The organism is Flavobacterium sp. 83, assembly GCF_000744835.1.
Lineage (GTDB): Bacteria > Bacteroidota > Bacteroidia > Flavobacteriales > Flavobacteriaceae > Flavobacterium.
In genome coordinates this window covers 865,074-922,744 of the sequence record NZ_JQMS01000001.1, presented here as the reverse complement: position 1 = coordinate 922,744, position 57,671 = coordinate 865,074, and the positions used below count along the sequence as shown (strand labels likewise).

At 33.5% G+C, this 57,671-nt stretch carries 52 protein-coding genes (2 of these 52 cut by a window edge); 26 read left to right on the top strand and 26 right to left on the bottom strand.

Translation table 11 applies throughout. From position 1 onward, the window contains the following. The 11 genes from T410_RS04000 to T410_RS03955 all read right to left on the bottom strand — a co-directional run. Window positions 1-1,121, bottom strand: the 5' portion of a protein-coding gene (locus T410_RS04000; protein ID WP_081897799.1) for a PAS domain S-box protein. 1,333 nt of this gene lie to the left of the window's left edge; the window shows 1,121 of its 2,454 coding nt (coding positions 1-1,121); it begins with the start codon at window positions 1,119-1,121; the stop codon falls past the left edge of the window. A gap of 132 nt (window positions 1,122-1,253) precedes the next feature. Continuing rightward, a complete protein-coding gene (locus tag T410_RS03995) occupies window positions 1,254-1,775 on the bottom strand; it encodes a YfiR family protein (protein ID WP_035668901.1) in 522 nt (173 codons plus the stop codon). A 606-nt stretch (window positions 1,776-2,381) separates the two neighbouring features. Next, window positions 2,382-2,507: a FeoB-associated Cys-rich membrane protein gene (locus T410_RS16665; RefSeq protein WP_081897798.1), complete on the bottom strand. Its 126-nt coding sequence runs from the start codon at window positions 2,505-2,507 to the stop codon at window positions 2,382-2,384. Between the two features lie 6 nt (window positions 2,508-2,513). Further along, complete coding sequence (gene feoB / locus T410_RS03990; RefSeq protein ID WP_035668900.1) at window positions 2,514-4,616, bottom strand: ferrous iron transport protein B; 2,103 nt, start codon at window positions 4,614-4,616, stop codon at window positions 2,514-2,516. Continuing rightward, on the bottom strand, window positions 4,610-4,852 hold the full coding sequence (locus tag T410_RS03985) for a FeoA family protein (RefSeq protein WP_035668898.1): 243 nt from the start codon (window positions 4,850-4,852) through the stop codon (window positions 4,610-4,612). Before T410_RS03985 ends, feoB begins: the two co-directional genes overlap by 7 nt. A gap of 168 nt (window positions 4,853-5,020) precedes the next feature. Next, the gene (locus T410_RS03980; protein WP_035668897.1) at window positions 5,021-5,686 is read right to left on the bottom strand and encodes an SCO family protein; all 666 of its coding nucleotides are present in this window, start codon (window positions 5,684-5,686) and stop codon (window positions 5,021-5,023) included. Window positions 5,687-5,890: 204 nt separating this feature from the next. Continuing rightward, the gene (locus T410_RS03975; protein WP_035668896.1) at window positions 5,891-8,209 is read right to left on the bottom strand and encodes a TonB-dependent receptor; all 2,319 of its coding nucleotides are present in this window, start codon (window positions 8,207-8,209) and stop codon (window positions 5,891-5,893) included. Between the two features lie 749 nt (window positions 8,210-8,958). Next, entirely contained in the window at window positions 8,959-9,882 is a 924-nt protein-coding gene (locus tag T410_RS03970; protein WP_035668894.1) for a DMT family transporter, read from the bottom strand. A 1-nt stretch (window position 9,883) separates the two neighbouring features. Then, window positions 9,884-10,687 (bottom strand): SDR family oxidoreductase, encoded by an 804-nt coding sequence (locus T410_RS03965; protein WP_035668893.1) that lies wholly within the window; start codon window positions 10,685-10,687, stop codon window positions 9,884-9,886. A gap of 13 nt (window positions 10,688-10,700) precedes the next feature. Beyond that, window positions 10,701-13,022, bottom strand: a complete 2,322-nt coding sequence (locus T410_RS03960; RefSeq protein WP_035674067.1) for a M28 family peptidase — start codon at window positions 13,020-13,022, stop codon at window positions 10,701-10,703. A gap of 101 nt (window positions 13,023-13,123) precedes the next feature. Further along, a complete protein-coding gene (locus tag T410_RS03955) occupies window positions 13,124-13,474 on the bottom strand; it encodes a hypothetical protein (protein ID WP_035668892.1) in 351 nt (116 codons plus the stop codon). A gap of 330 nt (window positions 13,475-13,804) precedes the next feature. Here T410_RS03955 and T410_RS03950 point away from each other — a divergent pair, with 330 nt between their 5' ends. Beyond that, the gene (locus T410_RS03950) at window positions 13,805-14,137 is read left to right on the top strand and encodes a single-stranded DNA-binding protein (protein WP_035668890.1); all 333 of its coding nucleotides are present in this window, start codon (window positions 13,805-13,807) and stop codon (window positions 14,135-14,137) included. A 103-nt stretch (window positions 14,138-14,240) separates the two neighbouring features. Here the strand turns inward: T410_RS03950 and T410_RS03945 are convergent, their stop codons facing one another. The 4 genes from T410_RS03945 to metG all read right to left on the bottom strand — a co-directional run bounded on the left by T410_RS03945 (window position 14,241) and on the right by metG (window position 19,384). Next, a complete protein-coding gene (locus tag T410_RS03945; protein ID WP_035668889.1) occupies window positions 14,241-14,870 on the bottom strand; it encodes a chloramphenicol acetyltransferase in 630 nt (209 codons plus the stop codon). A 210-nt stretch (window positions 14,871-15,080) separates the two neighbouring features. Next, complete coding sequence (locus T410_RS03940) at window positions 15,081-16,337, bottom strand: OmpA family protein (RefSeq protein ID WP_035674064.1); 1,257 nt, start codon at window positions 16,335-16,337, stop codon at window positions 15,081-15,083. A gap of 219 nt (window positions 16,338-16,556) precedes the next feature. Further along, window positions 16,557-17,243 (bottom strand): HAD family hydrolase, encoded by a 687-nt coding sequence (locus tag T410_RS03935; protein WP_035668887.1) that lies wholly within the window; start codon window positions 17,241-17,243, stop codon window positions 16,557-16,559. An 80-nt stretch (window positions 17,244-17,323) separates the two neighbouring features. Further along, window positions 17,324-19,384, bottom strand: coding sequence for a methionine--tRNA ligase (gene metG, locus T410_RS03930; protein WP_035668886.1), 2,061 nt, complete (start codon window positions 19,382-19,384; stop codon window positions 17,324-17,326). 306 nt (window positions 19,385-19,690) lie between these two features. Between metG and T410_RS03925 the strand changes: the two genes are divergently transcribed. The 12 genes from T410_RS03925 (at window position 19,691) to proC (ending at window position 32,280) form a co-directional block, all read left to right on the top strand. Beyond that, window positions 19,691-21,100, top strand: coding sequence for a phospholipase D-like domain-containing protein (locus T410_RS03925; protein ID WP_035668885.1), 1,410 nt, complete (start codon window positions 19,691-19,693; stop codon window positions 21,098-21,100). A 3-nt stretch (window positions 21,101-21,103) separates the two neighbouring features. Continuing rightward, window positions 21,104-22,270, top strand: a complete 1,167-nt coding sequence (locus T410_RS03920) for a hypothetical protein (RefSeq protein WP_035668883.1) — start codon at window positions 21,104-21,106, stop codon at window positions 22,268-22,270. Between the two features lie 28 nt (window positions 22,271-22,298). Continuing rightward, window positions 22,299-23,075, top strand: a complete 777-nt coding sequence (locus T410_RS03915) for a hypothetical protein (RefSeq protein ID WP_035668882.1) — start codon at window positions 22,299-22,301, stop codon at window positions 23,073-23,075. Window positions 23,076-23,319: 244 nt separating this feature from the next. Further along, the gene (locus T410_RS17025) at window positions 23,320-23,490 is read left to right on the top strand and encodes a hypothetical protein (RefSeq protein ID WP_193743720.1); all 171 of its coding nucleotides are present in this window, start codon (window positions 23,320-23,322) and stop codon (window positions 23,488-23,490) included. Between the two features lie 69 nt (window positions 23,491-23,559). Continuing rightward, window positions 23,560-24,099 carry a DUF4375 domain-containing protein gene (locus T410_RS03910; protein ID WP_035668881.1) on the top strand — a complete coding sequence of 180 codons (540 nt, stop codon included), beginning with the start codon at window positions 23,560-23,562 and terminating at the stop codon, window positions 24,097-24,099. A 225-nt stretch (window positions 24,100-24,324) separates the two neighbouring features. After that, window positions 24,325-25,596, top strand: a complete 1,272-nt coding sequence (gene serS / locus T410_RS03905; RefSeq protein WP_035668879.1) for a serine--tRNA ligase — start codon at window positions 24,325-24,327, stop codon at window positions 25,594-25,596. A gap of 122 nt (window positions 25,597-25,718) precedes the next feature. Next, entirely contained in the window at window positions 25,719-27,527 is a 1,809-nt protein-coding gene (locus tag T410_RS03900; protein WP_035668877.1) for a tetratricopeptide repeat protein, read from the top strand. 84 nt (window positions 27,528-27,611) lie between these two features. Next, window positions 27,612-27,923, top strand: a complete 312-nt coding sequence (locus T410_RS03895) for a DUF4286 family protein (RefSeq protein WP_035668876.1) — start codon at window positions 27,612-27,614, stop codon at window positions 27,921-27,923. 311 nt (window positions 27,924-28,234) lie between these two features. Then, entirely contained in the window at window positions 28,235-29,131 is an 897-nt protein-coding gene (locus T410_RS03890) for an Abi family protein (RefSeq protein ID WP_035668874.1), read from the top strand. Between the two features lie 147 nt (window positions 29,132-29,278). Further along, complete coding sequence (rsmA, locus tag T410_RS03885; protein ID WP_035674061.1) at window positions 29,279-30,058, top strand: 16S rRNA (adenine(1518)-N(6)/adenine(1519)-N(6))-dimethyltransferase RsmA; 780 nt, start codon at window positions 29,279-29,281, stop codon at window positions 30,056-30,058. Beyond that, complete coding sequence (gene mgtE / locus T410_RS03880) at window positions 30,048-31,397, top strand: magnesium transporter (RefSeq protein ID WP_035668873.1); 1,350 nt, start codon at window positions 30,048-30,050, stop codon at window positions 31,395-31,397. The genes rsmA and mgtE overlap by 11 nt, the downstream gene beginning before the upstream one ends. A gap of 106 nt (window positions 31,398-31,503) precedes the next feature. Beyond that, window positions 31,504-32,280 carry a pyrroline-5-carboxylate reductase gene (proC, locus tag T410_RS03875; protein WP_035674057.1) on the top strand — a complete coding sequence of 259 codons (777 nt, stop codon included), beginning with the start codon at window positions 31,504-31,506 and terminating at the stop codon, window positions 32,278-32,280. 257 nt (window positions 32,281-32,537) lie between these two features. Here proC and T410_RS03870 read toward each other — a convergent pair whose 3' ends face one another. Next, a complete protein-coding gene (locus T410_RS03870; RefSeq protein ID WP_035668872.1) occupies window positions 32,538-32,987 on the bottom strand; it encodes a PA2169 family four-helix-bundle protein in 450 nt (149 codons plus the stop codon). 327 nt (window positions 32,988-33,314) lie between these two features. Between T410_RS03870 and T410_RS03865 the strand changes: the two genes are divergently transcribed. From T410_RS03865 to T410_RS03855, 3 genes are all read left to right on the top strand, one after another. After that, complete coding sequence (locus tag T410_RS03865) at window positions 33,315-33,722, top strand: hypothetical protein (protein WP_035668871.1); 408 nt, start codon at window positions 33,315-33,317, stop codon at window positions 33,720-33,722. Window positions 33,723-33,882: 160 nt separating this feature from the next. Next, entirely contained in the window at window positions 33,883-34,263 is a 381-nt protein-coding gene (locus T410_RS03860) for a Dabb family protein (RefSeq protein WP_035668869.1), read from the top strand. Between the two features lie 62 nt (window positions 34,264-34,325). Continuing rightward, on the top strand, window positions 34,326-34,922 hold the full coding sequence (locus tag T410_RS03855; protein ID WP_035668868.1) for a hypothetical protein: 597 nt from the start codon (window positions 34,326-34,328) through the stop codon (window positions 34,920-34,922). A 72-nt stretch (window positions 34,923-34,994) separates the two neighbouring features. On the opposite strand, the gene nhaA is transcribed toward T410_RS03855, so the two are convergent. Beyond that, a complete protein-coding gene (gene nhaA / locus T410_RS03850) occupies window positions 34,995-36,167 on the bottom strand; it encodes a Na+/H+ antiporter NhaA (protein ID WP_035668866.1) in 1,173 nt (390 codons plus the stop codon). 120 nt (window positions 36,168-36,287) lie between these two features. On the opposite strand from nhaA, the gene T410_RS03845 reads away from it, so the two are divergent. From T410_RS03845 to T410_RS03835, 3 genes are all read left to right on the top strand, one after another. Further along, the gene (locus tag T410_RS03845; RefSeq protein ID WP_035668865.1) at window positions 36,288-37,235 is read left to right on the top strand and encodes a 2-hydroxyacid dehydrogenase; all 948 of its coding nucleotides are present in this window, start codon (window positions 36,288-36,290) and stop codon (window positions 37,233-37,235) included. A 147-nt stretch (window positions 37,236-37,382) separates the two neighbouring features. Beyond that, window positions 37,383-37,766 (top strand): DUF4234 domain-containing protein, encoded by a 384-nt coding sequence (locus T410_RS03840; RefSeq protein WP_035668864.1) that lies wholly within the window; start codon window positions 37,383-37,385, stop codon window positions 37,764-37,766. Continuing rightward, window positions 37,741-38,205 carry a DUF2752 domain-containing protein gene (locus T410_RS03835; RefSeq protein ID WP_035668863.1) on the top strand — a complete coding sequence of 155 codons (465 nt, stop codon included), beginning with the start codon at window positions 37,741-37,743 and terminating at the stop codon, window positions 38,203-38,205. The genes T410_RS03840 and T410_RS03835 overlap by 26 nt, the downstream gene beginning before the upstream one ends. 56 nt (window positions 38,206-38,261) lie before the next feature. Here the strand turns inward: T410_RS03835 and T410_RS03830 are convergent, their stop codons facing one another. Continuing rightward, window positions 38,262-40,064 (bottom strand): lysophospholipid acyltransferase family protein, encoded by a 1,803-nt coding sequence (locus T410_RS03830; protein ID WP_035668861.1) that lies wholly within the window; start codon window positions 40,062-40,064, stop codon window positions 38,262-38,264. Window positions 40,065-40,267: 203 nt separating this feature from the next. On the opposite strand from T410_RS03830, the gene T410_RS03825 reads away from it, so the two are divergent. The 3 genes from T410_RS03825 to T410_RS03815 all read left to right on the top strand — a co-directional run bounded on the left by T410_RS03825 (window position 40,268) and on the right by T410_RS03815 (window position 43,646). After that, window positions 40,268-41,029, top strand: a complete 762-nt coding sequence (locus T410_RS03825; protein WP_035668859.1) for an exodeoxyribonuclease III — start codon at window positions 40,268-40,270, stop codon at window positions 41,027-41,029. 176 nt (window positions 41,030-41,205) lie between these two features. Continuing rightward, window positions 41,206-42,147: a flagellar motor protein MotB gene (locus T410_RS03820; RefSeq protein WP_035668855.1), complete on the top strand. Its 942-nt coding sequence runs from the start codon at window positions 41,206-41,208 to the stop codon at window positions 42,145-42,147. 461 nt (window positions 42,148-42,608) lie between these two features. Then, window positions 42,609-43,646 carry an NADP(H)-dependent aldo-keto reductase gene (locus T410_RS03815; RefSeq protein WP_035668854.1) on the top strand — a complete coding sequence of 346 codons (1,038 nt, stop codon included), beginning with the start codon at window positions 42,609-42,611 and terminating at the stop codon, window positions 43,644-43,646. An 82-nt stretch (window positions 43,647-43,728) separates the two neighbouring features. Here the strand turns inward: T410_RS03815 and T410_RS03810 are convergent, their stop codons facing one another. From T410_RS03810 to panC, 8 genes are all read right to left on the bottom strand, one after another. Next, window positions 43,729-45,696, bottom strand: a complete 1,968-nt coding sequence (locus T410_RS03810; protein WP_035668852.1) for a transglycosylase domain-containing protein — start codon at window positions 45,694-45,696, stop codon at window positions 43,729-43,731. A 205-nt stretch (window positions 45,697-45,901) separates the two neighbouring features. Then, window positions 45,902-46,342: a hypothetical protein gene (locus T410_RS03805; protein WP_035668851.1), complete on the bottom strand. Its 441-nt coding sequence runs from the start codon at window positions 46,340-46,342 to the stop codon at window positions 45,902-45,904. Between the two features lie 71 nt (window positions 46,343-46,413). Beyond that, a complete protein-coding gene (locus T410_RS03800) occupies window positions 46,414-46,818 on the bottom strand; it encodes a hypothetical protein (protein ID WP_035668849.1) in 405 nt (134 codons plus the stop codon). 280 nt (window positions 46,819-47,098) lie between these two features. Continuing rightward, window positions 47,099-48,742, bottom strand: a complete 1,644-nt coding sequence (locus T410_RS03795) for a carboxylesterase/lipase family protein (RefSeq protein WP_035668848.1) — start codon at window positions 48,740-48,742, stop codon at window positions 47,099-47,101. Window positions 48,743-48,929: 187 nt separating this feature from the next. Further along, on the bottom strand, window positions 48,930-50,291 hold the full coding sequence (radA, locus tag T410_RS03790) for a DNA repair protein RadA (protein WP_035668846.1): 1,362 nt from the start codon (window positions 50,289-50,291) through the stop codon (window positions 48,930-48,932). Further along, window positions 50,291-51,436: an alpha/beta hydrolase gene (locus tag T410_RS03785; protein WP_035668845.1), complete on the bottom strand. Its 1,146-nt coding sequence runs from the start codon at window positions 51,434-51,436 to the stop codon at window positions 50,291-50,293. Before T410_RS03785 ends, radA begins: the two co-directional genes overlap by 1 nt. A gap of 126 nt (window positions 51,437-51,562) precedes the next feature. Next, the gene (panD, locus tag T410_RS03780; protein WP_035668843.1) at window positions 51,563-51,913 is read right to left on the bottom strand and encodes an aspartate 1-decarboxylase; all 351 of its coding nucleotides are present in this window, start codon (window positions 51,911-51,913) and stop codon (window positions 51,563-51,565) included. 14 nt (window positions 51,914-51,927) lie between these two features. Then, window positions 51,928-52,776, bottom strand: coding sequence for a pantoate--beta-alanine ligase (gene panC / locus T410_RS03775; RefSeq protein ID WP_035668841.1), 849 nt, complete (start codon window positions 52,774-52,776; stop codon window positions 51,928-51,930). A gap of 108 nt (window positions 52,777-52,884) precedes the next feature. Here panC and T410_RS03770 point away from each other — a divergent pair, with 108 nt between their 5' ends. From T410_RS03770 to T410_RS03755, 4 genes are all read left to right on the top strand, one after another. Continuing rightward, window positions 52,885-53,691 (top strand): glycogen/starch synthase, encoded by an 807-nt coding sequence (locus tag T410_RS03770; RefSeq protein ID WP_035668839.1) that lies wholly within the window; start codon window positions 52,885-52,887, stop codon window positions 53,689-53,691. Between the two features lie 21 nt (window positions 53,692-53,712). Beyond that, window positions 53,713-55,395 (top strand): DUF4270 domain-containing protein, encoded by a 1,683-nt coding sequence (locus T410_RS03765; protein WP_035668838.1) that lies wholly within the window; start codon window positions 53,713-53,715, stop codon window positions 55,393-55,395. 9 nt (window positions 55,396-55,404) lie between these two features. Next, window positions 55,405-57,252 (top strand): glutamine--fructose-6-phosphate transaminase (isomerizing), encoded by a 1,848-nt coding sequence (gene glmS / locus T410_RS03760; protein WP_035668837.1) that lies wholly within the window; start codon window positions 55,405-55,407, stop codon window positions 57,250-57,252. Between the two features lie 359 nt (window positions 57,253-57,611). Then, window positions 57,612-57,671, top strand: the 5' portion of a protein-coding gene (locus T410_RS03755) for a TonB-dependent receptor domain-containing protein (protein ID WP_035668835.1). Its footprint extends 2,775 nt past the window's final position; the window shows 60 of its 2,835 coding nt (coding positions 1-60); its start codon is at window positions 57,612-57,614; its stop codon lies beyond the right edge, outside the window.

Genomic DNA, 57,671 nt, shown 5'->3' with positions numbered 1-57,671 from the left:
GTTTTTCGTTCCGTGATGTCATGGATTACCAGAACACCGCCGGTTATAGTTCCAGCTGGGTTTTTTAATGGTCTGGCGGTTACAACTACAGAAAGACCTTCAGGTTTTTTATAATTTTGGATGAATATTTCCATATTATCCACTTCTTCGCCATTTAATGCTTTCACTAAAGGAAGTTCGTCAGTATTGAAAATTGTTTTGGTGTCTGGCAAAAAGAAACCATAAGTTTGAGCCCATCTTTCTATAGGAATATCCATGGGGCCAATTCCTATTATTTTTTCACCTGCAGCATTCCAAAGGATAATTTTTTTATTCTCATCAGCAACGATTAATCCATCACCCATGTTTTGTATCACTGATTGTAAAAGTGTATTTTGGTTATTCAGTTGTTCTTTGGATTGTGCTACTTCATAGTCTCTTTTTTCAATGTTTTCCAACATATTATTAAGTCCCAATGTGAGGGTACTGATTTCATCTTTTCCTTCAACGATCATGCGGGTTTTGTAATTACCGGTATCCTTTATCTGTTGTATTACTGTTACTAAGTTTAACAATGGTTTTGAGATGTATTTTTTAATGATCATCGCAATTAAAAAAGCAAGTCCGATTCCCACAATGAGCAATACGATTCCCAGGCGTAAAACATCCATTTTTATTTTATTCAATTCCGATAGTTCAAAGTTGATACAAACTATTCCTATTGTTTTATTATCTTTTTTGATTTTGGTGTAAACAAAAAGATTGTTATTGGTAAATCTGAAACTTTTCTGATCCATAGCAGGAACAACAAACCGAAATTTAGGATTGGCGCCCGGTTTAGTGTAGGATGCAAAAACATGCCCTTTTTTGTCCAGTATGCTTGCATTTATAATGTCGTTTTGTACGGCTAATTCGGATAGAATTTTCTTAGCGGCAGCATTATCCAAAAATTCAAGAGCCGAAACACCATTAAAACCTACCACTTGCGCAATAGCCATTGAACTTGTCATTTTCCGGTCTTTGAATCCTTTTATATCTATTATAACAAATGTTGTAATGCAAAGTGCTAATACAAATGCCGAGGTAAAAACCTGCATGAGTACCAGCTTGTTTTTAATGGAGATGTTACGTAAACTCATCATTTGTTTATTGTTTTAATGGTAAAAAATAGTACTTCGCACACAATAGGTGCTGTGATTTTACTTTTTATGAAGTTATACTTTCACTTAAATTGACGCGTAAATGAAACGATACAAATTTGCAATTTGATATTCTTATTGGACAATAATAGCATGTTGCAGCAAGAAGGAACTGATTCCAATTCCGGCTTTATTTATTGCTTTTAAGTTTACTTCAAATTTTAATTTATTTTCGACTATAACAAAATTCATCTGCGCTCCTTTTTTCCCATAACCATTACGCTCTGTTACTATCAATACAGGTTTGCCTGAAAATTTAGAAAGAATAGTTTCAATTGGGATGGTACTATTGTAAGGAACAAACAGAATATTACAAAAAGGGATTTCGTCTAAATTTTGATATTCTTTAATATCAATTTTTTTAGTTTTTGGAATGTCTTGTAATGAAGTGGTTATTGGACTTTGCTCCAGAATAGCTATTTTAAAAACTTGATTTTTAGAATAGTCTTTCCAGTTAACATAATCTATAAAACGATATAGAAAAGCAGCTTTTAAGGCATATTCCTTTCCTCCGGCATTCTCTTGGGCGGCTATTTGATTTGCTCCCATCAGTATGATGATTACTCCCCAAAAAAAGATATGATTTTTAAGTGTCATGACATTTTATTTTTATCGAAGTTCTGACGTGTTTTGAAAAAAATTAATGCTGTCTTATTTTTAAGAAATTCTGATTTTAGAATAAAGGTTCCTAAAGTGTCTTAATTTGAAATCAATTGCAATATAATTACTGTAAGGGACTTTCATTTAGTTATTTAACGCATTTTTTGGGTAAATCAGGTAATAAAATGACTAATTATGAAAAAAGACAGGTTGCTTTTTTCATATTGATGCTATTTTGAGGTTTCTTGTAGTTTTCTCCTTTAAATCATTAAAGATTCTAATTACTAATTCATAGTAGTTTTATAATTCCATTGTGGTATAGGAGTACAGCTAAAAGTCCTGAAATTATGTTCAATAAACACCTTAGATTCAAACACAAATTAAATTATTTTTTTTTGTAAAAAAAAATGTAAGTAACTGATTTTTAGTCTAAAAAAGCAATTTTATACTATGTAAATTTAGTTAATTTAAATCAAATAGTTTAAATTAAACAGGTAAATTTTTCAAGAAAAAGTAAGGTAGATTCTGGTTTTAAATTTGTGTAATTTAATTGCTGCCAGATTCTTAAAGTTTTAAAAATAAATGAATTTTTAATCAAGATTTTTAATGACAACCGCAATCGTCATCACCACAATTCTTTTTAGATTTTTTCTTCCAGAAGAATTTTCGAATTAAAAAAGCTACTGCAATTGCAAGTGCAACAAAAGCTATAATTTCTTGAATCTCCATAATCGTTTATTTTAGAATTTGATAGGCAATCAAAGCTACAACATAGGCAAAACCGCTCATGAATATAAGTTGTCCCAAAGGCCATTTCCAGCTGTTGGTTTCTTTCTTGGTAATCGCTAGTGTACTGGCACATTGCATTGCAAAAGCATAAAATAATAGTAGCGATATCCCTGATGCAAAATTGAATATTTTTTGACCAGTTTCAGGATTGATTTCGGATGCCATTTTATTCTTTATGGTAACTTCATTATCGCTTCCTCCAACACTGTAAATGGTCGCTAATGTTCCCACAAATACTTCTCTGGCAGCAAATGAACTGATAATGGCAATACCTATTTTCCAATCGTAACCTAAAGGAGAAATTGCAGGTTCAATAGTTTTTCCCATTAAACCAATATAAGAATTTTCTAGTTTTTGTGAGGCAACAGCATTATTAAATTCTGTTTTTGGCAGTGGTTTGTTTATCGTTTTTTTAGCTACAATTTTTTCAGCATTATTGAATTTTTCTCCAGGTCCGTAGGAAGCTAAAAACCATAGAACGATGGAGATGGCTAAAATAATTTTTCCTGCTCCAAAAATAAACGCTTTTGTTTTTTCGATTACATTAATTCCCACGTTCTTAAAAAGGGGTAATTTATAATTGGGCATTTCAACAACAAAATAGGTTTTTCCTTTTATTTTTAGAATTTTATTTAAAATATAAGCAGATAAAATGGCCATTCCAAAACCTAAAAGATACAATAACATCAACGTCATTCCTTGCATATTCAAAATCCCAAAAATGTGTGTGTCAGGAATTACAAGCGCTATAATGATGGCATAAACGGGCAGTCTTGCAGAACAGGTTGTAAAAGGAGTTACCAGTATGGTGATAAGTCGTTCTTTCCAATTTTCTATATTTCTGGTAGCCATAATCGCTGGAATTGCACATGCTGTTCCTGAAATAAGTGGTACAACGCTTTTACCGGATAAACCAAATTTTCGCATGATTTTATCCATTAAAAAAACTACTCGGCTCATGTAACCACTTTCTTCGAGGATGGAAATGAACATAAACAAGAAGGCAATTTGTGGTATAAATATCAAAATTCCTCCAATTCCTGGGATAATTCCCTGCGAAATTAAATTGGTTAAAACTCCAGCTGGTAAATTGTCGGCCGCAAGTGAACTCAACGAAGCAAAAGTGCTGTCGATAAAATCCATCGGAATTTTAGACCATTCGAAAATGGATTGAAAAATAACGAATAAGATTAAAAAGAAAATGACATAACCCCACACTTTATGCGTCAGGACACGATCGAGTTTGCTTCGAAAATCTTTAGCGACAGTTTCATCTACTTTTAGTCCTACTTTCAGCACATCATTGATAAACTGATAGCGTTTTATAGTTTCTTTTTGTTGCAAACGTTTTAAATCTGAGTGTGATTTAGTCAACGAATTTCGAATTTCGTTACGATCTAAATTCAGGAAATTTACATCCTGTGTGATTACTAGCCATAATTTATACAACAATTGGTTAGGAAATGTTTTGCGTAACGTATTGAAATATTCAGGATCAATACTGGACGCATTCAAACAGGGTTCACTAGAAATCGTTTTGTAGGTAACAATCAATTTTTTTAGTTCATCAATTCCAAAACCTTTTCGGGAACTGATTAACGCAATCTTGGTTTTTAGATGTTCTTCAAGGTAAGGAATGTCTAGTGTTATTCCTTTATATTCCATTCTATCAGCCATGTTTATGACTAAGATAGTAGGGATTTCTAAATCTTTTATTTGTGTGAAAAGAAGTAAGTTACGTTTCAAATTTTCAACATCGGTAACCACAAGGGCTACGTCTGGGTATAATTTGTCATTTTTATTCAGTAGCAATTCAATAACTACATTCTCATCAATGGAACTGGCATTCAAACTATAAGTTCCTGGTAAATCTAGTATATTGGCTTTTACATTATTGGGTAATTTACAAAAACCAATCTTTTTTTCAACGGTAATTCCGGGATAATTGCCCACTTGTTGGTTTAAACCTGTCAATTGATTGAAAACGGAAGTTTTCCCAACATTAGGATTTCCTATTAAAGCGACATTGATGTTTCGATTGCTTACCATAAGTTGGTTTTCATGATTTCAACTTCGATTTCTCGTGCCGTTTCTATGCGAATAGCAACATGTGAACCATTAATATTCAAATATAAAGGATCTCCAAAAGGAGCTATTTGAAGTAATTCTACCATATTTCCGGGTAAACAACCCATTTCTAGTAGTTTTAAAGGAACGATATCAATATCAAAATCTTTGATAATGGCTTTTTCGCCTTTTTTGAGGGACTGTATCGTTGTTCGCAAGACTTATTTAGATTGAATTAAGATTACAAAAGTACATATTTTAATGCCAAAACAAATGATAATTATCATTTTTGTAATTTTTTCAGATAAATAAATACTAGCAAATAAAGGCTATTAACAGGACTGATTAAAATAGAAAACTGTTGATATTCAAAATTTTAATCTTTTTTATTCGGTACATAAAAAATTAATATCTTCTAGCAACCGTTTCATATCTTCTTTTTTAGTTCCGTCATAAAAACCACGAACCCGTCTTTTAGTGTCAACCAAAACAAAATTTTCGGTATGAACCATATCATACAACTGTTCAGGTCTTCCTAATTTTACGGCCAAATAGGATTTTCTTGCCATCGTGTAAATGTCTTTTTTATCGCCGGTTACCAAGTTCCATTTGCTGTCAATAACTCCGTTTTTTAGTGCATACGCTTTCAAAACTGGTATACTGTCGACTTCTGGAAATACGGTATGGGAAAGCAACATTACTTTTGGATTATTGATAATCGCTTTTTGAACCTCGGCTAAATTTGTTGTCATTTTTGGACAGATTGAACCACAGGTGGTAAAGAAAAAATCAGCTACATATACTTTGCCTTCATAGTCTTTTTGGGTAATGGTTTTTCCGTTTTGATTTACAAATGAAAAATCAGCAATCGTATGATATTTACTGATGTATTGAACGGTGCTGTCTACTAATTCCGGGTTTACATCTGAAGGATTATAAATGGGTAGTGTTTTACTTGGTTTAAGGGCCACATAAAACAAGTAAATTGTTATGATAGAAAAGACTAATAAAACACCAAAGAACTTTCGGTATTTATAAAAAATAGATTTCATAAAAGTAATTTGATGCAAAAATACGAAAAGGTAATTTTAAAAAAGAATCTTTTTAATTTTATCAATTTTCAATAGTGGAACAATTAAAAACAGTTGCATTTTTAGGATAAATACTATAATTTTTTTGTTTTTTCAAAATTGACTTTACAAAACCTGCCAGCGTATAAATTGATGTGAACAACATACATCATTCCTTTAGCATTGTTAAAATTTAACTATTAAATTGCAAAATAGTTGTCTTCCATGTTGTAAAAATTCTTTTGGACCACCTATTCTAATATTAGGTTGATAAATTTTTGAATCAAACACATTTGTAACTAATACTTGGGCAGTAATTTCGGCATCATAGACTTTTATTTTTGTATGCGAAAATGTCAAATCTAACTTAGTATAAGACGGAATCGTAATTATTTGTGTTATGTCTTTATTGCCATGTTTTGCCTGAATTTGAGAATAATAATTGATTCTCGAATTGATTGTAAAGTTGTCAGTTGCATCAAAAGTCAAACCTCCTGTTATTCTATGGGGATAAACACCAAGATTTACCGTACGAACTCCAGCATATTCATCAGCATCTTTTTTAACATATGAATAACTAATTTCTGTTCTAATTTTGCCTGTTTTATAAAATAATTGACTCTCAATACCAAAGACATTTATTACATTATCTGAATTTATGAACCCGCCTGTTTCGGTAGGTTCAATAAAATTTGTAGCTATATTTTTGTAGGCAACAATATTTGCTATTAAATTACTGGTAAACGATTGATTAATTCCAATCTCAAAGGTATTCATACGAGCCGGATCAAGTTCATTAACCACATTTTTTACTGATGAGGCGCCAAGTTCAAAAATATTAGGTTCACGGAAAGCCTGCCCAAAAAGAAATCGAATCGAAGTTCTTTGAAATGGTTTGTAAACTAGTCCACTGCGAAAGGTGAAAATGGATTTATAGATATTGTGATAATCAAATCGTCCTCCCAACGTGAGATATAATTTATCAAATAGTGTTTTTTGCAATTGTAAAAACAGTGAATTTTTATCCTGACGAAAAAATGGTTTGCGCATTCTGTTTTCAATAGAACGTGTTTCATCAAAACTAGGGTTTAATTGGTCTGTAGAAAGTGCTAAACCTAATAAGTCAAGCCTATCAAATGTATACCCGCCAATAATTGATAAGGTCTGACTTGGAACATAATTCAATTGCACGTTTCCTTTATATCGTTTTGAACCTGAACTCGATTGCTGTGAATAGGCCAACATAAAATTGTCTTTAATTTCATGATCCGTAAGGGCTATATCTGGATTATGCCCATTTTTCACAAGAGTATCATAGACAGCAGTGTCAAATGTGTAGTTTACCCCCCAGAATCGTTCTTTATAAAACTGGAGTTCTGTAGTTATTTTAAGTTTTGCAGTAATTTCTTTTTCTATACCAGCATAATACAAGGTTAATTGGCGGTGGTCACTTTGATTGGTGTAATCTAACGAAATATTTTCAAGTCCTTTACTGCCTTTAATGTCATAACCCTCTATTCCCACATAGAAACCTTTATAAGAAATTTTAGCAGCATATGGTAGCGACCAGCTGTACTGTTTGAATTCTTGGTTTTCGGGAAATGCTTTATTTGGAACTCCTTGTCTGAAATTTATAGTGTCTTTTATAAAATCTTTATAATCCCAAAGATTGCTACGGAAATATCTAAAACTACCACTAATGCGAAAATCATTTAGATTTCTTCCAAAAACGATGCTTTGAGATTGAGTTCCTTGTGTTCCAACTTCAGTATGATACTCTATTTCATTAAAATCAGAGGAATCATTTTTTGTGATGATATTAATAACACCAACCAAAGCATTGGCACCATAAAGTGCAGAAGCCGGGCCTTGCAGTATTTCAACCTGTTTGATGTTATGCATTGCAAATTGTGTTGAAATAAATGTTTCGGAAGCATATAAATTTTGCATTTCTCGTCCGTTTATTAACAGTAGCGTTTGCGAAAAATTACTTAGAAAACCGCGTTGTCCGCCAAAAGTAAAATGGTCGGTTCTTATGGCTACCACACCCGGGACATTTTCTAATAAATTTGTTAAATCAGTATAGCCATTTTCAATAATATCTTTTTCAGTGACTACGTAAATGGTTGCAGGTGCAATTTTCTGATTTTCTGGTTTTTTAGAAGCAGTTATAACTTCAACATTCATTAGTTCTTCCAGACTGAGTTCAAAAAAATCAACGCCAGAAATCAATGTTATGTTTAAATTTATCGTTTCACTGGTGATTTCAATCGCTTGCACTTTGAAATTTTCTTTTATAAATTCAAGAGTTCCTGCAGCTGCTGGAACTTCAATGGAATACTTTCCTGTCGCATCTGTAAAAGTTTTTAGGGGTGTGTTTTTCAAACTAACTTTTACATTTTCAATAGGTTTGTTTGTTTTGTCTGTGATTAGCCCAGTTACTGTTCGTTGTGCAAATACCATATTTGCTGTGAGAACCAATATAATAAATAAAGATTTTTTCATGATTTCTTTTTTTATTAATAATTGATGATTTGTTGGTAAAAAAATGTCTTTTCAGGTAGGACTAAGTTATTTCAATCAACTCTATAAAATATTTTTTCGCTGTTACGTTTTAAAGAACCACTGGCTTTGTTCCATCTTCATTTTTTGAATCCAACTGTCTTGAAAAATAGTTTTATCGTGTTTGCAATTTGGTTTTGATAGCATTGTGATAAATTGTTTTAAGGATGAAGTTAGCATTGTAAAGTATTACATCCTTAGTGATTTCGGTAACGGTTTTTTTTATTGAAGAAAAACAAAAAATGATTTTAATGCCTCAATATAAATTTTACCGTGCTGTAAGTTTATCGTTTGGATAGTAACCAAAGTTTAAATTTTTCTATTCGTTCCTTGTTTTAATAGATGGAAATTTAGTACTTTATTCTTCTTTTGCTTAAAAAAAATGAATTGTAGATTGTATTGAATAAATACTAAATACTCAAAATTAACCACCATCTTATGCCTTCTTTTTGAATAAATGCTAAACTGACTTTCATCTCAGTTTTTATAGGTTTCGTTGTTGAATTTTTTTTAGATTTTGGCATATTAAAGTTAGTGAATTTTTTGTTTTGCGTTGCTGTTTTTTTTAATAAAAATGAATAAAAAAGAAGCTGACAAAAATTACTTTTTCTCGATTAAAATCGAAATTTAAAGTTCCAAAATTCAATTTTTTTTCAGTCAACTTGTTTAGGGCCAGTACAATGACTAATGTATTATCGGCGTTCTTTTCTCAAAGAATAATTTACCATATATAAGCCAAACAAAGTGACCGCTCCTCCTAATGCAATTGCTGTATTGAGTGTTTCTCCAAAAATAAGAGCACCTAAAATTACAGCGATAATTGGATTGATGTAGGCATAAATACTATTGATTTCAGCAGGTAAATTTTGCAGTGCATAAATGAATGCGATAAAGGTAAGAACGGAACCAAAGATGACTAAATAAGCAATTGATAACCATGAAATCATTGGTATAGAACTTAAGCTTACGGATGTTCCCGTTGCACCGGTAAAGGCAAAAAGCAAAATACTTGATAAGAACATTTGTAATCCTAAACTGAAATATGGATTGAAACTGGCCGCTTTTTTCTTTGTATATAAGGTTCCAAACGCCCATGTTAAGGTTGAAATAACCGAAATGAAAATTCCAAATCTGAAATCTGGAAGTAAGAAGTCACTTAAATGATCGTAGAAAATAACACAGACACCACCAAAACTTACCACTAAACCAATAACGGCTAACCGTGCCAGTCGTTCACCCCTGAAAAAACTAATAATTACAACCCATAGCGGAACAAGTGCGCCTATAATAGCACCTAAACCACTACTGATGTACTTCACGCCCCAAGTGCTTAGTCCATTGCTTAAAACAAAATTAAGAATGCTGAGAATGATAATTGTTTTCCACTGTTTCCCTTTTGGCCAAGGCGTTTTTTTAAACATAAAAAAGGAAATATAAAGAAACCCACCTATAAATTGTCTGATGCCCGCGAGTTGTAAAGCCGGCATATGCTTTACACCTTCCTTAGATGCAATCCAAGTGGTCCCCCAAAAAAAACTTACCCAACATAAAGCCAAAATAGGCAAGCCAATAGTGTTTATTTTAGATAAAAAAGCGTTTTTAATTTTAGTTCTCACTTTATAAATTTGGTTTTGTAAAAGTATAATTTAAAATGGTTTCCACTTTATCATTCAAAATAGTTTTTCCTATTGATTTTTCGGAATGATTGAATTTTGGCGCAACCAAATTTAAATAAATAGCTTTTTGGCTATAATACTCTTCTCGGGAAGGATGATAAGGAGTCACTGCATTGAAGGTTTCATCCCAAGAATTAGTAGCAATAATCTTTAGAATAATACCGATACAATCCTCCTGATGAATTAGATTTATAGGAGCATCTGGATTGTCAAGATTCTCACGACCCGCCAGGAATTTTATAGGATGTCGGTCTTCGCCAATTAAACCACCAAAACGAAGCACAGTAGTTTTGAAGTTTTTATTGCTTTGTAAAAGCTGTTCTGTTTCCAATAATTGTTTGCCGCTTTCAGTATCCGGTTGAGGTGGTGTTTCTTCAGAAACGACTGTATGTATATCCCCATAAACTGATGTGGAGCTTATGAAAATCACTTTATCAATAGAAGATTTTTCTATAAACGGAATTGTATTTCTAATCTTAGAAACGAAGTTCTCTTTTTCTGAACCACGAAGTTTTGGCGGAACATCAACTATCAAAATTTCGGATTTTTCTAGAAAATCGGTTATTTCCCCTTCTGTTTTATATTCTGAAAGGGTCAGTAAAAAAGGATTGATTCCTGAATTTTCCAACACTGATAATTTCTCCACCGAAGTAGTCGAACCATTTACTGATAACCCTTTTCTTAATAAGGCTTTCGCCAAAGGCAAACCCAACCAACCACAACCTAGAATGCTAATTTTTGTCATTTTTATTTTTAAATTATTTGACTTTCAAGCTGTCTTTCACAATCGTCAAACTATCTTTTACAATAGGAGTTGTCAAGGCAGTATTCAAAGTGTTTACAATCACTATTGGACTTGGTTTTATTTTTTCTTTAATCACCACCGCATCATTCAAAACGAAAGGTGTTGGCATCATCCAGTTCTCTCTTTTTGCTATTCCAAATAAAGGATTGGTAATTAAATCAAAAGAACTTTCCATTAATTCCATATCAAAAACGGTAGCCGTATTTATAGTGAATTGTATTTCCAAAGGGGCATTGTCAACTACATAGTAACTCAATATTTTCTTTCCTTTTCGTTGGTACAATGAATTTTTCTGACCTAAAGAGGTCACGCCGTTTGCTTTAAAATTATGAATAGCCATTTTTTCATTGGCAAAAATATCATAACGGTTTACTTTTCGGTTCGGAGAAATTTTTATTTTTAAATACCTTTGATTGCCCACAATTCGGTCTTCAAGAAATTCGATACTTGGTTTTTCTAATACTTTTATGGGAGCTTTGGATTGATATGTAAAGGTAGTATTGTATTTACTTGGCAATGGCGTGTCCTCCATGGCAGTCGCTTCTTTTGGGTTTTCGCCTAAATAGCCTTTGGTCCAGGAATCAAGATTGGTGTCATACGTTAGCCAATTTGCCGTGTTTGTATCGGCATTATAAACATATAACAAACTGTTTGATTTAGCTTTTCCAAATTCGTATCCTGATTCGGAATGCGCTTTCGCAAAAAAGCCGATGGCAAGGACAAAAAACACAAACGACCAGATTCCTTTTTTGGCGAAAGCCCCAAAAATAGGCAACAATAAACCGAAAGTCAATACAGTAAGAATCGCACTTCCAAACAGCACTTTTAATCCCAAACCAATAGGGAACATTTGTATAAATGGGGCTATGATGATCAAAGCAGGAATGCTGCATATAAGATTTAGTATTTTATTGGATCTTTGAGTTACAATAAAAACACTAAAAACAAATAGCCCAAAGTAAACCGGAATAATCAAAAAGCCAGCACCTTGTAAAGTAAAAGCCAGACCTCCGTTGATGATAATCCATAGAAATAATGGTGCTACATAATGATTCATCGTGACTTTTTTGGCCGAAAAACGGTTGTAAAATGCCAAGCTTATCGCTAGAGCCAAAAGTACAAATGCAGCGATATAAGCGTGTCCATTATAGGTGAATCCATTGAGTAAATCATTGTATTGCGGGTAGACTTTAAGCAATGCTTTCCATCCAAAAAAAGTAATTAATCCCGTGATGATTACAGAGCCTAAAAACGGAATAAATCCTCGACCAATTTCCCGAAAAGATAAAATGCGTTTGGCTCTTCCTAAAAACAACAGGAAAATGAATAAAGCCAATGCAATTACCACCATTGGTAAAACCCAACTGAAAGGATAACTTATAAATGTATACGGTATAGTAAAATAAACATCATCATCTGTGGCTTGTGTAGTATTCAAATCAGCATTCGAAAAATAGTTTAACAAAGGCATCAAGTATGTGCCTTGATGCGCTAAGGTGTTTTTGTTCAAATGGTTGATGTCATCCTGAACGGTATGATAATTAAAATGGTCGTCAATAAAGGCAAAATTATATCCTTGAATATTGCCTTGTTCCCTAAAAACGGTCAAATCCGTATCATTAGGCAACATTTTATAAATGCTGTACATCAAGGAATTTGATACCGGAAAAGTAGCTTTAGCAGCAGCAAATTCTTTTACCAATCCAGCATTTCCCTTATTGGTTTCCATCAACATATAGCTTGGTCCTGAAGAACCGCGTGCTTCAAAATTGAGTGCCAAACCCACCTCTTTGGCCCATTGATGGCGGGTTACAAAAAGAGCCGCGCCATTCAGTCCTAATTCCTCCGCATCCGAAAACAAAATAATAATATCGTTTTTATGTGGTGTTTTATTGTGTAAAAAAGCACGAACACTCTCTAATATTGTCGCTACACCAGAACCTGCATCGCTTGCGCCATGAGAGTAGGAATGCGGCGCGCTGTCATAATGAGTAAGCAACAGCAAAGCTTTAGAGCTATTGCTACCTTTTATTCGAGCCAATATATTCTTGGATTTTACCAGATTTCCCCAATCACTCAACGTATAGCCTTCCTGAATAGTGGTTTCTAATCCAAGTTTGTTCAACTCTTTTTGAAGATAATTTGCCACAACTTCATGATTATCTGAACCTACATAATGCGGTTGCTTTGAAATGGATTCTACTTGAGCCATAGCCCTTTTTGTCGAAAATTCAGAAAGCAAGCCTTCGTCATCCGAAGTAAAACGTGGCATCATCGTAAAGTAAATCAATCCCAAAATGACTAGGATAAATGAACTGGCAAAAATGGAGAAATAATCTTTTTTCATGATTAGGAAATAGATTGGGGTTGTGGTATTTAAATATCTTTTTTGACTAACATATAAAAATCATTATCTAAATGCATATAGCCTTGGTCATACAGAAAATAGTAGGTATTTCCTGTTTTGGTTTGTAAAATATTGGTGAAAAATTCAAAGTCAAAGCCTTTGCTCAGGAGTTTCGCTCGGGTAGTTTTTGATTTTCCTTCTACATTAAGTTCGGATAGAATGCGGTAATTCTTACGCAACTTATTGTTGATGTTACGCATAAAATTTGTGCTGTCTTTGTTTATCTTGTTATTGTAAGCATTACGACAACCGTCACTGCAAAACTTTTTGTCTTCGCGGCCTACAATCTTTTCGCCACATTCTAAGCAGGTTTTATTCATAGTTTTGTTTTTTGAAGCGAATTAACAGTGCATATTTGTTAATATTGTTCCTGCTTTTCGTTTCAATCTTTATTTTTTAAAGAAAAAAATAAAGGATTTTCACTGCAATCAGGGCTAACGGGAATTAATTTTTTTATTTTGATAAATCAAATACAATCAGTCAAATATATACATTTTTTTCCATTTACAAACGCTTACAAACAGTTACAACCGAAAGTAAACAGTTAGTAACCGAATAATTTTTGCGAGCCATCGCATCTTTGCAATGTTGATTTGAAACACTGATTCAACAAAGAACTTACATACACTAACATTTAAATTTTACACGCCATGAATGCATTAAGAAACAAAGTACAGTTAATTGGACACGTAGGGAATGATCCAGAAATCAAAACTTTTGATGGAGGGAAAAAATTAGCCAATTTTACTCTAGCCACAAACGAAAGTTACAAAAACGACAAAGGAGAAAAAGTAGAAGAAACCCAATGGCACAAATTAGTAGCTTGGGGAAAAACTGCTGAAATTATTGAGAAATACGTAACCAAAGGAAAAGAAATTGCCATCGAAGGTAAATTGGCTCACAGAAGTTACGATGATAAAAACGGAGAAAAACGATATATTACAGAAGTAGTGGTTAATGATATTTTGCTTTTAGGAAAGTAAAACAAGGTTCCAATACGAAACCACCGTTTGCAGCTCAATTTAGCTGTAAACGGTGGTTTTTTTTACAACACTAAGACGAATGCTGCAACTGGCCATGACCATTTTAATGGTTCATTAATTCTTGAAAATAATCTACAAATTGACCTACATGCAAACCATCCATTAATCCGTGATGCACATGAATAGACATGGACATGGTTCTTTTTCCGTTTTCAGCAACCATCATTTTACCAAAAGAAATCTTCGGGCAACTATCTGGAAAAGTATAACTTCTGGCATGAGATAAGGAAGAGAAATTGAGCCACGGTATTGCCGAAAAATGAATTACATTATCATTTTCAAAAGTTCTTGTAAAAAGACCAGTAGTGTTCTGTATGCGTTCAATTTCTGTGATAGCCGTTTTTTTGAAGACAGTGAAATCAGCATTGTATTCAATCAAAGAGAAACCAAAAGTACCGTCTTCCCTACCAATTGTGGCAGAACCATTTATTTGGTCATAAACAAAGATTTTGTCATCAGATATTCGGTAACGAAATGTTTCAATCGTATTGACCGCAACTAATGTTTTGTGTAAGTAATAAATGAAAAATGAAGCGTTTAACGCTTTTGCAGTTTCATAAGCTTTGGTACAATCGATGTTTACAGTTGCACCAAAAAATGGTTCTTCCATTTGTTTAAAAAATAAAAAGTGTTCTTTTCTATTCCAATTTTCTATATCTAAAAGTGTTTTCAAGATTTTGTGATTTTATTTATTAGTTAAAAGTATTGCATTCTTTCAAATCTTAAATTCATTTTATTTAATTTTTATTGTAAATAAGAAGAAAATTGATGTTTGTAATGGTATGATATTAAGAAATTGTTGCTGATAAGAACCCAGAATAGTAGACATAAAAAAGCCCTAAAAGAAATTCCTTTTAGGGCCTTTTGGAAATAAAAACTAAATTTATTTTACTCTGAAAGTAACTCTTCTAACTAATCGTCTTGCGTTTTCTGAATCAATATCTACTGAAGTATCTTCGCCAGCTGCAATTACATTCAATCTTGAAGCATCAACATTAGCTTTCACCAAAGTATTTTTCACATTGTTAGCTCTTGCATTAGATAACTTATCATTGTAAGCAGATCTTCCTATTTCGTCAGCATGACCTACAATATCAATTGTCGCAGTAGGATTGTTTCTTAGGTAGGTTAACATAAAATCAGTACCTTCTGTTGAGACATTGGTTGGAGTAGATTTATTGAAATCAAAATAAACTGCAACATAACCACCGTTGATTAAGCTTTTAATTAATTCGTTGTTTGTTAAAAGCGGAGAGTTATTAGTCGTACTACCATAATTTTTCAAGATGTAAGCTTCTGTTTCATCAGGAACATTATTGTTGTTTTTATCAATTGATCTTCCTTTAGTATCCACCATAGTTCCGGCTGGAGTATTAGCTTCTTCATCTAAATAATCAGCAACTCCGTCTTTATCAGAGTCTAGCATTTTATTTTCAATAGCAGCAATTTTTGCGTCAATTCCGTCTAAACGACTTTCATTATCAATAATCCAGTCAGCGTGTTTTACATTTTTACCTAAGTAAACAGTTAAACCTACTGTACCATTGAAAAGAATTCCTGAAAACCCTCTTGAAGTACGCGTAGTTGCAGCATCAAAAGTACCATCTTGAGAAGCATTAAGAATGGTTGTGAAATCACCTGTTAAAGCGATTCTGTCAGATAATTTGATTTGGCCTGTTACACCAGCCATAAAGTTACCCATTCTGTCTTTCCATGCAGAATTTTGATCTTCTAGCTGCGCTAAACCAAAACCAGCATGACCTAATAAACCAATTGTTTTAGTCCAAGTTTCAAAACTCATGATTCTTCCTAAGTTTGCAACTGCTTGTAAGTCTACTCTGTAGTACTTAGTGTCAAAATCTTTTGAACTGTTTTGTCCTTGGAAACTATTGTAACCAAAGTCAGCTTTCAAACCAAATTTGTTATTAAACATGTATCTAACTCCAAGATCGGCAACATAAGGACTTGGCGTAGAAGTAAAATAACCCGAAGCCATAGGTCTTTGTGGTTTGTTAAAACCTCCTGCTAATTCAACAGACCATTTGTTGTAGTCTTCTTTAGTGCTTTTTTCTGACTCAGTTTGAGCACTCATCGATGTAAATGCCAGAGCAAATACTAAAATAGGTATAAGTTTTTTCATTTTTTTTTCATTTTTAAATTCTTTGCAAAAATACGACATATTGTTTGATAAGAAATTTCAAACAGTTAATTATGAAATTATTGCCAATAATTATATAAATAAGTGCTAGTTTTGGTTTATCATTAATTTTTTATATGCTTTTTTGCAGATATAAATCGTTGGTTGTTAATGGTAATTGGTTAAAATTGGCATTAATGGGTTAAAAAAGCAAGTTTTTACTTATATAATTGTTTTCAAAATATCTGAAATTTTAATAAAAGCATTAAAGTTGTCATGTTCTACCTTATAATCAATTTTTTCATGAGCCCAAGTAGTGTGAAAAGGGATGTGAACAGCATGTCCTCCTATGGCTAAAACTGGTAAAACATCTGATTTTAATGAGTTTCCAATCATCATGAATTCCTGTGGAGTTATTTCTAATCGCTTGATCAAATCCAGATAGTCTAATTCTTGCTTGTCGGACATGACCTCGATATGATGAAAGTATTTTCCCAATCCGGAATTGTGTAACTTTCGGCGTTGATCCAATAAATCTCCTTTGGTTGCCACGACTAATTTGTATTTTCCGTGTAAAGCTTCCAGGGTTTCTTGAACGCCATCTAATAAAACAATAGGTTTCTCAATTAATTCCTTCCCATATTGGATAATTTTTTCAATGATTTCAATTGGAATTGTATTGTTGGAAATTTTCATTGCCGCTTCAATCATAGAAAGGATATACCCTTTTATGCCATAACCATACATTTTTAAATTGTCGATTTCCACTTTAAAAAGTTCTTGCGAAATTCCTTGATGGGATAAATAATCTTCCATCAAACCACAAAATTTTTTCTCGGTTTCGTCAAAATAAGTTTCATTGATAAATAAGGTGTCGTCGGCATCGAAAGCAATTACTTTTAGGCTCATATTTGTTTAATTTTACCGCAAATTCGCTAATTAATATAGTAATGGTATATATTAATTAGCGAATTTTCGATTGATTTTTCTTAATTTATAGTCTCTCCATTGGCAACGCCATCCGTATCCGGATTTACAAATACCAGTTTCCCTTCGGCATTTGTAGTCATCAAAATCATTCCTTGACTTTCTACACCACGAAGGTTTCTTGGAGCCAAATTCACTAAAACAGTAACTTTTTTTCCTACGATATCTTCTGGTTTGAAACTTTCGGCAATTCCCGAAACTATCGTACGAACGTCAATTCCGGTGTCAACTTTCAAAATCAAAAGCTTGTTGGCTTTCGGCATTTTTTCGGCTTCCAATATTGTTCCTGTACGGATATCCATTTTGGCAAAATCCTCAAATTGAATCGCTTCTTTCTGTGGTTCTGCTTTTTTGTTTTCGGCAGTATTAGCCGTTTTTGTTGCTTCCAGTTTGTCGATTTGTTTTTGGATTTCCTCGTCTTCAATTTTGGCAAACAACAATTCAGCTTCCCCAATTTGGTGTCCAGCCTGAATCAAATCAGATGTTTCTGAAATGGTACTCCAGTTCAACGGGCTTTCTATTTTTAAAATTCTTGATAATTTTTTTGCTGTAAAGGGTAAGAACGGTTCGCAAAGTGAACTCAACGCAGCAGCTATTTGCAACGCCACATACATTTGCGTTTGCACGCGCTCCGGATTGTCTTTGATGACTTTCCAAGGCTCTTCATCTGCCAAATATTTATTTCCTAAACGCGCTACATTCATTAGTTCGCTTAAAGCTTCACGGAATCTGTAACGTTCCACAGAACTCGAAATCACAGCTGGGTACGCTTTCAATTCGGTTAAAGTCGCTTCGTCTACTTCTGAAAGTTCATTTGGTTGAGGAACAATTCCGTTGTAATATTTGTTGGTTAAAACCACCACACGATTAATGAAATTCCCGTAAATCGCTACCAATTCATTATTATTTCTTGCTTGAAAATCTTTCCAGGTAAAATCATTATCCTTAGTTTCCGGCGCATTTGATGTCAACGCATAACGCAAAACATCTTGCTGATTCGGGAATTCTTCTAAATATTCGTGCAACCAAACTGCCCAGTTTTTAGACGTAGACAATTTGTTTCCTTCTAAGTTCAAGAACTCGTTTGCAGGAACATTGTCCGGCAAAATATAACTTCCTTCGGCTTTTAACATCGCCGGAAAAATGATACAATGGAAAACAATATTGTCCTTCCCAATGAAGTGAACCAGTTTCGTATCCTGATCTTTCCAGTACGGTTCCCAATCTTTTCCTTCGCGCAAAGCCCATTCTTTCGTAGATGAAATGTAGCCAATTGGCGCATCAAACCACACATATAATTTTTTTCCTTCAGCACCTTCAACGGGAACATCAATTCCCCAATCTAGGTCACGAGTTACCGCACGAGGCTCGAGTCCGCCGTCAATCCATGATTTTACTTGTCCGTAAACATTGGGTTTCCAGTCATTTTTATGTCCAACGAGAATCCATTCTTTCAAGAAATCTTCATAACGGTCCAAAGGCAAAAACCAGTGTTTCGTAGATTTCAAAATTGGAGTTTCTCCAGTTATTGTCGATTTTGGATTAATTAAATCCGTAGCGTTTAGCGTCGAACCACATTTTTCGCATTGGTCACCGTAAGCTTCTTCGTTGCCACATTTTGGACAAGTTCCCACCACAAAACGGTCTGCCAAGAATTGGTCTGCTTTTGCATCATACAATTGTTCGGTCACTTCTTCGATAAAATCACCTTTGTCATATAGTTTTCTAAAAAATTCCGAAGCCGTATCATGATGAATTTTAGCCGAAGTTCTGGAATAATTATCAAACGAAATTCCAAAATCAGAGAACGATTTACGGATTATTCCATCATATTTATCGATTACTTCTTGTGGCGTAATGCCTTCTTTTTTGGCTTTCATCGAAATTGCCACGCCGTGCTCGTCACTTCCGCAAACAAACAAAACGTCTCTTCCCTGCAATCTTAAATATCTGGAATATATATCCGAAGGCACGTAAACACCCGCCAAATGGCCAATGTGAATCGGTCCGTTCGTATAAGGCAATGCCGCTGTAATGGTATATCTTTTTGGATTCTGTATCATGATTCAATTTTATTGAGTGCAAAAATAAGATTTTTTATGGTAGGGACAAGTCGCGACTTGTCCGTACTTGCATGTATTTTTAAATATTAGGATTGTTTTCAGGAGCTATTTCCTGCTCTACGCTATATCTATTGTGCCGAACCCCGGCACAATAGGATACCGCTTTTATCAGGGCTAGGGGATCCTGCATCACATGAAGTTTTTGTTTAATTACGGAAAGCCGTAAAGTAATGAATTTTCTTTTCTGTAAATTTGAAGAAAGAATATAAAGCTAAATACAAGCTTTTAAAGAAATAAAGAGATTTAATGAAATCACAAGCCTACTTCGAAAAAATCCATAAACAAATTGAAATTCGTTTACAAGAATCCCATACAAGTATTAGAATTGCAGTGGCTTGGTTTACAGATGCGAAGTTATTCGATATTCTTTGCGAGAAAGCCAAAGAAGGAATTCAGGTTGAATTACTTATGGCAAATCATGAAATAAATCACGATAGCAATATAAAATCACGAGATTTAATTACAAATGGAGGACAAATATTTTGGATTGGCAAAGACACTGCCTATGCGCCTTTAATGCACAACAAATTTTGTGTAATTGACAATACTATTTTAATTTTTGGTTCTTATAACTGGACACAAAAAGCAAAATCAAATCACGAAAGTATCACTGTGATTGAAGAGGATTTTAACCTCATTTTAGATTTCAATCAGGAATTTGACAAGATAAAAGACAAATATTACAATCCAAATGCGGAAATAGATTGGATTAAGATTGTTATACGATTGGAAACATTAGTAAATGTAATTAAGCTCGAAGATTTAGAAGATATTAATTATCAAGTTGATAAAACCAAAAGTCTTATTCCTAAAAATCATTCAGATAAAAAACTGGACTCATTAACCATTATATTAAATCATTGTTCAAAAAAAGAATTTAGTCAGGCTGTAGTTTTAATTCAAAATTTCACCGGTGAATTCAAAAAGATAAGTATTTACAACGATCCTGAAATTCCTGCTTTACAATTAGAAATTAGAAGTCTTGAATATCAAATTTCAAGTTTGTCAGACGAAAAAACGGATATAGAAAAGAACATCAGAAGTTTTGAATTAAAGTATAATGAAGAATTAGGGGGATTAATTACCAAAATTCTTCATTACAAGAAAGTTGTAGCTGAGAAAATTGCCAAAGAATCAAGGGAAGACAAACAAAAACAGCAAGAATACGAAGAAGCAAAATTTGACTATGAAGATTTTTCAAAGTCATATAACGATAAATTAAACGAGCCAAAACCTTTTGTTTTAGATGAAGAAAAACAAAATGAATTAAAGAAAAATTATCGTAAAGCGACAAAACTTTGTCATCCTGACAAAGTAACGGACGACCAAAAAGAATTGGCAACCAAAATATTTACCGATTTAAAAAACGCTTACGATAATAATAATCTTGAAAAAGTAAATCAAATTTTAAAAGATTTAGAAAAAGGAATTTTCAAATCGCAAGGTGAAACTATAGATAAGAAAGATAAACTTAAAATAATTAGAGAAAATTTAATTCGCAAACGTAATGAGCTAGAAGAAATGTTATTATTAATCAAGAATACTGATGTTTTCAACAAGATAAACCATATTAAAAATTGGGATAATTATTTTGAGGAAACAAAAGAAGAATTTACAAAAATTCTTGAAGAACTAAAAAACGAAACAACTATTTAGAATATGGAAGAAAATAATAAATCTTTAATCTCTGTAAATAATTCATTAGCAAAAATCGAAAAACAAATTGCTATTGGAGAGAAAATTCTAGAAATAGCAAATCAATCATTTTTACTATTAATTAGTCGAGATTTTCATTTTCAAACAATGTCTATTGAAGACTACAAAAACGTAACAGCAAATCTAATTTTCAACAAAAAGAACGAAAATGTATTTATTGAAAATTTAATATCAATAGAATTAGTCACTCGAACATTTAAAATAATATTCTTTACTAAATTTGGGAAATATTTTTCAACAGCTATTGGTAAAATACTGAAAATAAAAGATTTAAAAGATTTATTTACTATTGAAATTCAAGATGAAATAGTTGATGTTGTATTAATTGATGATTTAAATAATATAAAAGGCAAGCAATTATTTTTTGTCACTCAAAATGGTTTTGTAAAAAAAACAAAAATCAAATTATTTATTGATGAAATATTGACAAGTGAGCTTGCTATAAAATTGAATGAATATGATTTTTTAGTTAAAGTAAAAATTGTGGATATAAATAGTTTAATTGTTATTAGTTCTAAATTTGGTCAATTATTTTATAATGAGGCATTTAAAATAAAAAGTTCTCCTAAAAATTCATTTGGTTATATTCAAGGAAAACTTGCAGAGGGCAATAATATCGTTGTCGGGCTGGCAATTCTTGAGAACTCTGAGAAATATTATGATGTAATTTTTGTTTCTGAAAAAGACTATGTGAGAAAAGAAAAAGTTACATTTTCATATGTAAATAAAGAGAGGAGTCATGAAGTTAAAGCAGCAATAGAAGAATTAAATAATAAACAAAATGAAGAAAATTTATTAAAGGGGCTTTTTGTTCAAAATCAACAAACACAATCTAGTGTACTTAATAATTCTATTGAAGACTGGAAACCAGTATTTTCGAAAAATAGATTTATTTCATATGTAGAAATTTTACAAGATGAAACTATTTTTTTGTTACTTACAAACAAAAAATATTTTTATAAGTTTAAGGCAGATGATATAAAAATCAACAATTTAATTAGTAACCGTATAAGATTCCCTGACGGTACAAAAATTAATGATTTTTATGAAAATGAACATGTTCAAGCTATAGTTAAATTACCCAATTTAATTAACAAAACGATAAAATGAAATATATCAAAATCAAACAATTTTAATAATGAATTACGAAAAAAGGATATGTTGTTTTATTGATATTTTAGGTTTCAAAAAGCACATTAATCAAACAGTGAATATTGATGGAGAAGATGATATAAAAAAAATTAAAAAAATAAAATCAATTTTAGAGCTATCTAAAAATATTACTGATGACTTAGGATTTTGCAAATCAAAATGTATTACTTATTTTTCAGATTCAATCGTAATATCATATAAATACAATGAGCCAAGTCAATTATTTTATACATTATTAGATTTGTTATATGTAAGTTTTGAACTTGCAAACAAAGGCTTTTTGATTCGTGGAGGTGTTAGTATTGGAAAATTAATACATACTTCTGAACTTATATTTGGACCAGCATTGGTTGAAGCATATGAAATCGAATCAAAAAAAGCCAAGTTTCCAAGAATTATAGTGGATGAAGAAGTGATAAAAAATGGCTTAGAGCACAGAAAAAATATAAATTCTGAAAAAGACGAAAATGAATCCATAATGAATATTCTTTCGTTAGATAATGATGGTATGTATTATATCGACTATATTACTAAATCATCATCAGAATTTGATGATATCGAATTTGGTTTGTATGATTATATTGAAAGTTTAAGAAATAATTTTTTCTTAAACTACAATAATGAGAATATTGAGGTAAAAGAAAAATTAGATTGGTTAAAAACAAAATTGAATTTACATATTAAACAAATTCGAGAAAATGTTAAAAATCCAATTTTTTCATCAGAAGTAGTTGAGTATTATTCAACTTTAAAAGAAATATAAAAACTGCACACAATAGGCGATTGGATTGATTGAGGACCCGATAGGAGAGTTGCAATCTGTTCCCGCAACAAAAATCAAAATTATTCGAATTAGTATATAATCATTTTTACAAATAAATGTTGCCTGTTTTTTTGTCATAGTTTGTCTGCTAGAATTGCAAATTCTCACTATCTGTTGGATTTCTAATCGCCCATAACTATCATTTTTTTATCTTTGTAAACATAATTAAAGAATACTGTAAACCATGGCAAAAGGACCCGAAAAAAACACCAAAAATAAGGCTTTACATACCAAATTGCTCAATCGGAAAAAGGCTAAACTTCAAGAAGAAAAAAAAGAAAAAGCGTTGCGGTTGAAAGCTTTGGTTACAAAAATGAATCAGAAAAAGAATGGTAACGAATCTGATGTCATATAAATCACAATGTATTTCTTTACTGTAATAATTTAACTGAAATTTGCACTTTAGTATTTAAACACAAAACAAATGGAATTCGGTAGAATAATTATTTCAGAAACGGCAATGAACAGTGAAAATCTCCAAGATGTAATTCACTCTAATATTTCGGTAATCAACTTAATGCGTGAGGAAGGTGTAAGCGATGATTTGATTCACGAAGATGCTATAATGAGTTATTATTTAGATTATTATACGTCACAATATACCGAGGGAAATTTTGCTCAATTTGTATATAATTCGGGTTGGGACAAAGAGCTAAACGAATTGATAGAAGAAGGTTTGGCATTGATTGGAGCCGAAAAGCATTTGGAATTGTTCCAACAACAATCCAAAAAAGTAAAATTAATGAGCAGTGTCAAGCTGAATAAATTCCTGAAAGGGAAATTGGAAGGTGTAAATCCTATCCGAGATTTGCTTAACAACGACACTTTTTTCGAAATAGAAGAAAACTTGATTACTTTAAATGCTGATTTTCTTAAAACACACCCCGATTTTGAAGTCCTTTCTGTAGACGACATGTTTGCAACCTTAGAAGAATTTGTGGGGCACGAGATTAAAAGAGACTAAAGTAAGTCAAAAGTCCAATGTCATAAAGTTTTTAAAGTCCTGTTTTTATTTGTTTTTTTGAAGTTATGTTGTCAATGTAAATTAAACATTAGGGCATTTGAAGCATACATAAGTATTGGACTTTATGACTTTCGACTTTTGACTAATTTTTTCCCCCATTTCTATCAAACATTTCCTTAAATTTGCTTCCATTATTATAAAAGTTAGCGTTAAAAAAATCAAGCTATGTTACAAATCGCATTTATTAGAGAGAATCAAGAAAAAGTAATCACCGCTTTGGCAAAGAGAAACATCGATGCTACAAGTGTTGTTGAAGAAGTGGTACAACTGGACGAAAAACGTCGCGCTACGCAAGTGGAGTTAGACAACATTTTATCCGAATCTAATAAATTATCCAAAGATATTGGCGAATTGATGAAAAGCGGAGAGAAAGCGAAAGCCGCAATACTAAAAGAAAAAACTGTTTTAAACAAAGAGAAAAGCAAAGTTTTAGCAGAAAAAGCCGATGCACTTGCCGCAGAACTTTTAGAGAAATTATATACGTTACCCAATCTTCCAGCTGATATTGTTCCTGTTGGGAAAACGCCGGAGGAAAACCTAAACGTTTTTGAAGAAGGGGAAATTCCAGTTTTGCATGAAGGAGCACAACCGCATTGGGAATTGGTAAAAAAATACGACATCATCGATTTTGAATTGGGTGTAAAAATCACTGGCGCAGGATTTCCTGTTTATAAAGGAAAAGGAGCACGATTACAACGTGCCTTGATTAATTATTTCTTGGATAAAAATACGGCTGCCGGTTATAATGAAGTTCAGGTTCCGCATATGGTGAATGAAGCATCAGCTTATGGAACGGGACAATTACCTGACAAAGAAGGGCAAATGTACCATGACAAAACCGATGACTTATACTTAATCCCAACAGCGGAGGTTCCGGTAACGAATTTGTTTCGTGATGTAATCCTTAACGAAAATGAATTACCAGTTTTAACAACGGCTTACACGCCTTGTTTCCGTCGTGAAGCAGGTTCTTATGGTGCGCACGTACGTGGATTAAACCGTTTGCATCAATTTGACAAAGTGGAAATTGTACGTGTAGAACATCCAGATAAATCATACGAAGCTTTGGACGGAATGGTCGAACACGTTAAAAGTATTCTTCAGGAATTGAAATTACCATACAGAATTTTGCGCCTTTGTGGCGGTGATATGGGTTTTACTTCAGCTTTGACGTATGATTTCGAAGTTTTTTCTACTGCGCAAGATCGTTGGTTAGAAATTAGTTCGGTTTCTAATTTTGAGACTTTTCAAGCAAATCGTTTGAAATTACGTTTCAAAGACAAAGACGGGAAAAACCAATTGGCTCATACTTTAAACGGAAGTTCATTGGCTTTACCAAGAGTATTGGCTGGAATTTTAGAAAATTACCAAACTCCGGAAGGAATCGTAATCCCAGAAGTTTTGCGTCCGTATTGCGGGTTTGATATTATAGATTAAATTTAGCTTGTTTTTATTTACCGCAAATTCGCAAATTTTATTTTTATTGAATTATAAAATAATTTGCGAATTTGCGGTTAAATGACTTTGGATAAAGTACTATTTAGCGTAAAAAATTAATAATGAAAAAACTTTTTCTTTATATCTCCTTGTCATTCTCGCTATTTGCTTTCGCCCAAAACGAACAATTGGCGCAGTATTATTATGACAAAGGCGATTTTGAAAAAGCCAGAATCAGTTATGAAGAGTTACTGGAAAACCTGCCACAAAACACACAGTATTTTTTAAGAACCATTGACTGTTACCAACAATTACAGCAATTTTCTGTTGCCGAAAAAGCAATACTGGACCGATTAGACAAATACAAGCAAGGGAATCTTCTGGTCGAATTGGGATACAATTATCAGTTGCAAAAAAATGATGCCAAAGCCAAAATTTACTACGAGCAAGCACTTGACAGAATCAAAAAGAACCCAAATGAAGTGTACGGTATTTCCAATTCTTTTGAGAGAAAGGTGTTGTTGGAATATGCCTTGAAATCCTATCAAGCGGCAACGGAATTAGAACCGAATTTCAATTTTAATTATCAAATAGGGTTGCTTTATGGGCAATTAGGCAATCAGGAAATGATGATTAATACTTTTCTGAATGAAGCCTATGCGAATCCTCAAAATTCGATACAGATTCAAAATCAGCTGTCTCGTTTTATGGTGGATGAGGGCGATGCCAATTTTAGCGAAATACTTCGAAAAGCATTAATTATAAGAGCTCAAAAAAACCAAGATCTTTTCTGGAATCATTATTTGAGTTGGTTTTATACCCAACAAAAAGAGTTCGAGAAAGCATTTATTCAGGAAAAAGCTATTTACAAGCGCGACCCGGAATCCCTTTCTAATATTGTGAATTTAGGACAACTCGCTATTGAAGAAGACAATCCCGATGCGGCCAAAGAAATTCTGGGTTTTGTATTGGAAAACACAAAAGATTTAGAACTGTTGATTCAAGCCAATTCCTATTTGATGAAAATGAAAATAGGGAAGGCTAAAGAAAAAGAATATGTTGCCATCAATACAGAATTAGAGGGTTTGTTGAAACAATTTGAAATAAGTCCTTTTACCTTATCTTTGCAGCTGATTCAGGCACATTTTGTAGCTTTTAATTTAAAAAAGCCGGAAGATGGAAAGGCAATAATCAAAAAAGCACTGGAGTTGCAATTGAATGATTATGATGTGGCTCAGGCCAAAATGGAATTGGCGGATATTTTGCTTTACGAAGAGAAATTCAATCAGGCTTTGATCTATTATTCACAGATAGAATTGGATTTGAAAAATGATATTGTGGCACATGAAGCGAGTTTGAAAGCCGCTAAAACGAGTTATTTCAAAACGGATTTTATTTGGGCTTTGAAACAATTCAAGGAATTAAAATCAGCGAATACACAATTGATTGCCAATGATGCTTTGGAATATTTTCTTTTAATAAATGACAATACCGTTGCCGATTCGACACAAACAGCTTTGAAACAGTTTGCCAAAGGAGATTATCTTTTATATCAAAACAGAAATCAGGAAGCAATAGCGCAGTTTCAAACGATATTGAAAAACTATAAAGGGCAGGACCCGAGAGCTACGCTCGAACAGGCGAAGCAAATAGAGGCGGTGACATTATTGCGTTTGGGTAAAATTTATGAAAAATTAGGTGATTTTACTTTGGCTTTAAGCCAATATCAAACTATTATAGACCAGCACAGTGACGGCATTTATATTGATGAAGCTTTATACTTCTCAGCAGAAATTTATAACAAAAAATTGCAACAGCCCGAAAAGGCAAAACCATTATACGAAAAGATAATTTTCAGTCACAAAGACAGTATTTATTTTGTGGAAGCCAGAAAGAAATTCAGGCAATTGCGAGGGGATACTAATTTATAAAACAGAATGCTAGATTATTAGATTTTGGATTTTTTGAAAAAGTCTAACAATCTAATAATCTAAAAGTCTAACAATCTAAAAAAAATGATAATATACAACGTTACCACAAACATACACGAAAGCGTTCATGACCAATGGATGATTTGGATGCAACACAAGCACATTCCGGAAATTTTGGCTACTGGAAAGTTTTCCTCGGCAAGAATGGTGCGGGTTTTAATTGAAGAGGAAATGGGAGGAGTGACTTATTCCGTACAATACACAACAGATAGTAAGGAAACTCTGGAGAAATATTATCAGGAAGATGCACCCGCTTTTCGCGAAGAAGGATTGAAATTGTTTGGAGACAAAATGCTGGCTTTTAGAACTGAGTTAGAATTGATTTCGGAACACTAGAAAAAAGTGTTCAGTATTCAGTTGTCATTGCGAGGAACGAAGCAATCACATTCAGGGTATCGTTTTGAATCAAAATCTTGAAGTCGGAATTTATGACATCAAGTTGAATTTACAATAAAGCATAAAAATTGGAGGTTGCAATTTGTGACCTCCAATTCAAAAAATAAAAGTTATTGTTGTTTGGTGTATTTTTTTTGGTACCTTTGTGCCAACAGTACACACCACGCTACAGTTTTTAGTAATAAAGACAGCGTCCCAGGGTGTGTCTTTTGCTTTAAATACGTTTCGTTTTTTAATTTTTTATATTAATTATGTTCGAAAAATTACCTTTTACTATTCAAGAACAGATAGAAAGATTACAAACACGAGGCTTAAAAATCACTCCTGAAGATAAGGCAACACATTATTTATCTCATATAAGTTATTATCGGTTAGGTGAATATTGGTATTCGATGCAATCGGATAAAGTCAACCACATTTTTAAAGAAAATAGTAAATTTAAAGACGTAATTGCGCTTTATCAATTTGATGGAGAGCTAAAAATTTTGTTATTTGATATCATAGAAAAAATAGAAATAAGTTTAAGAACCAAGTTGATTTATCATCTTTCGCACGAATTCAATCCTTGGTGGTTTCAAAATTTCGATTTATTTATAGACAGTAAAGCTTTAGTAAAAACACTTTCAAGTCTAGAAGAAGAATTAGAACGAAGTAAAGAAATAACAATAAAAAATCATTTTAAAAACCATAAAGACGATTTGCGTTTTCCACCAGCTTGGAAGTCATTAGAGCAAACCAGTTTTGGATCGTTATCAAAATTATATGGTAATTTGAAGAATACAGTTCATTCTAAAGACGTAATTGCTAAAGAATTCGGGGTTGTTAATCACACTTTTTTGCCTAGTTGGCTACAATCCATTGCTCAAATTCGAAATTATTGCGCACATCATTCTAGATTATGGAATAAAAATTTACCAGGAAACCCTAAATTATTACCAAATCCACCATTTAATTGGGTTGAAGATGTGCCAAAACAGAACGAAAAACTGTACGTCCATCTTTGTATTATGAAATATTTATTAGATAGGATTCAACCTGAAAATGATTTCAGCGAAAGATTAAATATTCTTTTTATAAAATATCCAAACGTTGATTCAAATGCAATCGGGATGAAGCCGAATTGGAATAATGAAAATCTCTGGAAATAGTTTTCAGTTTTTGACATAAATTAGAGGCATAATTTGCGACCTTTAATTATAAAATATATATAAATACGCTTTTTGTCTTTTCGCCTTCATGTCAAAATAAAAAAACAAAAAAATACTTTGTGCCTTCGTGGCAAAAAAACAAACAAAATGGAAAAAGTAACAGCCAAAAAACACCTCGGACAACATTTCTTGAAAGACGAAAGCATTGCTAAAGATATTGCTGACACGTTGAACCTGGAAGGATATGATGATGTATTAGAAATAGGCCCCGGAATGGGTGTTTTGACAAAGTATTTATTGGAAAAGCCAATCAATACGTATGTGATAGAAATCGATACCGAATCAGTTACATATTTAGACGAAAATTATCCGAAATTAAAAGATAAAATCATTTCTAAAGATTTCTTGAAATACAATGTCAATGAAATTTTTGAAGGAAAGCAATTCGCTATTATTGGGAATTTTCCATATAATATTTCGACTCAAATTGTTTTTAGAACATTAGAATATCGCGATCAGATTCCTGAATTTGCGGGAATGTTCCAGAAAGAAGTGGCACAGCGTATTTGTGAAAAAAAGGGAACCAAAGCCTATGGGATTTTGTCCGTTTTGGCACAAGCTTTTTATGATGCCGAATATCTATTTACAGTCGATGAAAATGTATTTATTCCGCCACCAAAAGTAAAATCGGGTGTGTTGCGTTTGCGCAGAAAGAAAGATTACAGTTTGCCTTGCGGTGAAAAATTATTTTTCACTGTGGTTAAAACTGCTTTTCAACAACGCAGAAAGACCTTGCGAAACAGTTTAAAAACCTTAAATTTGTCCGATAGTTTAAGAGAAGACAAAGTTTTTGATCTTCGACCTGAGCAATTAAGTGTAGAACAGTTCATAGAACTTACTCAAAAAATAGAAGCCGATGGAGTTTAAAATCAGCAAAGCGCTAATTCATGAATTAGAGCAACACATTGTTAATAAAAATGATAAGGAACTGGAAGCCTTACTTAACGACATGCACCATGCTGATATTGCCGAGATTCTTGATGAGCTTGATTTTGCCGAAGCAACCTACATTTTTAAAGTATTAGACAGTGAAAAAACGGCAGAGATTCTTCTTGAATTAGAAGATGATTTGCGGGAGAATATATTAAGCAGGCTTTCGCCAAAAGAGATCGCCGAAGAATTAGATGAATTAGAGACCAATGATGCCGCTGATATTATTGCTGAACTTTCGCAAGAAATTAAGGCTGAGGTAATATCAGAATTAATAGATGTTGAGCATGCCAAGGATATTGTTGATTTATTGCGTTATGATGAGGATACAGCCGGGGGAATTATGCACAAAGAGTTGGTTAAAGTCAATGAAAATTGGAATGTATTAACGTGTGTAAAAGAAATGCGAATTCAAGCCGAAAATATCTCTCGGGTGCATTCTATTTATGTCGTGGATGATGAAGATCGATTGAAAGGACGTTTGTCGCTTAAGGATTTATTGACAACTTCAACCAGAACAGCGATAAGTGATGTCTACATTCGAAAACTGAATTCGGTCAATGTAGATACAGAAGATGTTGAGGTAGCGAGAATAATGCAGAAATACGATTTAGAAGCCATTCCTGTTATTGATGAATTGGGACGACTTGTAGGCCGAATCACCATTGATGATATTATTGATGTAATCAAGGATGAAGCCGATAAGGATTACCAGTTGGCTGCGGGTATTACCCAAGACGTTGAAACCAATGACAGTATTTACGAACATACCAAAGCGCGTTTGCCTTGGTTGCTAATCGGAATGTTTATTGAATTAATAGCGTCCTATGTTATTAAAGGCAATGAAGCCACTTCCCAAAAATTTTATACACTTATTATTTTTATGCCACTGCTGTCGGCAACAGCTGGAAATATTGGGGTACAGGCATCTGCAATTATTGTGCAAGGTCTGGCAAATGGTACTTTGAAAGAATTTAGTCGTAATTATTTTAGCAAAGAAATTTCGGTGGCAATGATTTCGGGGACTATAATCGCACTGTTAGTATTGGGCTATCATACGTTTATGTATGGACAATTCCAGGTAGGAATGGCAATTTCCATATCTATTGTTGTCGTTATATTATTTGCTGCTACTTTAGGGACATTAGTGCCGCTATTCCTGCACAAAAACAATATCGACCCAGCCATTGCAACAGGACCTTTTATTACAACAACAAATGATGTTTTTGGAATTATGATTTACTTCGGAATTGCCAATCTCATTTTAGGATTTTAATACTAACTATACAACCAACCAAAAAACTAAAAATTACAATTAACACTTTCCGTAGCGACATTCTCATCTTATGAGAGCGTCGGGGAGAGGAAAAACCACAATCAGCATGAAAGTACACATAATTGGCGGAGGAAACTTAGGCGTAGCTATCGCAAAAGGATTATCAAAATTTTCGCAAGGAAATCAAATTACCATCACCCGAAGAAATACGTCAAGCATTCTCTATTTAGAGCAATTGGGCGTAACTGTTTCTACAGATAACAAACACAACATTCAAGACGCAGATATTATCATCCTTACTATAAAACCGTATCAGGTGGATACCGTTTTAGCCGAAATTCTTCCTGTGATTTCTAATAAAGTAATCGCTTCGGCAGTGAGTGGATTGTCGATTGAAAATCTACAAAACAAGATAGGCGAGGGGAACAGTGCCGTACGTATTATGCCAAATATTGCTTCACAATTTGGTGCTTCGGCAACTTGTATCGCTTTTCACGAAAAAAACAAAGAGAAAGCGCAAAACACGGTTACTCTTTTCCAAGACTTAGGGACAGCTCCAATAATTGACGAAAAATTGATGGATGCAGCAACTGTTTTGGCGGCGAGCGGAACCGCTTTTGCGTTGCGTTACATTCGTGCATCGATGCAAGCCGGAATCGAAATAGGATTTGACTGGCAAACAGCACTAGCTATTTCAGCACAAACCGTAAAAGGCGCTGCCGAAATGATCATGGAAGAACAAATACACCCAGAACAATTAATTGACCGTGTAACCACGCCGCAAGGCTGTACGATTGCGGGATTGAACGAAATGGAAATGCATGGATTCAGTTCGTCCTTGATACGCGGAATCAAAACTTCTTTGAAACAAATCAAGGGATAAACGTAAGTAGGGCGTGGAGTGCTCCGCAAATTATTGGGTAAATAGTATGTAAAAGTTAGTTGTTGTGACGAGGCAATTTTAAAAGGTTAAAAATAATTTCCAATAATTTACCAAATAGAAATTGCTTAGCCATTAATCAACATTCTGATATTTAGTATCTTGATTAATCGTTTAAGCAATTTTTTTACTTGAAATAAATATAACCAACTGGGTAGTAAAATGAATTTTGACTAATGCCCGTTACAACAAACAAAAATTTAAGCCATAAGATTGCTTAAATCTTTTATTTTTTGGTAATTTGCTTTTATAGCAGTACGTTGTTCTTTAATCATCACCAATTGTTCAGAAGATAAATCTTCATTATGAGTTAATGAGTCATCGTAGGTTTCAAGTGCAGCCTCTTCTCCATATTCACATGAATTGATTATCGCTTTTCTGTCGCTTCCTGTCATGGCAGATTTAATATCCATCCATACTCTAAACAATTTACCTGATGCAGTTGTTCCTTCAGTTGGTGTTCCGCCTAATCTTTTTACTTCCGCAACAAGATCTGATTTGCATTTTAAACTTGTTTCAGTAAAATGAGAAAACAGTGTTTTTAAGTCTGTTTCATCAGCCTCTTTTGAAGCAGTTTCGTACCCTTGGATTCTATCGTTATTGATTTGGATTAACGAATTTAATATGTCAATTGATTTTTCAGTGTTCATCTTTTTTGTATTTATTGAGCGAATTAATTTTCACTTACACAAATATCAGCATACTTTACAATATAACTTTTACACAATTTTTTTTAAAATTTGTAACATTGACACATTGTTAAGTATTTGACACACAGAATTTAAAATATAAACAGTTAAAAGCTTTAATTATGAATTCACGGTGTAAGTTACGCGCACAATATGCTACATCAGGAATCATTTTATAAAATAAATCTTATATTTAAAAACGCCTTGCTCCGTAAATTATTCATCATCTATGGTGCGCAAATGTCTTTGAATTTGAGCCTGCAATAACTGAACTTTAAAAATAAAAAAATGAAAGAAAAAATGAAAGTACTTCAAATTATTCATCTTGCGATTTGTGCGGGAATAGTAATTGCCTATTTATTTATTGCACAGCTTTCATTTGAAAGTTTAAAAATAGAGACTACTGATTCCTCAGATTTAATATATTTTGCTATCCCAATTTTGGCTTTTTTTTTGAGTAATTTTTTATTTAAATTGCAACTTAAACAAGCCGACCCAAAACTAAAAACCGAAGAGAATCTGCCTATTTATCAGACAGCTTCAATTATTCGGTGGGCCATTCTTGAAGCTTCAGCATTACTTATTTTGTTTTTAAAACAAAATTTATTGCTACTTGGAATTTTGATAATAGTATATCTTGTATTTTTAAGACCTACAGAAGATAGAATTGTTAGTGAATTATCTAAAGCAATATAAGGCAATTATGCTTTTTTTTCTCTTCACCCTGTATGCTGCGCAAATGTCTCTGACTTTGAGCCCACAATAAGAATAAAATAAAGCAAGTAGCAATTTACAATAGCGTTAGCTTCCCTGCGGATTTAATTTAAATAATTCGTATATTTCAAAAAAAACTACCATGAAAAAACTATTGTTACTAACCCTTATTTTACTTTCTACCTATACCGTAAATGCCCAACAAGAGAAACACAAACCGGTGTTGCGACATGTAGTGATGTTTGGATGGAAAGAAGGAACGGATGCCGCATATATTACTAAAGTAGTGACCGCTTTGAATGATTTGAAGCATAAAATCCCAACCATTAAATCATTGGAATGGGGAACCAATAACAGCCCAGAAAACTTGAACAATGGTTTAACACATTGCTTTATACTTACATTCACCAGCGAAAGTGATCGAGATGCTTATCTTATTCATCCGGATCACAAAGCTTTTGTGGCGTTGTTGAATCCAGCTCCTGAGAAAGTCACGGTGTTTGATTATTGGGCTAATAAGTAAACGAAATCTATTTTAAAAACAGAAAATAAATAACTACTAAATAATTAATTTGCATCCTTTAAATGAAAAAAGTAATAGCATTCCTAATTCTGGCATTCAATCTAAACGCAAACGCTCAAGAAGTAAGTGTTGAAAAATCAATTTTTGGAGTACAAACCGGTTTTGGGGTACACGCAGGAATTTGGTTCAATAATGAGAGTAAATTATCAAATACTATCGCGTTAAGAAGCGAGATTGGCCTTGAGAAAGATTTTACGGTTGGAGATCATTATGATGGAGCCGGTTTTATTTTGCAACCGGTGCTAACATTAGAACCAAGATATTATTATAATCTGGAAAAAAGGAATTCAAAAGGTAAAAACACTACCAATAATAGCGGAAATTATTTCTCTATTAAAACAAGTTATCATCCGGATTGGTTTGTAATAAATTTAGCGGATAATGTAACTAAAACAGCTGATTTAGCACTTGTTCCTACCTGGGGGTTGAAACGTCAAATAGGGACTCATTTTACTTATGAAACCGCTGTGGGATTTGGGTATCGCGTGGTGTATTTGAAAGAGAATTCGGTTAATGGGAATGTTCAAAATGTAGATGGCGCCTATAATAGAAATCAATATATTCCCTATGTGCATGTGGGAATTGGCTACATTTTTTAGTAAAAAAAACAATCAAGTAAAAAAGGGTGTTTAGCTTTAAGCTAAACACCCTTTTTTTAAGGGACAAATCAATTAAACTATTGATTTGGTCTTTATTTTTTTGATTGGGGTTTTCAATGTGTACTTTAACCAAAGAAAACCAGCTGTTCCGGCTATAAAGGAAGCAATCAGAATCGCAATTTTAGAATAGGTAATTACTTCTTCGCCGTCATTTTTAAACGCAAGCAATGTTATAAATATGGACATGGTGAAACCAATTCCGCCCAACATTCCTGCGCCAATAAGAGTTTTCCATTGTAAATCTTTGGGCAAAACACAAATGCCCAGCGTAACGCCTAAAAACGAGAATAGCCAAATTCCGAGTGGTTTTCCAATCACAAGTCCTGCAATAATTCCTATTGTGTTAGGATGATTCAGTCCTTCGTGCCAGTTAGAATCTATTGCAATACACGTATTCGCTATTGCAAATAAAGGCAAGATAAAAAAGGCTACAGGTTTGTGTAAAAAATGCTGAATTTTATACGATGATGTTTTTTTTCCTCCATCACCAAACGGAATCAAAAAAGCCAATAAAACTCCGGTAATTGTGGCATGCACTCCAGAATTAAGCATGAAATACCACATGAAAATACCACCAATTAAGTACGGGAATAAATTATGAACCTTCATACGATTCAGAATAAATAATCCGCCAAGAATCCCTAAGGCTATAAATAAATTGACAAAAGCAATTGTTGAAGTGTAGAATATGGCAATGACAATTATAGCGCCCAAATCATCAATTACGGCAAGTGCTGTCAAGAATACTTTAAGCGATGTAGGAACGCGATTTCCTAATAAAGATAAAATACCAATGGCAAAGGCAATATCCGTAGCCATAGGAATTCCGGCTCCGTTTTGGGTTAAGGTTCCAAAATTTAAAGCAAGAAATATTCCGGCTGGAAGCAGCATTCCACCCAAAGCACCAAAAATAGGCAACGCAGCATTCTTGATACTAGACAATTCACCATGATAAATTTCGCGTTCCAGTTCTAAACCTATTAGCAGGAAAAAGATAGTCATCAGCCCGTCATTAATCCAATGTGTGATTGAATGATGCCCCAATTGGGTTTCCCAAAAGGCAATGTATTCGGTTTGAAAAGGGGAATTAGCAAGACAAAGAGAAAGAATAGTTACAAAAAGCAGCAGTAATCCTCCCGCTTTTTCGCTTTCAAAAAAGGCCTTAAATGTTTTTGTTAATTTCATTTTTGAGTTTTAGTACTATTGAATTCTTGAGACACATCTCAGAATAGAAAGAATGCTAATTTACACATTTGGGAACTATTTTTTTGTTAATTTGGGGTACTAAAACTTAGAAACTTTTTTATGGATATTAAAATCCTTCATATCGATAGCAATCATTCCTTACTTTGGGATCAATTGCAAAATGCCGGTTTTATAAATCACAGTGATTTTACTTCCTCAAAAGAAGAAATTGAAGTAAAAATTCAAGATTATCAGGGAATTGTTATTCGAAGCCGTTTCAAGATTGATAAAGCATTTTTAGACAAAGCCACTAATTTGCAATTCATAGCAAGAGTAGGAGCAGGATTAGAAAGTATTGATTGCGAATATGCAATATCTAAAAACATCACGCTTATTGCAGCTCCAGAAGGAAACAGAAATGCTGTTGCCGAGCATACGTTAGGAATGATTTTGTCTCTTTTTAATAAATTAAATGAAGCCGATAGCGAGATACGTTCCGGCCATTGGAACAGAGAAAGCAATCGTGGTCATGAATTGGATGGGAAAACGGTAGGGATTATTGGTTATGGAAATATGGGTAAATCATTTGCCAAGAAACTCCGTGGTTTTGATGCAGAAGTGTTGTGTTATGACATTCAGGAAAACGTGGGCGACAGCAATGCAAAGCAAGTTTCATTAGCAGAATTTCAGAAAAAAGTGGATGTAGTAAGCCTTCATATTCCATGGACTCCGGAAACTGATAAAATGGTGGATGCTGATTTTATAAATGGGTTTGCCAAACCTTTTTGGATTATAAATACGTCTCGTGGCAAGAATATTGTCACTGCTGATTTGGTTGCTGCGATGAAATCCGGCAAAATTCTAGGAGCTGGTTTAGATGTTTTGGAATATGAAAAATTGTCTTTTGAAACGCTGTTTCAAGATAAAAATACACCAGAAGCCTTTCAGTATTTGTTGAAAGCCAAGAATGTGATTCTGACGCCTCATATTGCCGGTTGGACATTCGAGAGCCATGAGCGACTGGCGCAAGTAATTGTAGATAAGATTAAAGCAAAATATTTTGGTTAAATAAAAATATAAATTTATCTGAGGCAGGTGTAACAATTTTGTTTAAATACAGTCTTATGATTTTGGATATTGAAGAGTTTGAATTGAACTTTGAGAGCCAAATTACATTGTGTTTTTACTAACTAAATTTAACCAAACCAAACCAAAATGGAAGAAATTGTACAAGAAACTTGGAACACTCCAAGAAAACCTATTCCGGTCTTTAAAGTAGATCCGGTATTAGTATTAATTTTTGGGTTTTTAACCTGCGGATTGTATTTAATCTATTGGAACATCAAAGTTGCGGAAGTTTTAAATGCGGTTTCTGAAAGAGAAGTTATCTCGCAACCAATTGCAATTTTTGCAGGTTGTTGTTATCCCGTAAATGTTTATTTCTTTTATTTGGCAGGCAGAGACGGGCTTCCGGAAGTGTATCATAGATCCGGTTCAGGCCAAAAAGACGATACGGTTTTGTTATTGATTCTAGGGCTATTCTTTCCTATGATTGCTGCAATGATAGTTCAAAATGACATTAATAAATTATACAATTAATACTAAAGAAAAACGCAAAGTTTACGGAATCATTGGCGCTTTATTAACGCTGATGGTTCCGTTTTTTTTAATGTTTTTTAATGGAGACAATCATCTTGAAACGGATCAGTCTTTGTGTCCTTTTAAAATGGTTACAGGTTTTCCATGTCCGGGTTGCGGAATTACAAAATCATTGGTTTATTTTTATGAGGGGGATTTTTATAAATCCATAAGCTATCATGTATTAGGTCCTTTTGTGATTGTATTCTGTATTGTTACCATTGTTGTTTTAACGATGGAACTGATTACCCAAAAAGAGTATTTTAATGCTGTTTTGTATAATAAAAAACTGGCTTATGGTCTGGGATTCTTTCTTGTTGTTTATCACATCATCAGATTGGTTTTCTTTATAAAAAACCATTCGTTAGATGCTATTTTAAAAGAGTCAATCTGGAGGTAATTATAAAACATAAAAAATCCCGTTCATAAACGGGATTTTTATTTATAATTCGAAAATTAATCTTCTTTTTCGCTTAGTTTTCGTTCCAGTTCAGCCTGAAATTCTTCCATTACAGGTTTCATGGTGCTTTCCGGAATATCGGCAATTCGGATGTACATTAATCCGTCAACGGCGTTATTAAACAGCGGATCGACATTAAAAGCAACCACTTTTGCGTTTTGTTTGATGTATTTTTTAATCAAAACCGGTAAACGCAAACTTCCTGGTTCCAGTTCATCAATGATTTTATCAAACTTATTCAAATCAGATTCGGTTTCATTAAAAATGAAATCTTTATCGGCATCTTTTAGTTTTACCTTATACGCTTTCTTCGGGTGAATATATTGCGCAATATACGGATCGTAATAATTTGACTTCATAAATTCAATCATCAGCGATTTTGAAAAATCTGAAAATTGATTGCTGATACTCACGCCACCTAATAGAAATTTATGTTCCGGATAACGTAAAGTGGTGTGCATTATTCCTTTCCAAAGCAGGAAAAGCGGCATTGGTTTCTGTTGGTATTCTTTAATGATAAAAGCGCGACCCATTTCTATGGATTTGTGCATCATATCATATAATTCGGGTTCAAATCGAAAAAGATCGTTTAGGTAAAAACCATTTATTCCGTATTTAGGATAAATTTCTGAACCCAATCCCATTCTATAAGCACCGGCAATTTTATTGGCATCAGCATCCCATAGAAAAAGGTGGTGATAATATTGGTCGTGCTTGTCTAAATCAATGGGTTCATTTGTTCCTTCACCCACTTCTCGAAAAGTAATTTCTCTAAGACGGCCAATTTCATGGAGAATATTTGGAATCTTAGATGCTTCTGTAAAGAAAACTTCATAGTTTTTACTTTGTAAAAGTCGGCAATCCGTACTGCGTAATGCATCTACTTCCTTAATCATTTTGTCTTGACTTGCGGCAGTGACAATTTTCTTTGGGCTTTTAGGGATTTTTAAAGTAGGAGTCGGTAAAAAAGGACTTTCTTTTTCGAAAGGATTCGCAAGCATGTACGTTTTCTTTCTTAAAAACTCCGAATATTCCTCTATTGTTGCGTGTTCATTTTGTTCACTTACCGAAATAGGTTTACCAATGCGCACTTTGATTACGCGGTGTTTCTGGCTAAACACTTCCGAAGGCAGTTTTGCCGTTCTAAAAGTGCCGCTTATTTTAGAAAGCAAATAAAATAATCGACTGTTTTTAGCGTGAAAATAAATAGGGACAACAGGAACTTGTGCTTTTCTAATTACTTTGATAGCTCCTTCCTCCCAGGGTTTATCCACCATTAATTTCCCGTCTTTATACGTTGAAACTTCTCCCGCTGGAAACATTCCCAATGGTTTTCCGTCACTTAAATGACGTAGGGTTTCTTTTATTCCTACCACGCTTGATTTAGCATCCTTATGATTTTCAAAAGGATTAACCGGCATAATGTATTTCTTAAGAGGCTCAATACGATGCAAAAGGAAATTAGCGATAATTTTGAAATTAGGCTCTCTTTCAAGCATTAATTTCAATAATAGAACCCCGTCAATTCCTCCTAACGGATGGTTTGAAATCGTGATATAAGCCCCCTCTTTTGGTAAGCGTTTTAAGTCTTCTTCGGGGATTTCAAATTTTATTTGTAAATCATCTAATATCCCGTTCAGGAAATCAACATCTTTCAAATGCTTGTTTCTGTCGTATACTTTGTTTAAAGTAGAAATTTTTAGCACCTTCATGAGCATCCAGCCTGAAAAAGTTCCAAGAACTCCGTACTTATCTGCATTTATCGCTTTTGCGACTTCTTTGGCGGTTACTAAACCCATGTATATTTAATTTTTTTGAGCAAGAAACAAAGATAGCAAAAAACTCCATTTTCTCTCTTTTTCTGAATCAAACTTCTACTTTTTTGTTACATTTGAAATCCATATAAAAACGATATAAATTTTTTCGATAAAATTTAAAAGTGGGTTCATGATAACTTTAGGCTAGTAATAATTTATCGAATTACATTCAAAAAAACACTTTAATGAGAATTATTTCATACAACGTCAACGGAATAAGAGCCGCCATTTCTAAAGGATTTATAGATTGGTTGCAACACGCAAATCCTGATATTATTTGTCTTCAGGAAATTAAGGCAACCGAGGAACAAATCCCGGTAGATGCTATCACAAAAGCGGGTTATCCGTATCAATATTATTATTCGGCAACAAAAAAAGGGTATAGTGGAGTGGCTATTCTCTCTAAAATCAAACCCAATAATGTCGTTCACGGAACTGGAATTCACCACATGGATTTTGAAGGAAGAAACCTTAGGGCTGATTTCGATGACTTTTCTGTGATGAGTTTGTACTTGCCATCTGGGACAAATATCGAGCGATTAGACCATAAGTTTATGTTCATGGATGATTTTCAAACCTACATTGACGAACTCAAAAAAGAAACACCAAATCTGGTTATCTGCGGCGATTACAACATTTGTCACGAAGCAATCGACATTCACGATCCCATCAGAAACAAAACCGTTTCGGGGTTTTTGCCACAAGAAAGAGCCTGGCTCGATGGATTCATGAAGTCTGGATTTTTGGATAGTTTCCGCCATTTCAATAGTGAACCGCATCAATATTCGTGGTGGAGTTACCGCGCCGGAGCAAGAGGAAACAACAAGGGCTGGCGCATCGATTATAATTTAGTTAGCGATACCTTAAAACATAAACTCAAAAGAGCCGTTATTCTTGCAGATGCGGTACATTCAGATCATTGCCCAATTTTGGTAGAAATCGAATAAAAATCATTGCGAGGAATAAAGCAATCTGGAGCTATTTCCCGCTATCCGTTACAATCTTTTTATTTTTTAAAGATAAAAATAAAAAGGATTTTCACTTTTATCGGGGCTAGGGCATCCAAATATAATTTGCGTTTTGCTTTCAAAACAACAATAGAAACAACATAAATACTAATAAAATGATTAAAAGAGTTTCCATCGGATTACTGGTACTGGCACTTTCAAGCTCATGTGTATCTAAGAAAATATACAATGACTTAGAAAGCAAGTACACCGATTCAAAAAAAGAAAATAGAAGATTAACGGATGAAAATGAAGATCTTTTAAAAGCCAAAAATCAATTAGAATTGGACCGAAGTGTTCTAACATCAGATTTAAGCAAATCAAAATCGGAACTGGAAAAATTGAAAGCCGACTATGCTGCTGCACAAAATAAATTTAAAGTGTTGCAGGATTCCTACGCTGCTTTAGAAAAAAACAGCGGAGATGCTTTGCAAAGCAACATGAAGAAAAATCGTGATTTGTTGGATCAATTAGACGAGAAAGGGAAAGCGTTAGCATTAGAACAAGAACGTTTAAACAAAAGCGCACAACGTTTAGATGAGTTGGAATCTTTGATTGCCGCCAAAGAAGCAAGCATGAAAAAATTAAAAGAAACCTTGTCTAAAGCCTTGAATAGCTTTGAAGGAAAAGGGTTGACAGTTCAACAAAAAAACGGGAAAGTATATGTTTCCATGGAAAACAAACTGCTTTTCAATTCTGGAAGCTGGGCAGTGGGTTCCGAAGGTAAAAAGGCAGTTGTAGAATTAGGAAAAGTTTTGGGTGATAACCCGGAAATCTCAGTTCTTATTGAAGGACATACAGATGACGATGCTTTCGCAGGTTCAGGACCAATTGCAGACAACTGGGATTTATCAACTAAAAGAGCCACAGCAATAGTTGCTATTTTGAGTGAAAACAAGAAAATCAATAAGGAAAACCTAACCGCTGCCGGAAGAGGAGAATTTTCTCCTTTGGTAAGCAATTCAACCGCTGAAGGAAAAGCTAAAAACCGTAGAATCGAAATTATCTTAACCCCAAGATTAGACGAGATTTCTAAAATGTTGAATGATATCAATTAAGGTTTAAATATCTAGTAACCTGATTTCGATTATTAAAGTGTTCATTTTTAATACCGTTTATAATCCTGCAAGGTTTCCAAAACCTTGTAGGTGCCATTTTTTAGATTTACATACCTACAAGGTTAAAAAAAAGACCTTGCAGGAAAATCAGTTAACTGTAAATTAATGATATACAATTTATTAGTAAAATAATAATCAAACTCAGGTTAGTAACAAGTTTCACCATTAAGATTTTAAGAGAATTAAGCGTTGATTCTTAATGAAACTTAATTTATTTAATGGTTTAAAGCACCCTTTTTAACCGCTAATTCGCTAATTTTATCTTTCGATTGAGAGGTTTTAATTTGCGAATTAGCGGTTATTTTTTGTAAACGTTTCTCAATTTTGTGTTAACAGCAAATCTAAACAACAAACTAATTTTATCTTTGTTTTTGAAAAATTAAAATACAATTTCCTTAATTATGAAATATACTACTTTACCGAATACCGATATAAAAGTCAGCAAAATTTGCCTTGGAACCATGACTTTTGGACAACAAAATACGGAAGCTGACGGTCATGCACAAATGGATTATGCTCTTGAAAGAGGAGTCAATTTCTTTGATACTGCCGAGATGTATTCTGTTCCGGCGCGTCAGGAAACCTACGGAAGTACCGAGAAAATTCTTGGAACCTGGTTCAAAAAAACAGGAAAAAGAGAAGAAGTAGTTTTGGCTTCAAAAATTGCGGGACCAAATCCTAATTTCACGTATATGCGTGAGAAAAATGATTTTTCGCCAGCCAGTATCAAGTTTGCATTAGACCAAAGTTTACAACGATTACAAACCGATTATCTTGATGTGTATCAGTTGCATTGGCCAGAACGCAAAACCAACTTTTTTGGGCAACGCGGTTTCAAAGTGCAAGAAGATGGTTGGGAAGATAATATTCACAATGTTCTCGAAACCTTAGACGGTTTCGTTAAAGAAGGAAAAATCAAACACATTGGGCTTTCTAATGAAACGCCTTGGGGAATTATGCGTTTTCTGGAAGAAAGCAAATACCATAATTTGCCAAAAATAAAAACGATTCAAAATCCATATTCGTTACTAAACCGACTTTTTGAAGCGGGTTCTGCTGAGATTTGTATGAGAGAAAATGTGGGATTATTAGCGTATTCGCCAATGGCTTTTGGCGTTTTGTCAGGTAAATTCCTAACAGGTGAAAGTCTTCCAAAGGCCAGAATCAATTTGTTCCCTCAATTTTCAAGATACAACAGCGAGCAATGTTATGAAGCTACTCGATTGTATCAGGAAATTGCCAAGAAAAATGGACTGACCTTGACTGAATTGTCTTTGGCATTCATAGAACAACAACCGTTCGTAACCAGCACGATTATTGGCGCCACCACAATGGAACAATTAAAAGAAAATATTGATACAATTCATATTTCACTTTCTGATGAAATCTTAAAAGCAATTGACGAAGTTCAGGCCGTATTTCCTGATCCTGCACCGTAATTTGTAGAAAATAAAAAACATAAATTTAAATCTTCAAGAAACCCTGTCAGAGTTCAAAAACCTGACAGGGTTGTTTTTTAAATTAAAGATCAAATTCTTCGTCAACAGCCAAAGAATCGATTTTTATTTGTGTAGTATCTTGAGCTTTTATCCTTAAAAATGTTTTTGCAGGCCCTGAAATTAGTATCGGTTGTGTTTTGTAAATGGTATCGTCAGGACTCAAAAGCCCTCTTCTAAACATGATATTAGTTAAGAAAGATTCTTGTTTCATAGCAAAATCTTTTAACATCCCCTGGTCATTAAACTGGTACATGAATTTTCTTGGACTTGGAATAATTCGGGCAAGATAAAGGCATTCATTTAAGTTCAATTCTGAAGGATTTTTCTGGAAATAAAACCGACTCGCTTCGCCAATTCCATATACATTTGGACCCCATTCGATAATATTAAAATATACTTCCAGCATGCGTTCCTTGCTTACAATTCTGTTATTTTCCAGAATGTAAACCAGTAAAATTTCTTCCAGTTTGCGCGAGACTGTTTTTTCTCGGGTAAGAAAAACATTCTTTATCAACTGCATGCTGATGGTACTGGCACCGCGGGAAAACTTTTTGGTTTTTATATTTTTTACGATTGATTGTTTGAATGCTTCGCTGATAAAACCGTGATGTGAAAAGAACGACGGATCTTCGGTTGTTAAGACACATTTTCTTAAATAAGGGGAAATTTGGTCCAAAGGCGTATAATTTGGATTTGCTGAGCCAACTAAAATTGGACGTTGCAATACATTTTTTATAAGTGCCCGATAAATAAATTCTCCATTGAGTTTATTAAGATTTGCTTCGCCGTATTTTGTAATTTTTAGATTTTCTTTATTCAATCTACTGTCAAAAACCAGTTGGTTGGGTTTGTTTTTATTGAACATGAAATTCAAGTTGTAGTCAAAATTGCCTTCGGCTTCCATTCCTTGAAAATGGGTGAATAAACCATCGGGAAGCGAAGCGATAAAATCCTGTGCCTTCATTTTTGGGATGGCTACTTTGAGCTTGTAAATGGTGTCTTCCTCGGTTTCATAAGCTACATAAGGATGGAATTTTACTTTGTTGAATTGAACCGTTGAAGTACTGTCTATTGAAATAAAATCAGAACCTAATAAGAATCTATAATCAAATTTAGCATTTTTGATTATAACATCTTTACTGGCAATTTTTGGATGATTTATTTTCAAATTAGTAATAGCCATAAAGCCATCAATATGCAATTCGTCACCGTCTTTATCAATCTTTTCAAGATTCAATCGAATGGATTCAAAACTCGATTTTAGGTTGAAACGTTCGTCAAAATAAGGAACTTTAATGGCGCCGGTATCAATGTTAACAAAACGAATATCGGCTTTTTTATTTCTTGGATCTGCAAATCCTTTGATTTTCCAACGTTGTGTAAAGGTATTGGTTTGGACTTTTATTGAAGTTTCAAGCTGCTTATTGACCAATCTCAATTTTTGCAAATTAATCATCGCTTTTTTCCCATTGTCATCCAATCTAAAGGAAAGATTGTCCAAAACCATATCGGTTGGAACTAAATTCAGCGCTTTTGAGATAATTCTGTAGGCGAATTGAGCGTAATCTCTTTTTTCGTTCGCTATTTCTGTTTGCTTATCTTTTTTTAGAAAGGCATCAAAATTTCTCACTTTCCCTTTCTTTACGAGTTGTACAAAACCATTCTTTATTTCTAAAGTTCCCAGTTGCACATTACCTGCCAGTAATTGCCAAAGATTGACACTCGTTTTTAGTTTTTGTATTTTAAAAAGAGTATCGGCATTTTTCGGTGCTAATACTACATCGGAGAGATCAATTCCTGAGAGTCCGTCAAAAGAAGCTTTTTTAACAGAGAAAGTACTGTTGTAATCAACATCCATTTCATTGGAAACCTTTGCAATGGTCTGTTGTAAAACCGCATCACGAAAGATGTAAAAGGCAACAATTAGAGCCACAAATAATACACTAAGTATTTTTGTTGCTAGAATTATTTTTTGTTTTCCGGTTTTCATAAACAGTATTGTATTTGATAAAAAATCTAAAATAGGAGGCGCTTGGAATAGCGCATATAAAGAAAAGGAAAATAAAACAAAAGGAAAATTTTTTATGGTTTTCTTTAGAATTTTAATGTGTAGATGTTGTTTGTTTTTCTATGGAGAACAAAAAAAAAACTACAACCTAAATTGTAGTTTCTAAATTTGTTTTATGGTATTTAAATTAATTTTTTGGCTCCGGTTCTTTATATTCAAACGGGTTATAAAATCGTCTTACTTTTTCCACAATCTGGTTTAAGGTCATTTTGTCGGCTGTTTCCACTGATTTCAGTTTTCCGGGTTCAATTAATTTTTCATCCATTAATTTTTGCTCCAGTTTTGTTTTGGTTTGTGCTGGACCAAAAACAATTAACTCATCTGATTTTTTAACATAAGACAGCACTGATTTTATAAAATAATCCAGTTCTTGTTTTTTTCGGTCATCAAATTTTTTCTCACTGTCACCATGATGACTTCCTGAAAAGGTGCCTTTATTCCCTTCTTTGTTGTGATAAACACTGTTTTCAACATCAGAATCTATTTCAGTAATTTTTTCTGTATCACCATCAAGAGCAACAATTATTGCTTTTGAGGAGTCTATCCAAATGCCAGTTTGCTTTTTCATGTCTTTTATTTTTATATTAAATAGATTGTTTAAACAGCTTTATCATTATTTAGAAGGGGCTTAATGTAGCATTACGGTACTAGAATACCACTTAGTTGGCTTATGAAAACATGTTCTGATTTGTTTTTTTGTAAAAATGAATTTGCAATGGCATTTGCTGTTTTTAGAATCAAGGTGATAACCTCAGGGCTAAACAAATGTTCATGCTCTTTTCTGAAAATTTTAAAATCTGGAATGACTTGTTCAGTATCCCATTTATTGGCTAGAAGCCAGTCAAATACAATTTCGATTTCATAGGCTGTGTCGTCTCCAAATTCATTAATAGTATCTTCAAGCGGAAGCCATTCAGTTCTAACTATTTCTTTGAGTTCTTCAATTTCTTCTTTGCTAACCGTTTTGTCTATTGTTGCAATACAATAAAACACTTTTCCTAAGTGCTCATAAAGATGCGTCATGGTTTGGTGCGATGGTTTCATTTTTCAATCTTTAGATAAAAAAACTACATATAAATTTACAACAAAATAATGAATTTCATTCCTGCTTTTTTATTTTTATTGAAATAAACGTGAATTTAACAAAATATAATTATTTGATTTTCAGTGGAAAAAGAATTAATTATCCGGTTTGCTAAACCTGGCAAGGCTTTGTGTTTTTTTACGGAAGGCTTCTTAAGATGTATTTAAAGCAAAAAAGAGGATGTCACTAAAAATGACATCCTCTTTTGGTAAAAGTTAAATTTTTTCGAAAGATGAAAAATTATTTTTTCGAATATTCTTTTTCTAAAAATAAGTAACGGGTATCGTTTTCAGCTTTTACAGCTTTTGAATTTACATCAATAATCATGATTTCTGGACTTTGCTCATTTTTTGCCATTGGCCAAACCGGGAGTTTATCACCGTTTGGATTTCCTGTTTTAATGAAGTTGGCAAAAAAGTTCATCATTGTATCCGAAACTTTATAATCATCATCTGTCCAAGCATAGTTTGTATTGGTTGCTAAATTCCCCATTGCATATTCAATTTCAGCAGAGTGAACGGCTCCTTTTGGTATAGGAGCTTTTGGGGTGTTTTTGTCCTTTTTAATGACTCCGCCTGCGAGAGCTGCTTCAAGTTCATTGTCGCGCATTTCGGGTCTTGGATGGGCATAATAATAACGATATACTGGCTGGCTGCTATTTTTTCGATGTAAATCAAACCATTTCCAAGTGCTGTAGGCAATAAAACGGTCTCCTGCTAAATCGGTGGCAGATTGCTCCGTTACTTCAGGAGTTCCTGCGGGATACAACTTTAGAACTTCATCTGCTTTGGAGCCATATAATTCTTTTACTTTTTGGATATAACTTGCATTGTCTATGTCTTTCCCCATAGTTAAAGCGCGGTAAGTCATTTCTTCTGAATTCCATCCTAATAGTAAAGGAACCATTGCTTGTTGTTTGGCCTCAAAAATTTCGGGTAGTGATTTTGATAAAAAATAACCGTCAATGGTTGTTTTAAAAACACCTAAACTTGACCCTAGTGATTTTTGATACAGCTCAAAAGTTGACATAGCGCGAAGGTCTTTTAATGATGGAGCACCAATTTTTTTGGCAAATTCGAGTCCTGTTTTTTCAGCATCGGCTAAAGGAACCGGAGATAAAGTAGGGAAGATGGAGCCGCCGCTTTCGCCAATTGCTCCTGCGATAAGACTTTTTGATAACGGAGAAGCCATTTGAGCGCTCACGGCAATTGAACCAGCTGATTCTCCTGCAATAGTGACGCGTTTTGGGTCACCTCCAAATTTTGAGATATTAGCCTGTACCCATTTTAAGGCAGCATTTTGATCTAATAAACCATAATTTCCAGAAGCGTGATTAGGAGATTCTTTAGTCAGTTCAGGATGGGAGAAAAATCCCCAAATTCCTAATCTATAGTTTACGGTTAAGGTTACAATTCCTTTTTTGGCCATGTTTTCACCATCATAACGATTTTCAGAACCATCGCCTGCGGCAAAACCACCCCCGTAGAAATAAACTAAAACAGGTAGTTGTTCATTGGCAGATTTGGCAGGAGACCAAACATTAAGGTATAAGCAATCTTCGCTTGTCCCGTCACTTCTAAAGCCCATATCGCCAAATACATTGGATTGGATTGCTCTTGGTCCAAATTTTTTGGTTTGTTTTACTCCAGTCCAATTAGTTAAAGGTTGAGACGCTTTCCAACGTAAATTACCAACTGGTGGTTGGGCGAAGGGAATTCCTTTGAAACTCTGAATGTTAGTTTTTATATCAAATTCACCTTCTATAATTCCGTTTGCAGTAGTTATCTGAACAGGAAAAGCATTTTGATTTTCGGCATGTTGCGCTTTTGAAAAGAAGGGAAATGCTAAAAGTAGCAATCCAATGTATTTTATTTTTAAATTCATACTGTAATCGAGTTTATAGTTTTATGTTATTTGTTCGCAATAAATATAAATAGTTACAGGTAAAAAACTAAAGAATAGACTCATTTAACTTATTTTCCGAATTCTGTTATAAATATCGTAGTTGTCTAGGATTATAAATTAGATTATGAGAAGTTTCAGTTGATTTTTTTACGAGATAAATGGAATTCTATCCAAACAATTCACTTGCAATGTCTTCAATTTTGGCGACCAACCGAATATTAATTCCGGTGTTCTTTAAGGCGATTTTATTGTATTTCGAAACAAAAATGGTCGAAAATCCTAGTTTTTCGGCTTCCTGAATGCGCTGGTCTACGCGGTTCACAGGACGTATTTCGCCAGAAAGTCCCACTTCGCCAGCGAAGCAAAAATCTTTATTTACCGGAATGTCTTCATTTGAGGATAAAATAGCTGCTACAACGGCCAAGTCAATGGCTGGATCATCTACCGAAATTCCTCCAGTTACGTTGAGAAAAACGTCTTTGGCGCCTAGCCTAAAACCAGCTCTTTTCTCTAAAACGGCCAAAATCATATTCAGTCTTTTGGCATTATAACCTGTTGTGCTGCGTTGCGGGGTTCCGTAAACGGCGGTACTAACCAGCGATTGAATTTCAATCATCAATGGTCGCATTCCTTCTAATGTTGAGGCAATTGCAGTTCCTGATAATTCCTCATCTTTATGTGAAATTAATATCTCCGAAGGATTAGAAACTTCGCGTAAACCATTGCCTAACATTTCATAAATACCAATTTCAGCAGTGGAACCAAAACGGTTTTTTAGCGAACGTAAGATCCGGTACACATGATTCCGGTCGCCTTCAAATTGTAAAACCGTATCAACCATGTGTTCCAATATTTTTGGCCCAGCAATGTTTCCGTCTTTGGTGATATGACCAATCAGAATCACAGGAATATTGGTTTCTTTGGCAAATTTTATCAATTCGGCAGTGGTTTCTCTAATTTGAGAAATACTTCCGGGAGTTGATTCAATGTAATCCGTGTGCAAGGTTTGAATGGAATCGATAATCACGATTTCAGGCTGTATGGCTTCAATTTGTTTAAAGATATTTTGGGTTTTAGTTTCTGTTAAAATGTAACAATTATCTCCGCTTGGCGTAATTCTTTCGGCACGCATTTTTATTTGTTTCTGACTTTCTTCGCCCGAAACGTACAAGGTTTTGTAAGGCAGTTTTAAGGATATTTGAAGCAAAAGTGTACTTTTTCCAATGCCGGGTTCACCACCTAAAAGAATTAGAGAACCAGGAACGATACCGCCACCAAGTACGCGATTGAGTTCGCCGTCAGTAGTATCCATTCGGATTTCCTGAGTGGAATCAATTTCGTTTATTTTTAATGGTTTTGTCGCTTTATTGCTCGAAGTTGGTTCACTCTTCCAAGCCACTTTTTCTTGTTTTTGAATGATTTCCTCAGCGATGGTATTCCATTCTTTGCAGGAATTGCATTGCCCTTGCCATTTTGCATATTGGGCTCCACAGTTTTGACAAAAAAAAGTAGTTTTTACTTTTGACATTATTTTTTTGGTGTTAGACTTTTCATGTCGTCATATTTTTGGTACATCATATCTTTGCTCAAAGATCCAATTTCTTCTAATTGTGAAGCTGACTGATATAATTTTGCTGCTTTTTTAGGATCGCCCATTTTTTCATACATAAGCCCCAATTCATAATTGGCAAGCATTGATTTTGGATAATTTCTTTTGGCAACATCAGACAATTTATCCAATTCTTGATAAGCATTATTTTTTAGAATTGCCGCTTCAATTGCTTTGAAATCATTGATTCGAATAGGAATTTTTAGACCTAAATTTTTTGATATAGCATCATATTTATTCGTCAAATAATCGACATAACCAGCTTGAAGTACAGCGATTTTTTCTGTGTACTCAGTTGATGAAATTGGTTTGTAAGAATCAAAAAACTGATACAAAGCATTTGGTATTGAGTAAAGCACGAGGGAGTAATGGGATGCTCCTTTGAAATCATCAAATTTGTAATTGATTAAAGGATTTGTAACCATCTTCATATTTTGGTCGAGGTTTTTTATAGGCTCCTGAAGTCGTTTTACATCACCATCTCCAGTTGATTGATAATAAAAAACAGGTTGTTTTGTGTTTGAAAGTCTTTCTGGAATCCGGTTTTCCATGTCAGTTGCAAGTTCTGGACTTAAAGAAATATAGGCGTTAAATAATGGTGCGTCTTTGTATAGAAAAAAGTTTAAAAACCCAGCAGTAGTGTCATGTCCGGCAATAATTCGGAAGGGTACAGTACGGTATTTTTTTTCGATATAAGGAAGTAATTCGCCACCAATAAATTCAAAAAAAGCAGCGCCTTTCCCTGAAGGGACTCCGTCTGCAGCATCATAATTACTATCTTCTGTTCGTTCGTCTTTTTTGTTTTGGTTGATTCCAACGATTATTGTTTCAGGTAGATCATCCCAATAGGCACCATAGTTCAGAGCGCCATAAAAAGGGTCAAATAAGTAATCACTATCCAGTAAAATTAGGATTGGATATCTTTTGTTTGGGTTTTTCTCATAGGATGGGGGTAATCCAATAGTAATTTCTCGACTTCCTATTTTATTTGAATCGAATGGCAGTGTTGTTTTTTGAGAAAATACTGAAATAGAAAAAAGTAAAAAGAGTACTATTTGTTTCATGATTTGGGAGTTTTAGAAATTATATTTATTCTAAATGGAGTAGCAATATACTACTTTTATTAAAATAGAAATAGCAAAAAACACTACAGTTCAAAAAAGCAAACAATTTATTTTTATTCTAAAAATCTAGGTCAATGAATTGTCATTTTCATTTGGAAAAATGATCCACGGTTTGAAGGTTTTGGCTTCTTCAAATTCTAATGTGGCATATGAAATGATAATGATGATGTCGTCTTTTTGTACTTTTCTAGCAGCAGGACCATTTAGAGTTATGATGCCTGAATTTTTCTCCCCTTTGATGGCATAAGTATCAAAGCGTTCTCCATTGTTGATGTTTACAATAGATACTTTTTCGCCTTCAATAATGTTAGACGCATCTAGTAAAGCTTCGTCAATTGTAATGCTTCCGATATAATTTAAATCGGCTCCGGTAACTTTTACTCGGTGTATTTTTGATTTTACGACTTGAATTTGCATTTTACAAAAGTAAATTAATTTAATGAAATGGTATCAATCAAACGAATATTGTTGACAAAAACGGCTATAAAAGCGCGGTATTTTTTATCGGATTCTTTTATTTCGCTGGGTAATAGCGTTTCTTCATCAGCTATTACAAAATATTCTAATTTGAAAAGAGTGTTGTTTTCGAAAGCTTTTTTAACCCATTCCGTTACTGATTCAGGACTTTCTGTTTGAAATTTTTCTTTGGCAATAGTCAGTTTTTTGTAAATTATTGCAGCTTCTTCTCTTTCGTGAGGGGATAAACGTTCGTTTCGAGAACTCATAGCGAGGTGGTTGGGTTCCCTGTAAATTGGGCAACCAATTACGTTTACTTTCAAATGCGCTTTAGCGACCATCTTTTTGACGATTTGTAATTGCTGAAAATCTTTCTCACCAAAATAGGCATTTGTAGGTTCTACAATTTGAAAAAGACGTTTTACAATAGTTCCGACACCATTAAAATGTCCAGGTCTGAATTCTCCTTCCATTTGGTTTTCTAATCCATCAAAATCAAAAGATTGAGACAAGGGCTGTCCGTCATAAATATCCTCGACAGTTGGAGCATACAAAATAATTTTTGGACTCAAAGCGGTAAGTTTTTTCACATCTTCTTCTAATGTCCTTGGGTATTTTGCTAAATCTTCCGGATTGTTAAATTGGGTTGGATTTACAAAAATACTCACTACAGTATTTTCATTTTCTAGTAGCGATTTTTGCATTAAAGCCAAATGGCCTTGATGTAAAGCGCCCATAGTTGGAACAAATCCAATGGTGGAATTTGAAGTTTTGATTGATTTCAAATAGTCTCTCAAAGCTACTTTTCCATAGAAAATATGCATGGTGGTATTATTAAAATTAAATGCAAACTTACTATTTTAGTTAATAACTGCATAAATTTTTGTAATTTTGCGTGGTTTTTATTACCAATAAACTAAGTAAATTACAATATGAAAGATAAGAGGATATTATATGTATCATCTGAAGTGGTGCCTTATCTCGCTGAAAATGAGGTTTCTTTAATGTCTTATGACGTGCCGAAAATGATTAATGATCAGGGAGGACAAATAAGGATTTTCATGCCTAGATATGGAAATATAAATGAAAGAAGACACCAATTACACGAAGTGATTAGACTTTCGGGGATGAATTTGGTAGTAAATGATTTGGATATGCCATTGATTATAAAAGTAGCTTCAATTCCTAAAGAGAGGATACAAGTTTACTTTATAGATAATGACGAATATTTCAAAAGGAAAGCCACATTTGCAGATGAAGAAGGTGTTATGTATCCAGACAATGATGAGCGCGCTATTTTCTTTGCAAAAGGAGTGGTAGAAACGGTTAAAAAATTAAATTGGGTTCCTGATATTATTCATGTTCATGGGTGGATGGCTGCAATGTTGCCTATATATATGAAACATTTTTATAAAAATGAAGCTTTATTTTCAGAAACAAAGATTGTAACCTCAGTTTACAGTCAGTCATTTGAAGGAACTTTAGATGCAGAAATGATAAATAAGGTGAAATTTGATGGTGTTCCTGATGAAGCAATAGCTGATTTAGCAATTCCCGATTATGAAAATATTATAAAAGCAACAGTTATGCATTCTGATGCTGTAATCATTGCTTCAGAAAACCTGTCTTCAAGTTTAACAAAATTTATAGAATCTTCGGGTAAACCTTTTTTACCTTTCGTGCCGAAAGATAAATTCGCGGAAGCGTATACTAATTTCTATAAAAACGAGGTTCTTTAAATTAAACTTTTATTATTTAATATGTACAATATTTCTTTTTTCAAGAAAATACTGGTTTTATCAAGTATCATTCTTTTGTATTCCTGCGATAAAGATTATAATGCGATTGGTGGGGATTTAATTGGGGATAACCATTTTGGACTTAAAGACACAATATTTAGTGTAGTAGCTTACAACCAAAAAACTGGACCTATTCAATCTGATAATCTTGCTGTAAATCCATTAGGGATATATAAAAACCCTAATTTTGGAGAAACGACAGCCAATTTCAATACACAATTGACTTTAGCATCCACGGTAACTGCCACAGGTATTAGTTCAAGACCTTTTGTTACAAGTGTAGTTTTGACTATACCTTACTATTATAAAGCTTCGAAAACAGTTACGAATACTGACGGTAGTCACATTTATACATTAGATTCAATTTACGGAGTTAGTAAAGCACCAATGAAATTAAGTATTCATGAAAGTGGATATTACATGAGAGATAGTGACCCTACAGGTGGATTTCAACTTGCTCAAAAATATTATACCAATCAAAATACTGATTTCGATAATATTAAAGTTTCTACTCGTTTGAATGACGATGCCGATTTAGCTCAAAACGATAATTTTTTCTTTGATCCTGCTGAACATGTGGTTAAAACAACAGATTCTATCACTAAAGTAGAGACTGTTACACGAACTGCACCGGGAATGCAGTTGAATTTGAATAAAAGCTATTTTAAAACAAAGATTATTGATGGTGCAAATGCGGGTAAATTAGCTTCAAGTGATGTTTTTAAAGACTATTTCAGAGGGCTTTATTTTAAAATCGAAAAATCAGGAAGCAGTGATGGGAATTTAGCTATGTTGAATTTCAAAGCTGGAAAAATTACCGTTAATTATAACGAAGATTTAACTACTACATCAACAAGTGGTGTTGTAACAGTGACAAGGGTTAAAAAAAGTATTGTTCTTAATATGACCGGAAATTCTGTAAGTTTATTGAATAATAACTTTGGAGCTACAGGTATTGCCTATAATGCATTGCCAAATACTGGAAATACAACTGCCGGAGACGGAAAATTATATTTAAAAGGTGGTGAAGGTTCTGTAGCTATCATTGATTTATTTGATAAAAAAGATTTGAAAGGATATGATGCTAACGGAAACCTAACTGGGCCAAATGGGATTTCTGATGAATTAGATGATTTAAGATATCCGGCTGATGGTAAAAAGTGGTTGATCAATGAAGCGAATCTTGTTTTTCATATTGATGCAAGTACAATGATAAACAGCTTTGAGCCAAGAAGGATTTATTTGTATGATTATACAAATCATAGGCCTGTTGTTGATTATTACAATGATGCTTCAACAAGCGCTGATGCGAAAAAATCAAAATTAGTATTTGATGGGAACATAAATACAGATGCAACTTCTAAAAGAGGATTGACTTATAAAATCAGGATTACTAATCAGATTCGCAATCTTATTAAAAACGTAGATTCAACTAATGTCAAATTAGGACTAGTGGTTACTGAAGATATAACTGCCGTTGCTTCTTATAAAGTGAGAACTCCAAATGCATTTATTTCTCAAGCTCCAAAGGCGAGTGTAATGAATCCATTAGGGACTATTTTATTTGGAAATAACATTCCTTTTGGAGATTCTAATTATGACAAAAGATTAAAACTTGAAATTTTTTATACAAAACCTAATTAAGTAAAAGCTATGTGTGGAATTGTTGGATATATCGGTTATAGGGAAGCTTATCCGATTGTGATAAAAGGGTTGAAACGATTAGAATATAGAGGCTATGATAGTGCTGGTGTCATGTTATATGATGGCGAGAACTTAAAAATTTCTAAAACTAAAGGTAAAGTTGTAGATTTAGAAGAGCGAGCAGCTAAAGAAATTTCTACTGATGGCACCATAGGAATGGGACATACTCGTTGGGCAACACATGGGATTCCAAACGATGTAAATTCGCATCCGCATCTTTCTAATTCAGGAGATTTAGCTATAATCCATAATGGAATTATTGAGAATTATGCTCCATTGAAAGAGGAATTAATAAAAAGAGGATATATTTTTCACTCAGATACAGATACTGAAGTTCTTGTAAATCTAATAGAAGAAGTTCAGAAGAAAGAAAAATTGAAAATCGGAAAAGCAGTTCAGGTTGCTTTGAATCAAGTGGTTGGAGCTTATGCAATTGCCGTTTTTGATAAAAAAAATCCAAATGAAATTGTTGCGGCACGTTTAGGAAGTCCGTTAGCAATTGGTGTAGGTGAAGGAGAATATTTTATTGCTTCTGATGCTTCTCCATTTATTGAGTATACGTCAAATGCTATTTATTTAGAAGATGGCGAAATGGCAAATATTAGGTTGCATAAACCAATGAAAGTAAGGAAAATTAAAGATGATTCTTTAGTTGATCCCTATATTCAAGAACTTCAAATGAATTTGGAGCAAATTGAAAAAGGAGGTTACGATCATTTTATGTTGAAAGAGATCTATGAACAACCAAGTGTAATTAAAGATACGTATCGTGGTAGACTTCATGCAAATGAAGGAATTATCCAAATGTCAGGTGTAGAGGATAATTTAGAAAAATTCCTAAATGCGGACAGAATAATAATTGTGGCTTGCGGTACATCTTGGCATGCAGGTTTAGTTGCAGAATATATATTTGAAGAATTTGCCCGAATTTCAGTTGAAGTAGAATATGCTTCTGAATTTAGATATAGAAATCCTATAATAAGTAGTAAAGACGTAGTAATTGCTATTTCTCAATCAGGAGAAACTGCTGATACTATGGCAGCTATAAAATTGGCAAAAGAAAATGGAGCTTTTGTGTTCGGGGTTTGTAATGTAGTAGGTTCTTCTATTTCAAGAGAAACGCATGCAGGTGCTTATACACACGCAGGTCCTGAGATAGGTGTTGCTTCGACTAAAGCATTCACTACACAAATTACTGTGTTGACAATGATTGCGTTGCGTTTGGCTAAAGCCAAGGGAACCATGTCTAATACAGATTTTCATAGGTATTTGCAAGAATTAGAAATTATACCTGAAAAAGTAAAAGAGGCTTTAGAAACAAATGAAAGGGCTAAAGAAATTGCTGCTACATTTAAAGATGCTCCTAATTGTTTGTATTTAGGTAGGGGGTACAATTTTCCGGTAGCTCTTGAAGGGGCATTGAAACTTAAAGAGATATCATACATTCATGCGGAAGGTTATCCAGCTGCTGAAATGAAACATGGTCCAATAGCACTGATCGATGAGCATATGCCGGTTGTCGTTATTGCTCCAAAACAAGGTCATTATGATAAAATTGTAAGTAATATTCAGGAAATTAAATCCAGAAGTGGAAAAATTATTGCGGTAGTAACTAAAGGGGATACTCAAGTTCGTGATTTGGCAGATTATGTGATAGAAATTCCAGAAACTTCGGATGCATTGTCACCCTTAATAACAACAATACCGTTACAGCTTTTATCCTATCATATTGCCGTGATGAGAGGTTGTAATGTGGATCAGCCGCGTAATTTAGCAAAATCAGTTACTGTAGAATAATACAATATTGTTTACTTTAAGATATAACCTCGGAAGAATTTCTTTCGAGGTTTTTTTATGTTTATTTTTTGCTAATTTGAAATAATTATCTTAAAAAAGCTTTTTTTTAGTCTCCAGTTCACTTTTATTAAATTATTATTAATTATTAAAAAAAATTATGATTAATGCATTTATTATATGCGTGCATAATGTAATTTTGATGTTTTTACTTAATTTTTAATAAAAAACAAAAAACAAAAAATAAAGAATAAGTGCAAATGAATCAAAATCACTGATAATTATTAAATTTTAAAGGCGCTTTTTTATTAATATCAAAAATATTTGTACTTTGCCATCATAAACCAACAAACTTTAACCCAATGAGAGTGTATTTACTTTTTTTGTCATTGTTTTTTTGTAGCCTAACTTTTGCTCAAAAT

Bases quoted from the DNA above. Each gene is read 5' to 3' on its own strand.
- T410_RS03935 (WP_035668887.1), bottom strand. From the start codon at position 17,243: ATGAGCCTAAAAGTAATTGCTTTCGATGCCGACGACACCTTATTTATC.
- T410_RS03845 (WP_035668865.1), top strand. From the start codon at position 36,288: ATGGATATTAAAATCCTTCATATCGATAGCAATCATTCCTTACTTTGG.
- T410_RS17025 (WP_193743720.1), top strand. From the start codon at position 23,320: ATGGCAAAAGGACCCGAAAAAAACACCAAAAATAAGGCTTTACATACC.
- T410_RS03800 (WP_035668849.1), bottom strand. From the start codon at position 46,818: ATGAAACCATCGCACCAAACCATGACGCATCTTTATGAGCACTTAGGA.
- T410_RS03960 (WP_035674067.1), bottom strand. From the start codon at position 13,022: ATGATGCCACGTTTTACTTCGGATGACGAAGGCTTGCTTTCTGAATTT.
- T410_RS03915 (WP_035668882.1), top strand. From the start codon at position 22,299: ATGAATTACGAAAAAAGGATATGTTGTTTTATTGATATTTTAGGTTTC.
- T410_RS16665 (WP_081897798.1), bottom strand. From the start codon at position 2,507: ATGGAGATTCAAGAAATTATAGCTTTTGTTGCACTTGCAATTGCAGTA.
- T410_RS03975 (WP_035668896.1), bottom strand. From the start codon at position 8,209: ATGAAAAAATCTTTATTTATTATATTGGTTCTCACAGCAAATATGGTA.
- feoB (WP_035668900.1), bottom strand. From the start codon at position 4,616: ATGGTAAGCAATCGAAACATCAATGTCGCTTTAATAGGAAATCCTAAT.
- T410_RS03825 (WP_035668859.1), top strand. From the start codon at position 40,268: ATGAGAATTATTTCATACAACGTCAACGGAATAAGAGCCGCCATTTCT.
- serS (WP_035668879.1), top strand. From the start codon at position 24,325: ATGTTACAAATCGCATTTATTAGAGAGAATCAAGAAAAAGTAATCACC.
- nhaA (WP_035668866.1), bottom strand. From the start codon at position 36,167: ATGAAATTAACAAAAACATTTAAGGCCTTTTTTGAAAGCGAAAAAGCG.
- T410_RS03830 (WP_035668861.1), bottom strand. From the start codon at position 40,064: ATGGGTTTAGTAACCGCCAAAGAAGTCGCAAAAGCGATAAATGCAGAT.
- proC (WP_035674057.1), top strand. From the start codon at position 31,504: ATGAAAGTACACATAATTGGCGGAGGAAACTTAGGCGTAGCTATCGCA.
- T410_RS03925 (WP_035668885.1), top strand. From the start codon at position 19,691: ATGAAATCACAAGCCTACTTCGAAAAAATCCATAAACAAATTGAAATT.
- T410_RS03965 (WP_035668893.1), bottom strand. From the start codon at position 10,687: ATGACAAAAATTAGCATTCTAGGTTGTGGTTGGTTGGGTTTGCCTTTG.
- T410_RS03765 (WP_035668838.1), top strand. From the start codon at position 53,713: ATGTACAATATTTCTTTTTTCAAGAAAATACTGGTTTTATCAAGTATC.
- T410_RS03840 (WP_035668864.1), top strand. From the start codon at position 37,383: ATGGAAGAAATTGTACAAGAAACTTGGAACACTCCAAGAAAACCTATT.
- T410_RS03950 (WP_035668890.1), top strand. From the start codon at position 13,805: ATGAATGCATTAAGAAACAAAGTACAGTTAATTGGACACGTAGGGAAT.
- metG (WP_035668886.1), bottom strand. From the start codon at position 19,384: ATGATACAGAATCCAAAAAGATATACCATTACAGCGGCATTGCCTTAT.
- T410_RS03865 (WP_035668871.1), top strand. From the start codon at position 33,315: ATGAAAGAAAAAATGAAAGTACTTCAAATTATTCATCTTGCGATTTGT.
- T410_RS03955 (WP_035668892.1), bottom strand. From the start codon at position 13,474: ATGAATAAAACCTGCTTAGAATGTGGCGAAAAGATTGTAGGCCGCGAA.
- T410_RS03795 (WP_035668848.1), bottom strand. From the start codon at position 48,742: ATGAATTTAAAAATAAAATACATTGGATTGCTACTTTTAGCATTTCCC.
- T410_RS03900 (WP_035668877.1), top strand. From the start codon at position 25,719: ATGAAAAAACTTTTTCTTTATATCTCCTTGTCATTCTCGCTATTTGCT.
- T410_RS03920 (WP_035668883.1), top strand. From the start codon at position 21,104: ATGGAAGAAAATAATAAATCTTTAATCTCTGTAAATAATTCATTAGCA.
- T410_RS03855 (WP_035668868.1), top strand. From the start codon at position 34,326: ATGAAAAAAGTAATAGCATTCCTAATTCTGGCATTCAATCTAAACGCA.
- T410_RS03940 (WP_035674064.1), bottom strand. From the start codon at position 16,337: ATGAAAAAACTTATACCTATTTTAGTATTTGCTCTGGCATTTACATCG.
- T410_RS03980 (WP_035668897.1), bottom strand. From the start codon at position 5,686: ATGAAATCTATTTTTTATAAATACCGAAAGTTCTTTGGTGTTTTATTA.
- radA (WP_035668846.1), bottom strand. From the start codon at position 50,291: ATGTCAAAAGTAAAAACTACTTTTTTTTGTCAAAACTGTGGAGCCCAA.
- panD (WP_035668843.1), bottom strand. From the start codon at position 51,913: ATGCAAATTCAAGTCGTAAAATCAAAAATACACCGAGTAAAAGTTACC.
- T410_RS03770 (WP_035668839.1), top strand. From the start codon at position 52,885: ATGAAAGATAAGAGGATATTATATGTATCATCTGAAGTGGTGCCTTAT.
- T410_RS03895 (WP_035668876.1), top strand. From the start codon at position 27,612: ATGATAATATACAACGTTACCACAAACATACACGAAAGCGTTCATGAC.
- T410_RS03835 (WP_035668863.1), top strand. From the start codon at position 37,741: ATGACATTAATAAATTATACAATTAATACTAAAGAAAAACGCAAAGTT.
- panC (WP_035668841.1), bottom strand. From the start codon at position 52,776: ATGCATATTTTCTATGGAAAAGTAGCTTTGAGAGACTATTTGAAATCA.
- T410_RS03995 (WP_035668901.1), bottom strand. From the start codon at position 1,775: ATGACACTTAAAAATCATATCTTTTTTTGGGGAGTAATCATCATACTG.
- T410_RS03910 (WP_035668881.1), top strand. From the start codon at position 23,560: ATGGAATTCGGTAGAATAATTATTTCAGAAACGGCAATGAACAGTGAA.
- T410_RS03890 (WP_035668874.1), top strand. From the start codon at position 28,235: ATGTTCGAAAAATTACCTTTTACTATTCAAGAACAGATAGAAAGATTA.
- T410_RS03815 (WP_035668854.1), top strand. From the start codon at position 42,609: ATGAAATATACTACTTTACCGAATACCGATATAAAAGTCAGCAAAATT.
- rsmA (WP_035674061.1), top strand. From the start codon at position 29,279: ATGGAAAAAGTAACAGCCAAAAAACACCTCGGACAACATTTCTTGAAA.
- T410_RS03810 (WP_035668852.1), bottom strand. From the start codon at position 45,696: ATGAAAACCGGAAAACAAAAAATAATTCTAGCAACAAAAATACTTAGT.
- T410_RS03785 (WP_035668845.1), bottom strand. From the start codon at position 51,436: ATGAAACAAATAGTACTCTTTTTACTTTTTTCTATTTCAGTATTTTCT.
- T410_RS03820 (WP_035668855.1), top strand. From the start codon at position 41,206: ATGATTAAAAGAGTTTCCATCGGATTACTGGTACTGGCACTTTCAAGC.
- T410_RS03870 (WP_035668872.1), bottom strand. From the start codon at position 32,987: ATGAACACTGAAAAATCAATTGACATATTAAATTCGTTAATCCAAATC.
- T410_RS03860 (WP_035668869.1), top strand. From the start codon at position 33,883: ATGAAAAAACTATTGTTACTAACCCTTATTTTACTTTCTACCTATACC.
- mgtE (WP_035668873.1), top strand. From the start codon at position 30,048: ATGGAGTTTAAAATCAGCAAAGCGCTAATTCATGAATTAGAGCAACAC.
- glmS (WP_035668837.1), top strand. From the start codon at position 55,405: ATGTGTGGAATTGTTGGATATATCGGTTATAGGGAAGCTTATCCGATT.
- T410_RS03805 (WP_035668851.1), bottom strand. From the start codon at position 46,342: ATGAAAAAGCAAACTGGCATTTGGATAGACTCCTCAAAAGCAATAATT.